The sequence below is a fragment of the Pseudoalteromonas sp. PAR1 genome, assembly GCF_947311895.1.
Taxonomy (GTDB): domain Bacteria; phylum Pseudomonadota; class Gammaproteobacteria; order Enterobacterales; family Alteromonadaceae; genus Pseudoalteromonas; species Pseudoalteromonas lipolytica_C.
This window is the reverse complement of record NZ_CAMZMY010000015.1, coordinates 57,672-115,342: the sequence shown is the minus strand read 5'-3', so window position 1 is coordinate 115,342 and position 57,671 is coordinate 57,672. Positions and strand designations below refer to the sequence as shown.

At 39.2% G+C, this 57,671-nt stretch carries 50 protein-coding genes and 1 tRNA gene (2 of these 51 cut by a window edge); 34 read left to right on the top strand and 17 right to left on the bottom strand.

Annotated features, from left to right (window positions below):
* Positions 1–375, bottom strand: the 5' portion of a protein-coding gene (locus tag QL229_RS13685; RefSeq protein WP_180311775.1) for a calcium/sodium antiporter. The gene continues 597 nt to the left of window position 1, outside the view; 375 of the gene's 972 nt are visible here — the first part of the coding sequence; its start codon is at positions 373–375; its stop codon lies beyond the left edge, outside the window.
* Positions 376–773: 398 nt separating this feature from the next.
* Between QL229_RS13685 and QL229_RS13680 the strand changes: the two genes are divergently transcribed.
* The gene (locus QL229_RS13680; protein ID WP_130052460.1) at positions 774–1,478 is read left to right on the top strand and encodes a hypothetical protein; all 705 of its coding nucleotides are present in this window, start codon (positions 774–776) and stop codon (positions 1,476–1,478) included.
* Between the two features lie 264 nt (positions 1,479–1,742).
* Here QL229_RS13680 and QL229_RS13675 read toward each other — a convergent pair whose 3' ends face one another.
* The 5 genes from QL229_RS13675 to gorA form a co-directional block, all read right to left on the bottom strand.
* Positions 1,743–2,243 (bottom strand): hypothetical protein, encoded by a 501-nt coding sequence (locus tag QL229_RS13675; RefSeq protein WP_281547078.1) that lies wholly within the window; start codon positions 2,241–2,243, stop codon positions 1,743–1,745.
* Positions 2,244–2,584: 341 nt separating this feature from the next.
* Entirely contained in the window at positions 2,585–4,297 is a 1,713-nt protein-coding gene (locus QL229_RS13670; RefSeq protein WP_281547077.1) for a hypothetical protein, read from the bottom strand.
* Complete coding sequence (locus QL229_RS13665) at positions 4,281–6,014, bottom strand: hypothetical protein (protein WP_281547076.1); 1,734 nt, start codon at positions 6,012–6,014, stop codon at positions 4,281–4,283. Before QL229_RS13665 ends, QL229_RS13670 begins: the two co-directional genes overlap by 17 nt.
* Positions 6,015–6,016: 2 nt before the next feature.
* The gene (locus QL229_RS13660) at positions 6,017–7,237 is read right to left on the bottom strand and encodes a site-specific integrase (RefSeq protein WP_281547075.1); all 1,221 of its coding nucleotides are present in this window, start codon (positions 7,235–7,237) and stop codon (positions 6,017–6,019) included.
* Positions 7,238–7,331: 94 nt separating this feature from the next.
* The gene (gene gorA, locus QL229_RS13655; RefSeq protein ID WP_281547074.1) at positions 7,332–8,696 is read right to left on the bottom strand and encodes a glutathione-disulfide reductase; all 1,365 of its coding nucleotides are present in this window, start codon (positions 8,694–8,696) and stop codon (positions 7,332–7,334) included.
* 151 nt (positions 8,697–8,847) lie between these two features.
* Here gorA and prlC point away from each other — a divergent pair, with 151 nt between their 5' ends.
* From prlC to QL229_RS13630, 5 genes are all read left to right on the top strand, one after another.
* Positions 8,848–10,899, top strand: coding sequence for an oligopeptidase A (gene prlC / locus QL229_RS13650; RefSeq protein WP_281547073.1), 2,052 nt, complete (start codon positions 8,848–8,850; stop codon positions 10,897–10,899).
* A gap of 108 nt (positions 10,900–11,007) precedes the next feature.
* Positions 11,008–12,186 carry a response regulator gene (locus tag QL229_RS13645; protein ID WP_135922703.1) on the top strand — a complete coding sequence of 393 codons (1,179 nt, stop codon included), beginning with the start codon at positions 11,008–11,010 and terminating at the stop codon, positions 12,184–12,186.
* A 43-nt stretch (positions 12,187–12,229) separates the two neighbouring features.
* Complete coding sequence (locus QL229_RS13640) at positions 12,230–12,985, top strand: class I SAM-dependent methyltransferase (protein ID WP_135922702.1); 756 nt, start codon at positions 12,230–12,232, stop codon at positions 12,983–12,985.
* Positions 12,986–13,134: 149 nt separating this feature from the next.
* On the top strand, positions 13,135–15,060 hold the full coding sequence (locus QL229_RS13635; protein WP_281547072.1) for a methyl-accepting chemotaxis protein: 1,926 nt from the start codon (positions 13,135–13,137) through the stop codon (positions 15,058–15,060).
* Positions 15,061–15,166: 106 nt separating this feature from the next.
* The gene (locus QL229_RS13630; protein WP_063529354.1) at positions 15,167–15,640 is read left to right on the top strand and encodes a peroxiredoxin; all 474 of its coding nucleotides are present in this window, start codon (positions 15,167–15,169) and stop codon (positions 15,638–15,640) included.
* Positions 15,641–15,725: 85 nt separating this feature from the next.
* On the opposite strand, the gene QL229_RS13625 is transcribed toward QL229_RS13630, so the two are convergent.
* Positions 15,726–17,855, bottom strand: a complete 2,130-nt coding sequence (locus QL229_RS13625; RefSeq protein ID WP_135922699.1) for a S8 family peptidase — start codon at positions 17,853–17,855, stop codon at positions 15,726–15,728.
* 323 nt (positions 17,856–18,178) lie between these two features.
* Between QL229_RS13625 and QL229_RS13620 the strand changes: the two genes are divergently transcribed.
* Complete coding sequence (locus tag QL229_RS13620) at positions 18,179–19,363, top strand: NAD(P)/FAD-dependent oxidoreductase (protein WP_281547071.1); 1,185 nt, start codon at positions 18,179–18,181, stop codon at positions 19,361–19,363.
* A 168-nt stretch (positions 19,364–19,531) separates the two neighbouring features.
* Here the strand turns inward: QL229_RS13620 and QL229_RS13615 are convergent, their stop codons facing one another.
* The 7 genes from QL229_RS13615 to coaBC all read right to left on the bottom strand — a co-directional run bounded on the left by QL229_RS13615 (position 19,532) and on the right by coaBC (position 30,311).
* The gene (locus QL229_RS13615) at positions 19,532–20,581 is read right to left on the bottom strand and encodes a PD-(D/E)XK nuclease family protein (protein ID WP_135922697.1); all 1,050 of its coding nucleotides are present in this window, start codon (positions 20,579–20,581) and stop codon (positions 19,532–19,534) included.
* Between the two features lie 14 nt (positions 20,582–20,595).
* Entirely contained in the window at positions 20,596–20,961 is a 366-nt protein-coding gene (locus tag QL229_RS13610) for a hypothetical protein (protein ID WP_135922696.1), read from the bottom strand.
* 228 nt (positions 20,962–21,189) lie between these two features.
* Positions 21,190–22,890 carry a diguanylate cyclase gene (locus QL229_RS13605; RefSeq protein ID WP_281547070.1) on the bottom strand — a complete coding sequence of 567 codons (1,701 nt, stop codon included), beginning with the start codon at positions 22,888–22,890 and terminating at the stop codon, positions 21,190–21,192.
* 128 nt (positions 22,891–23,018) lie between these two features.
* Positions 23,019–25,232 (bottom strand): catalase/peroxidase HPI, encoded by a 2,214-nt coding sequence (gene katG / locus QL229_RS13600; protein WP_199527337.1) that lies wholly within the window; start codon positions 25,230–25,232, stop codon positions 23,019–23,021.
* Positions 25,233–25,421: 189 nt separating this feature from the next.
* The gene (locus tag QL229_RS13595) at positions 25,422–28,184 is read right to left on the bottom strand and encodes a prolyl oligopeptidase family serine peptidase (RefSeq protein ID WP_281547069.1); all 2,763 of its coding nucleotides are present in this window, start codon (positions 28,182–28,184) and stop codon (positions 25,422–25,424) included.
* A gap of 233 nt (positions 28,185–28,417) precedes the next feature.
* Positions 28,418–29,005, bottom strand: a complete 588-nt coding sequence (gene slmA, locus QL229_RS13590) for a nucleoid occlusion factor SlmA (RefSeq protein ID WP_063699831.1) — start codon at positions 29,003–29,005, stop codon at positions 28,418–28,420.
* A 112-nt stretch (positions 29,006–29,117) separates the two neighbouring features.
* Positions 29,118–30,311 carry a bifunctional phosphopantothenoylcysteine decarboxylase/phosphopantothenate--cysteine ligase CoaBC gene (coaBC, locus tag QL229_RS13585; RefSeq protein WP_281547068.1) on the bottom strand — a complete coding sequence of 398 codons (1,194 nt, stop codon included), beginning with the start codon at positions 30,309–30,311 and terminating at the stop codon, positions 29,118–29,120.
* Between the two features lie 152 nt (positions 30,312–30,463).
* Between coaBC and radC the strand changes: the two genes are divergently transcribed.
* From radC to alr, 17 genes are all read left to right on the top strand, one after another.
* The gene (gene radC / locus QL229_RS13580; RefSeq protein ID WP_135926190.1) at positions 30,464–31,138 is read left to right on the top strand and encodes a DNA repair protein RadC; all 675 of its coding nucleotides are present in this window, start codon (positions 30,464–30,466) and stop codon (positions 31,136–31,138) included.
* A 273-nt stretch (positions 31,139–31,411) separates the two neighbouring features.
* A complete protein-coding gene (rpmB, locus tag QL229_RS13575; RefSeq protein WP_036973115.1) occupies positions 31,412–31,648 on the top strand; it encodes a 50S ribosomal protein L28 in 237 nt (78 codons plus the stop codon).
* Between the two features lie 11 nt (positions 31,649–31,659).
* Complete coding sequence (gene rpmG / locus QL229_RS13570; RefSeq protein ID WP_022946036.1) at positions 31,660–31,815, top strand: 50S ribosomal protein L33; 156 nt, start codon at positions 31,660–31,662, stop codon at positions 31,813–31,815.
* Between the two features lie 228 nt (positions 31,816–32,043).
* Positions 32,044–32,385 carry a 30S ribosomal protein S6 gene (rpsF, locus tag QL229_RS13565; protein WP_135926189.1) on the top strand — a complete coding sequence of 114 codons (342 nt, stop codon included), beginning with the start codon at positions 32,044–32,046 and terminating at the stop codon, positions 32,383–32,385.
* A gap of 67 nt (positions 32,386–32,452) precedes the next feature.
* On the top strand, positions 32,453–32,755 hold the full coding sequence (gene priB, locus QL229_RS13560; protein WP_135926322.1) for a primosomal replication protein N: 303 nt from the start codon (positions 32,453–32,455) through the stop codon (positions 32,753–32,755).
* Between the two features lie 12 nt (positions 32,756–32,767).
* Entirely contained in the window at positions 32,768–32,995 is a 228-nt protein-coding gene (gene rpsR, locus QL229_RS13555; RefSeq protein WP_002962753.1) for a 30S ribosomal protein S18, read from the top strand.
* A gap of 35 nt (positions 32,996–33,030) precedes the next feature.
* Positions 33,031–33,483, top strand: a complete 453-nt coding sequence (gene rplI / locus QL229_RS13550) for a 50S ribosomal protein L9 (RefSeq protein WP_135926188.1) — start codon at positions 33,031–33,033, stop codon at positions 33,481–33,483.
* A 340-nt stretch (positions 33,484–33,823) separates the two neighbouring features.
* Positions 33,824–34,255: a type IV pilin protein gene (locus QL229_RS13545; protein WP_206769175.1), complete on the top strand. Its 432-nt coding sequence runs from the start codon at positions 33,824–33,826 to the stop codon at positions 34,253–34,255.
* Between the two features lie 5 nt (positions 34,256–34,260).
* A complete protein-coding gene (locus QL229_RS13540) occupies positions 34,261–34,713 on the top strand; it encodes a GspH/FimT family pseudopilin (protein ID WP_135926187.1) in 453 nt (150 codons plus the stop codon).
* On the top strand, positions 34,710–35,108 hold the full coding sequence (locus QL229_RS13535; protein ID WP_135926186.1) for a prepilin-type N-terminal cleavage/methylation domain-containing protein: 399 nt from the start codon (positions 34,710–34,712) through the stop codon (positions 35,106–35,108). Before QL229_RS13540 ends, QL229_RS13535 begins: the two co-directional genes overlap by 4 nt.
* Complete coding sequence (locus QL229_RS13530) at positions 35,108–35,632, top strand: prepilin-type N-terminal cleavage/methylation domain-containing protein (protein ID WP_281547067.1); 525 nt, start codon at positions 35,108–35,110, stop codon at positions 35,630–35,632. Before QL229_RS13535 ends, QL229_RS13530 begins: the two co-directional genes overlap by 1 nt.
* Positions 35,625–37,373, top strand: coding sequence for a polymer-forming cytoskeletal protein (locus tag QL229_RS13525; RefSeq protein ID WP_281547066.1), 1,749 nt, complete (start codon positions 35,625–35,627; stop codon positions 37,371–37,373). Before QL229_RS13530 ends, QL229_RS13525 begins: the two co-directional genes overlap by 8 nt.
* Before the next feature lie 143 nt (positions 37,374–37,516).
* Positions 37,517–38,068, top strand: a complete 552-nt coding sequence (locus tag QL229_RS13520; RefSeq protein ID WP_281547065.1) for a sigma-70 family RNA polymerase sigma factor — start codon at positions 37,517–37,519, stop codon at positions 38,066–38,068.
* Positions 38,055–38,540, top strand: a complete 486-nt coding sequence (locus QL229_RS13515) for a hypothetical protein (RefSeq protein ID WP_138557045.1) — start codon at positions 38,055–38,057, stop codon at positions 38,538–38,540. The genes QL229_RS13520 and QL229_RS13515 overlap by 14 nt, the downstream gene beginning before the upstream one ends.
* 11 nt (positions 38,541–38,551) lie before the next feature.
* Complete coding sequence (locus QL229_RS13510; RefSeq protein ID WP_281547064.1) at positions 38,552–39,493, top strand: DUF4097 family beta strand repeat-containing protein; 942 nt, start codon at positions 38,552–38,554, stop codon at positions 39,491–39,493.
* 111 nt (positions 39,494–39,604) lie between these two features.
* Positions 39,605–40,984: a replicative DNA helicase gene (gene dnaB, locus QL229_RS13505; RefSeq protein WP_135926180.1), complete on the top strand. Its 1,380-nt coding sequence runs from the start codon at positions 39,605–39,607 to the stop codon at positions 40,982–40,984.
* Complete coding sequence (alr, locus tag QL229_RS13500; protein WP_235382221.1) at positions 40,984–42,063, top strand: alanine racemase; 1,080 nt, start codon at positions 40,984–40,986, stop codon at positions 42,061–42,063. The genes dnaB and alr overlap by 1 nt, the downstream gene beginning before the upstream one ends.
* Here the strand turns inward: alr and QL229_RS13495 are convergent, their stop codons facing one another.
* Positions 42,064–42,303 carry a DUF2960 domain-containing protein gene (locus QL229_RS13495; protein ID WP_281547063.1) on the bottom strand — a complete coding sequence of 80 codons (240 nt, stop codon included), beginning with the start codon at positions 42,301–42,303 and terminating at the stop codon, positions 42,064–42,066.
* A gap of 114 nt (positions 42,304–42,417) precedes the next feature.
* Here QL229_RS13495 and QL229_RS13490 point away from each other — a divergent pair, with 114 nt between their 5' ends.
* Genes QL229_RS13490 through QL229_RS13480 form a run of 3 tightly spaced genes read left to right on the top strand, consistent with a single transcriptional unit; the run spans position 42,418 to position 44,126 of the window.
* The gene (locus QL229_RS13490; RefSeq protein ID WP_054563401.1) at positions 42,418–42,675 is read left to right on the top strand and encodes a YkoF family thiamine/hydroxymethylpyrimidine-binding protein; all 258 of its coding nucleotides are present in this window, start codon (positions 42,418–42,420) and stop codon (positions 42,673–42,675) included.
* Positions 42,676–42,695: 20 nt separating this feature from the next.
* The gene (pnuC, locus tag QL229_RS13485) at positions 42,696–43,319 is read left to right on the top strand and encodes a nicotinamide riboside transporter PnuC (protein ID WP_135926178.1); all 624 of its coding nucleotides are present in this window, start codon (positions 42,696–42,698) and stop codon (positions 43,317–43,319) included.
* Complete coding sequence (locus tag QL229_RS13480; RefSeq protein WP_135926177.1) at positions 43,320–44,126, top strand: phosphotransferase; 807 nt, start codon at positions 43,320–43,322, stop codon at positions 44,124–44,126.
* On the opposite strand, the gene QL229_RS13475 is transcribed toward QL229_RS13480, so the two are convergent.
* The gene (locus QL229_RS13475) at positions 44,123–44,305 is read right to left on the bottom strand and encodes a helix-turn-helix domain-containing protein (RefSeq protein WP_054563404.1); all 183 of its coding nucleotides are present in this window, start codon (positions 44,303–44,305) and stop codon (positions 44,123–44,125) included. The genes QL229_RS13480 and QL229_RS13475 overlap by 4 nt on opposite strands.
* Before the next feature lie 220 nt (positions 44,306–44,525).
* Between QL229_RS13475 and QL229_RS13470 the strand changes: the two genes are divergently transcribed.
* A tRNA-Arg gene (locus QL229_RS13470) sits at positions 44,526–44,600 on the top strand.
* Positions 44,601–45,425: 825 nt separating this feature from the next.
* On the opposite strand, the gene QL229_RS13465 is transcribed toward QL229_RS13470, so the two are convergent.
* Complete coding sequence (locus tag QL229_RS13465; protein WP_281547062.1) at positions 45,426–47,279, bottom strand: retron Ec67 family RNA-directed DNA polymerase/endonuclease; 1,854 nt, start codon at positions 47,277–47,279, stop codon at positions 45,426–45,428.
* A 580-nt stretch (positions 47,280–47,859) separates the two neighbouring features.
* Between QL229_RS13465 and QL229_RS13460 the strand changes: the two genes are divergently transcribed.
* The 6 genes from QL229_RS13460 to QL229_RS13435 form a co-directional block, all read left to right on the top strand.
* Complete coding sequence (locus QL229_RS13460; RefSeq protein ID WP_281547061.1) at positions 47,860–49,419, top strand: Fic family protein; 1,560 nt, start codon at positions 47,860–47,862, stop codon at positions 49,417–49,419.
* Positions 49,420–49,895: 476 nt separating this feature from the next.
* A complete protein-coding gene (locus QL229_RS13455) occupies positions 49,896–50,438 on the top strand; it encodes an RNA polymerase sigma factor (protein ID WP_281547060.1) in 543 nt (180 codons plus the stop codon).
* Positions 50,428–51,468: a FecR domain-containing protein gene (locus QL229_RS13450; protein WP_281547059.1), complete on the top strand. Its 1,041-nt coding sequence runs from the start codon at positions 50,428–50,430 to the stop codon at positions 51,466–51,468. Before QL229_RS13455 ends, QL229_RS13450 begins: the two co-directional genes overlap by 11 nt.
* A gap of 20 nt (positions 51,469–51,488) precedes the next feature.
* Positions 51,489–53,849, top strand: coding sequence for a TonB-dependent receptor (locus QL229_RS13445; protein WP_281547058.1), 2,361 nt, complete (start codon positions 51,489–51,491; stop codon positions 53,847–53,849).
* A gap of 216 nt (positions 53,850–54,065) precedes the next feature.
* On the top strand, positions 54,066–56,153 hold the full coding sequence (locus QL229_RS13440; RefSeq protein ID WP_281547057.1) for a TonB-dependent receptor: 2,088 nt from the start codon (positions 54,066–54,068) through the stop codon (positions 56,151–56,153).
* A gap of 40 nt (positions 56,154–56,193) precedes the next feature.
* Positions 56,194–57,671, top strand: the 5' portion of a protein-coding gene (locus QL229_RS13435; protein ID WP_281547056.1) for a prolyl oligopeptidase family serine peptidase. It continues 721 nt past the right edge of the window; only the first 1,478 of its 2,199 coding nucleotides appear in the window; the start codon lies at positions 56,194–56,196; its stop codon lies beyond the right edge, outside the window.

Genomic DNA, 57,671 nt, shown 5'->3' with positions numbered 1-57,671 from the left:
TGATAAAGCGCCGTCATACAGCAAGTACCCACAAAAAAGTACGACAACTAATAATAAGGGAAGCTCGTTTTTAACAATTTTAGACTGAACAGTGATAGGGGCAATGATGGCTGTTACACCAAGAATTAAGCTGATATTTACAATATTGGACCCGAGTGCATTACCTAACGCCAAATCAGGGTTTCCATCACTTGCAGCCATTGCTGATACGACCATTTCAGGAGCCGAAGTCCCAAAACCAACAATGACCATACCAATTAAAATTGAAGGCAAGCCAGCATGGCCTGCTGTAGATGCCGCCCCTTCAACAAAGCGGTCTGCACTCCATACGAGTAAGGCAAACCCTGCAATAATAGCGGCTATAGCTAAAACCATGACTGAGCCCCCGCGATATCAATACCTGAAGGGTGTATGGCAGAGTTGTCTGGTCTATTTGCAAAATGAAGTGAACTTTGGCAGCGATGTAGTTTCATTATTTACCCTTAGGGCAGACTAGACTAAAAAGACAACAAACCATCTCTGCCCGAAATGACTCATTGCCTTAAGTCTTGTCAAAACCTGATACGGTTCGAAACTGCCACGAGCGATGTTGCCCGGAGACTGTTGACAGTTTCCTTGCTTAATGCAAGAGACTACTCCCCTAAGTTTTTCAAGAATAATCCATCCCTAATAATAATACAATTAGCTTGGCTCCCTTTTTTAAAAAATGATAAATATAAAGAATCATCAAAATAGGCCGATATAAAATTACATCACTAAATCAGGGACGTATTATGAAGGTTAATTCTGGAAGTTTACCGCAACCACTTAATATTCAAAATGTGACTTTAGAGTCACCTATAAATGGCAAGGCTCTTTTAGAAACTGAGCTTAAAAAATTGGCGGATGACGTATATCATGAAAGCGCGCCTCCAGAGCTAAACCAAACGTATACCAAACCGCTGACGATGACATCGAGCCAGATAGACATAACTAAAACAGTTGATGACTATATGCATGAGCTAGCTGTTGCTACTGGTGAATTATATTTGCCGGGAGGTAGTGTGCCTAAGGCGGTAGAAAAAATGCTGTCTCCCTATGACTCACTTCTTTCAGATATAAATCGGCAGAACCCTTCATTGGCCTATAAAAATTGGGGAATCGCTATAAACCAATCTGGTGCTTTAGAAGCGACAGGCACAATTACAGGTTTTGAAAAAGAATTCTTAGAAGAAAAACTAAATGATTCAAAGGAACTAGTAAGCACTATATCTGATTTTAAATCTAATTTTTTAAAATATATTGTGCCTGAAAACCGAGGTTATGGAAGGTATGATGTTACGGCTGATAATTTTCTAGGTGTTTTCGATTTTAGAGAAATGCTTGAAAGTTCAAGGAGCAATGACGACTTCAAAAAGACATGGGAATACGAAACTAATTGGTTAAAATTGAATGATAATATCTTGTCACAGTTAAAAAGAAACGCCACAAGTTATTAGGCTTAGTGCCCATATTGTGCTGAAATGAATTCACAGCGTTCCTTACTAAATACTACCATGTAGTGGCATACTTTTATGCCTTAATTTAGTCATGACTCTTCAAATATTTTAACGCGTTTATGTCCAAAAACGAGTTTATACACCATCTGCTTCTCACTGTTCGTAACTGCCTGTCAGATGAAGTCCAAACTTATTCATCGAAACTTGAAGATTAGATTAACTACTACAAATTAAAAGCAATGAAATTCTTCTTCAAAAGTTAAATTAAGTTTTATTCGATTTATTTAGCTGAATAATATTTTCTCTATTCAAATAAATTAATTTTTCTTTGACAGTTTTCAACTCAACTTCTAGCTTTTCATTATCTGACCTCGACTGCTTCAATTGCTCAGCTTGTTGTCTTATTAAATCATTGAACTGATGGTGTTCAGCGGCTAATTGTTGAATTGTGTGTTTTAGTTTCGTATTTTCATCTCGGTATTTTTCTTTTAATCTCTTTTCATTCGCTGCTTTAAATTTTAGGCCATCATTGATGTATTTAGTTTCTTTCTCCTCTATGTTTGAGCTTTTATGATTACTTATCAGTTTCCTTAGATCTGAAGTAAATTTTTCATAGTAATAGCAAGTACCGTTTCCTAAGTTTGCTTCTTCTTCAACAGCCCTTATACTTAGTTTTTTATGTTTGGAAATACGTTTGGGCTCTTTTGCTAAGATTCGCTGAAGTGCAGCCTCTAATCGAATGAGTGTATTCTCACTTTTACTCATAGTTGTACTACTTCTATAGGGTGTGTGTATGGCTCAAATGCAATGTTGAAATCTGTCATGATGGACTCTGCTGCACGGATTTGGATAATAGAGTGAGCATAAACTGAAGGTGATACATCTCCTTTATCCTTAAGATATGACGTGAATTTGTTGTGTATATCCTGCCAGTTTCTAGCTTGATTCTCGTCTATAATACTGCCCCCAGTTTACAATTAATACAGAATGCAGGATTTATCACTCCATCCATGTCGCAATTATATCCATTTTTGCAATACGCAGTCATAGTCCCATGCAATGACAGTGTCCCTTTTTTTACAGCAGCGTATATTACATCCCAGGAACTATATATAGGGGATATCTTCTCGCATATCCATAATTGCTTTACCATGGCTTCCAGATAAAGGTGAGTTACCATGAACCATAGAGAAAAATTTATTTGTGGTTTCTTCTAATTTTGTATTTTCCAGCAATTGCTGAAAGTCATTATCTATTTCTAAATCACTTAGCCTGCTAGCTATGCCTCCAACTGAATACCACTCTGTCATTTGAAGATAGGTATGCTTGAATTGTTGTTGTAAGGAACTGCAACTGCCCAAACGGTGTTTTATCGTATATAGTGCTAAAGAGCGTCTAAATTGATGTGGTTTTAAAGGCCAGCTTTTACTTAATATGCATAACTTATTTATATTGTCTAATGCATTTGGATTTGATTTCACCAACTCTACAAGATCTTCTTTTTTTATAACAGTCCCATAGGTTTCTGAAAAAAGTTGTAATCGATCAGGCCACTTGGATATAACTACAGGTAACTTAGATCGAGCTGTTCTATTTAACCACAGGTATTCACTTTCTTTCTGCAAGCCCTTTTCTAATAGCTCTTTTCGCCAATATTTTGTGAAACAACTCATAAGCTCAATTGCTTTTTGAGTAATTGGTGCGGTTACCCATGTTGTATCCTTTTCACCAAGCTTAAAAGTTTTTGAGCGTATAAAATGAAACTTTTGTCCATTAATATCATCACAGTAATAGCTGTCAGGTTTAAGTGCGCTTAGCTCTGAATCGCGCATACCTGAAAAAGCTCCACAACATATGTAACAGGCTGTTGTTATGCGACCATATAATTTTTTCCATTTTGGGACACTTTTTAAGTCTTTAAAAAGTGTCATGGAGGAATATCTAGATAAAATATCTGAGGTCTTGAAAGGTGTTACCTTACTTATTTCTTGAGCTTGCATATGATTCAATTTTGAGCTCTTTTCCTGTTTATCTAAAAACTTCCAAATACCAAGTTCTTTTTTTTGATTTACGATTTCTTTTCCAGCCAAATAATTTTCTTGCAGTTCTTTCTCAATAGTTGCTAGTAAATCCCTATGTGGATAAAAGTCTTCAACTAATTCAATTGCTTTTGCGTAAAGTTCATCTGCTATTCTTTCGGGGATAGATAATGTTTGCTGAGGGGATTTATTACTGAGTTTTAGAGCATGTTCGTAAGGTTTAGATAGCGATATAGGTAGGTCTAGATTTAACCATGATTGAAGCCGTATAATACTATTTATACCTGAAAAAACATGTTCTAAGGTGCGTTGAGCTAAGTCTTTATTTATTAGGTAGGTATCTAATTTTTGTGAGACTACTTTATTATTCAATTCAGAAATAGAGTTGTAGTTATTTTCATTTAAGAATATATATACTTTTTTTAGTGCGCTGAGTCGATTTACCAGTGTTTGGATTTTTACATGATTACTTCTAGTACTATTTTTATAAAAAATCCAGCCATATACAATTAACTTCAATTCTAATGTTAATTTTTCTGAGGAATTAATAAAACTAAAATCAAAGTTGGTTTTTTGTGACACTTGGAAGTCAGAAGCGTAAACGCCCATATACCATATATCGTCTTTAAAGAAGCTAATAGCTCTACCTTCTTCATCTCTACTTATTAAACACTTATCCAGTGCTACCCAGTCTTCTTTGTTTTTTAGCTCAATTACATTTGTGAACTCAACAGGGGAACCTTTGAAAGTATTATTAGAATTTTTAATTAAAGGGTGCATTAGAACCTCCAATTTGGAGTACATCTAATGTACTCCAGAGGGGGTGCCTACCAATGTTGTTTAATTTATTTTCGGCACCTATTAATATTTTTTTTGAAATTTTAGGAAGGATAGCTTCTTCTATATAATTTAAAGTTGAGGAGAAATTTTGGTTAAAATGTTTTGCATTTAGATGCAGATATATACTTTCCTCAATACACTCTTTGAAAGATAGAAGGCACCAAATATCTTCAACTGATTGAACAATTACATGATGCTCGCATCCAAAGCATCCTAACAAATCAGCACATGCTAACTTATTCTCATTAAAACCTTGGGAGTGAACTTGTCTATTATATTTTTTTGATTGTTCTCCAAATGGGTCTGAGCAATACGTTCCATGTGCTGATAATTTAATTTTTGGAGACATTTTTTCAATGTAATTTTCATAAGTAAGAACAGTCAAACCAAGGTTAGCTTTCGCCATTTCAGTTGTTGTTTTACTTTTAGCTTGCTCGGCTCTTATGTATGACGCTTCCTGCATCATTTTACTATTATCAAACTTATTCCCTTTGGAGTAATGACGTTTAATTGTGTCAGGGCTGTTGTTTAGCAATAAGGCAGTTTCAATTTCGTTACCATTAATTAGAGATATTTGACTGCCCGTTGCTCTAAATCTGGAATTGCTCAATCTAAGCTCTACTCCTTTAGCGTCAAACATGGGAAAGTGTTTTCGTAAAAATAAGTTATTAAAATCACGTAAAAATGCTCCACTCATTGGAGCGGTTTTACTTGCCCAGCAAGCCTGAATTAATGGTGCATTATCCGATTTATCAATTAGTTTAGAAACTGACAACAATGTATTAAAGAACTCCATGCAATATTTGGGAATATCAATATGATGTTCACCAATTTCTATATGAATAGTTTTGAATGCACGACGTTTAAAAGCAGGCATGGTATACCACTTGTCCTTTTCGTAGCTTATGTCTTTTGGTCTCTTGATATTATAAAGTTGGGTTGCATTGGTGTAGGTGTAATACGACATAAGAAATGTAGCAACAGCCATCATTTTGTTAATGGCTAAGTAAACAAGAACTGTTTTACCTTTCCATTTAAAATCCATTGGTGAAGTTCCTTTATTAGCCGCAATATATATTTTTGGAGCTAATAAAAACTGCGCTGAAATTTGCTTAAAAAAAGCTCTTAGAAAAGGAAGTAATTTCTTTAGATCTGAGTCAGAGTAGGCTTCATATGACTCGTGATCATTATTGGAGATAATCATTATAGAATCAAACCAGTTTATAGATGCGTCACCATATTCTAGCGAAGATAAAACTACCTTTAGACTTGAGGTGATAGTGATATAAGATCCGCTCTTAATTAATCCTTTTCGATAACGTTCGTAAGTATAGTTACAGTACTCAACTGTAGTCTGCTTTCGAATTGGATATTTTCTGTTAAAGTCGCACCATTTCAAATATGCTAAAAATCGTCCAAATAAATTTGATATGGTCGCATCTGATTTTTCTAAAGAGAGATACTCAAAGGTTCTTCGTAGCTCGTATACAAAATTATCGCGATTTGCATATTTAATACCTTTACCTGACTTTATTTTATGAGGCATAGGAATACCTAGAAACCGAATTCTATTGTAGTCCAAATAGTGAGGACTATTTGAACCACTTAAAACCGTGTTACATAGCTCCGGCCGCCAGTCATAATTATTATTAATCATTATTATAAGGTACCTTCTACTGCTTCATGCATTATCTTATCTAGTAGAACAAACTTATTTCTAATAGCGTTTTTCTGCTTTAAGTATCTGACATATTTCATTGTAGTGGCTTCGTCATTGTGTCCCATCCAAGACATTAAACAGTCGAGAGATTCACTGACATTGAGGCCAGCATTAAGGAGATCATTGAGTCTATATGTAGCGTATGTACTCCTTAAATCATGGAAGGTGTAATTAAAATCTCGATATGTTTTTTTTACTTCCTTTCTGAGGTTAGACCACCTTGCACTTATTGTCGCTTTTTTTGTAGGATTTCCATATTGACTAATAAATAATGGTTCAAATCTACTTTTATCTTTGAGCTTACTTGCTTTTCTTAAGCGTCTCTCACTGATAGAATAGTTTTTTAATTTTGACAGTAGTAATGCAGATACTTCGATTTTTCGTTGTTTTTTGAACTTAGTTTCAACACCTGTAGAGGCTCCCAATATGACCTCAAATCGACTATGGCTAGTCGTGGTGGGAATTGCACTATTTAGTGCTTCCATAGTAAAACCACTTGCTTCACTTATTCGTAAACCACTTGAAACGGCTAATAAGCATATTAATTGAAACTCAATTGACTCTTTTTTTAATTGGCTAGAAAAGCTTATAAGAGCCTCTTCAGTTAGAGGTTTTAGGCTATTTTCAGGCTTTTTTGGGACACGTATTTTAAGGTCTGCTGATTGGACTATAAATTTAGGTCTGAGATACGCTAATTTATCTGTTCTTATAACACTAACAAATTCAATTACAAACGGAGCTGTTTTCTCATCAGGTATATCTATTACTAATTCTTCTATTGCCCATATGTAAAATTGAATCACATGCTTAAGATAGTGATTGGCTGTGGAGTAGGAGAGCAGTCCTTTATCGACTTTATTTAATAAAAAGTGTTTAAATAAGTAGGTAGGTTTCAGCCTTTTTAAAGGAGGGAACTGATCCCAATGCAAAGAGTTATCTTCCAAGAAAGACCAGTATAATAATAGGGCTCTTGAATATGAACTTAGATCTTTAAGTTTTTCGATAGTAACTAGATCAAAAAACCAACTATTTACAACAGAAACAAATTTCCCATCTGAGTTATATAGAGTTGGTAATTGCCCTAAGCTATTTGATTTCAAATCCTCTACTTCTTGATCCCATTCTATGAAAACATCAGCTGAGTTAATAAGCTGAGCCATATTATGTATCCAAAAAAGCCAACTGTATTAGAAAGTATAGTTGGCTTGTAAAATTTTACAGAATTTAAAAAGGTGTTTATGTATCTTTTCTACATTAACCTGTCATGGTAACAAACTCTTCAGAACCCGTTGGGTGAATAGCCACAACAGCATCGAAGTCTGCTTTGGTTGCGCCCATCTTCATTGCAACTGCAAAGCCTTGGATCATTTCATCAACGGTAAAGCCAATGCCGTGTAAGCCAACAACTTTTTCGTTATCACCTGCACACACGAGCATCATATTACATGCTTGGCGGTGCTGAGTAACAGCTGTGTACATCGCTGCAAAACTTGATTTATAAACCTTTACGTTTTCAGCACCATATTGCGAAATCGCTTCTTGCTCTGTTAAACCAATGGTGCCGATTGGTGGGTGGCTGAATACCACCGTTGGTACTAGCTCGTAGTCCATTTTTAAATCATCAGGCAATTCTTTATTGAATAAGCGCTCTGATAAAATACGACCTGCTTTAACGGCTACTGGCGTAAGTTCGATACCGTTTTCGATGATATCGCCAACTGCATATACATTTTTAGCTGTGGTGTTTTGAAACTCGTCTACTTTTACATAGCCGCTTTCGTTCACTTCAACACCTGCTGCTGCAAGGTTGATCTTGTCTGTTGTTGGTGTACGGCCAATTGCCCAAATAACTTCATCAACGTTTTGGCTGTGACCATTTTCAAAGTGAATTGTTAGGCTACCGTCGTTTTCTTTAACCACTTCTTTAGGTGTGCACTCAGTGTGAAGAGTTGGGCCTTCTTTTGCCATAATATCGACAAGGGTATCAACAATGTATGGATCAAAAGTACGTAGTGGTTTGTTTTTACGAACAAATAAATGTGTTTCTGTACCTAGGCTATGAAGAACACCCGCAATTTCAACAGCAATGTAACCAGCACCAACCACAGCAACACGCTTAGGCTGTGCGTCTAGCTCAAAGAAGCCATTTGAATCAATACCAAGCTCAGCACCTGGGATATTAGGAATAGTAGGGCGACCACCAACAGCTACAAGGATATGATCAGCAGTGTATAGCTCACCGTTTACTTCAACTGTTTTACTATCAACAAATTTAGCAAAGCCATTAATAACCGTTACGCCGTTACTTGCTAAGTATTTATTGTAACCTTGGTGAATTCGGCCAATATATGCTTCGCGGCTTTCTACTAATTTAGCCCAGCTAAAGCTTTTAAGCTCAACATCAAAGCCATAGTCTGGTGCGTATGCATTAATTGCTTCAGCAACTTGTGCGCCGTGCCACATTACTTTCTTTGGAACACAACCCACGTTTACACAAGTACCACCCATGTGTTTTGCTTCAATAAGAGCGACTTTTGCGCCACGCATTGCAGCACGGTTTGCAGAGGCAATACCGCCACTACCACCACCAATAGCAATGTAATCAAAATGCTGAGCCATAGTTTGTCCTCAAAAATAGATAAATTTTTATTAATTAATCGATTTATTAATAAGTTGATAATAGCATAATAAAGACCAAGGTTAAGCCCCTTGTATTTCATCAATTCGCCCCAACTTCAAAATCATCTTCGCATAAAATTTGAGAACGAAAATGACAATTGCAGAAAATAACCCACTCATTGGTTTAGAAGGGCTTCCGCCGTTTTCTAAAATTAAACCAGCGCATGTCGTGCCAGCGTTAAAAGCAGCCATTGCTGAGTGCCGCACTAAAATAGACGAGGTACTGGCGACTAAATCGTACACATGGAATGATTTGGTACTGCCGCTAGAAGAAGCTGATGACAAGTTATCACGTTTATTTTCACCGGTATCACATATGAACTCTGTTGTTAACAACGATGAGTTACGTGAAGCTTATGAGCAATGTTTGCCATTGTTATCTGAGTACTCAACCTTTGTAGGTCAGCATCAAGGTTTATATGATGCTTACAATGCACTTCATAATAGTGATGAATTTAAAACACTTACTACTGCCCAGCAAAAAACCATTACCAATGCACTGCGTGATTTTGAATTGTCGGGTATTGCTTTAAAACCTGAGCAGCAAAAGCGTTATGGCGAAATCAGTGCACGTTTATCTGAACTGGCTTCTAAGTTTGGTAACAATGTAATGGATGCCACACTCGCTTGGCAAAAGCATATTACTGATGAAAGTGAGCTTGAGGGGTTACCTGAGTCTGCGTTAGCACTTGGCGCTGATACAGCTAAAAGTAAAGAGCTAGATGGCTGGGTATTCACGTTAGATTTTCCATCTTACTTACCAATCATGACTTATGCAGATAACCGCGAGTTACGTGAAGAGTTTTACACTGCGTTTGTAACACGTGCTTCTGATCAAGGCCCCAATGCCGGTGAGTTTGATAACTCAGCTATTATGACTGAAGAGCTTGCACTGCGTCATGAACTTGCTGAGTTACTTGGCTTTAACAGCTACGCTGACATGTCACTGGCGACTAAAATGGCCGAAACACCAGAGCAAGTTTTCTCATTCTTAGAAGATTTAGCCGATAAGTCTAAACCCCAAGCTGAGCAAGAACTTGCTGAGCTAACGGCTTATGCCAAAGATAAGCACGGTGTGACTGAACTTGCTGCCTGGGACTACGCCTACTACGGCGAAAAACTTAAGCAAGAGAAATACGCGATTTCAGACGAAGTACTGCGCCCTTATTTTCCTGCCGATAAGGTATTAAGTGGCTTATTCACTACAGTAAATCGTTTATTTGGTATTAGTGTTAAAGAAGTCACTGACTTTGATACCTACCACCCTGATGTACGTTTTTTCGAAATTTACGATAGTAGTAATACTTTACGTGGTCGTTTTTATTTAGATTTATACGCTCGCGATCGCAAGCGTGGCGGCGCGTGGATGGACGACTGTATGGGTCGTAAAGTACGTGCAAACGGCGAATTACAAACACCTGTTGCGTATTTAGTGTGTAACTTTAATAAAGCAGTTGGCGATAAGCCTGCGCTGTTCACTCATAATGAAGTGACAACCTTATTCCATGAGTTTGGTCATGGTATTCACCATATGTTGACCCAAGTTGATGCTGCGCCAGTTGCGGGTATTAATGGTGTTGCATGGGATGCAGTTGAGTTACCAAGTCAGTTCCTTGAAAACTGGTGCTACGAAGAAGAAGCGCTGAACTTTATTTCGGGTCATTACGAAACAGATGAGCCGTTACCAAAAGAGTTATTAGATAAACTCCTTGCGGCGAAGAACTTCCAATCAGGTATGCAAATGTTACGTCAGCTAGAGTTTTCGTTGTTTGATTTTACAATCCACCACGATTATAAAGCGGGTGAACCATGTAATATTCAAGCAACTTTAGATGCTGTTCGTAGCAAAACCGCGGTTGTTAAAGCGCCAGCGTTTAATCGTTTCCAACATGGCTTTAGCCATATTTTTGCGGGTGGTTATAGCGCTGGTTATTATTCGTATAAGTGGGCAGAAGTTCTGTCTGCTGATGCGTTTTCTAAATTTGAAGAAGAAGGCATTTTCAACCCTGAAACTGGTGAAGCCTTTTTGAAAAACATTTTAGAAAAAGGCGGTAGTGAAGAGCCTATGGAGCTGTTTAAAAAGTTCCGAGGGCGCGAGCCGCAAGTTGATGCATTGCTTAGACACAGCGGCATTGCAGCATAAAGAATATAAAAATATAAAAGCGTCGTAAGGCGCTTTTTTTATTAATATTTCTTCGCAAAATCACACGCTCGTACTATCCTTCTAAAAAAGAGTATATAGGAATTAAGCATGTCTAAACTGGTATTAGCCATTGATGATGATAAATACGTGCATCATGTGATCGAAGAATCGCTCGCGGGCTTTTGCACACTGCTCCATGCTAAAAATGGTGATGAAGGGTTAAGACAAGCAATAAAACATAATCCAGACATAATATTGCTCGATATAGAGATGCCCGGAAAAACTGGGTTTGAGGTTTGTAATGAGTTAAAAGCAAACCCTGAAACCAAAGATATTCCAGTGATGTTTTTGTCAGGTAAATCAGACTTACCAGACCGTGTTAAAGGGTATAACGCAGGTGCTGCTGACTACATTGTAAAACCATTTAATGCCGAAGAGCTTATGGCACGTATTCGCGTGTTATATCAGTATCGCCAACACTCGAAAAAGCTTAAAAGTGATGTTGAGCGAGCGCAGATCACCGCCGAAATTGCAATGACAGATTCAGGTGATATGGGGCGCATCATGCGTTACGTCGGGCAAAGCTATCATGCACATGATATTAAAGCCTTATCTGAGTATATGTTCGAATTTTTTAACCCCATGGAGCTCGATGTTGTTTTGGCGTTTTGGTATCAAGATGTTGGCGTGTTTTGTAGTGCTAAAGGTGGCGTATGCCCACTTGAACAAGAGTTATTAGAGCAACACCGAGAGTCAAATCGCTTTGTCGACTTTAGTCATCGCACCATCATTAACTACCCAAAAGTATCGATGTTAGTTAAAAACATGCCCTTGGATGATGCACAGCTTTATGGCCGCTACAAAGATTTGTTTCCGCATATTTTGGAAGTGACTAATGCGAAAGTGCAAGATATGGAAATAAACGAGCGAGCATTGACGCAGGCAAACCAAATAGGCAATGCTTTTAACGAGCTCTCTGAACAAATGCATCAAAACAGTGACTCTCGAGAGCATGCCGTTAAACAGCTAACAGTTCAGCTTGCTGAATTGAACCAATTAGTCGAACATAATGAGCAGTTAAATAGCAGCGATGTGGCTTTGTATTTACAGCAATTGCAGCAAACTCAGCAGTTATTTACCTCTTTAAACGACGATTTAACTCACATTAAACATCAGCTTAATCATATTATCGAATCGCGTAGTGAGTTATTGGTAAACTTACAAAAAATGGCTGAGCCTAGTCATACTGAAGATATCACTTCACAAACGGATATCGAGCTATTTTAAGCCATGCTATACTGGCGCCGAATAAAATAGCTCGGAGTTATACGTGGTAATTCATTGTCCTTTTAAAGAAATGCGTCCTTATTTAGATGCCATAGAGCAACGTTTTGGTTTAGCCAAGTGGGCTGAGCTTAATGCGGGCTTTTCGCTTCATTATGACGATCAGGGCTTGAGTTTGAAAAAAAAGGATGAGCCAAAGCTTGGTGCTATTCATGTTGATTTTGTAACGGGTGCTGCAGCTCATCGACGCAAGTTTGGTGGTGGTAAAGGGCAGGCAATAGCTAAGGCTGTAGGGTTAAACAAAGGTGCCACGCCAGTGGTGCTTGATGCCACTGCAGGCCTTGGCCGCGATGGCTTTGTACTGGCATCACTAGGCTGTAAAGTGATTTTGCATGAGCGCCACCCAGTGGTAGCTGCACTATTATTTGACGGCCTAGAACGCGCCTATAACGATGCTGAAATTGGCCCTTGGATGAAAGAAAACATGAGCCTAGTGTTTGGCTCAAGCCATACTTTACTAGCGCAGTGTAGTGATACACCTGATGTTGTGTACTTAGATCCTATGTTTCCTCATCGTGAAAAATCAGCCCTAGTTAAAAAAGAAATGCGAGTATTCCAAGAGCTTGTTGGCGGAGATAGCGATGCCGATGATCTATTAGAATTTGCTTATCCGCTTGCTAGTAAGCGAGTAGTTGTGAAGCGCCCTGATTACGCCCCATTTCTAAATGACAAAACCCCGAGTATGCAAATCAAAACCAAGAAGAACCGCTTTGATGTATACGTAAAAGCTGCAATGGTCTGATACCATCCGCAATATTAAGCGAATTGGTATTTATTTAACCCTTTTGGGTTAGTTGTTATCGCTTTTACCTGTTATTTTTTACGGTTTACATCAAACTGTCATAAAAGGTTAATATTCTACGCGCGTAACGTTACTTGGGAATATCGTTTATGCGCGTGTCATCATTTACTCGGCTATTGGCCGTTTTACTCACACTCGCCAGTATCTTACTGGCAGCCACTCTGTTCTGGTCAAGCCAAACATTAATAGGAATAGAGCAGCAAGATAACGCTTATAACAAGCTTAAAAACACCATCATAATTGATTTAAAAAGTTACCTAGATGACTATTTAGAACAAGGTGACAGCCAGTACTTAACTAAAGCCTCAGCACTGATTAGTGAGATTAAAGCACAGCAATTAGCTGGACTTCCCAATGAGTTAGCAGCAACACTGAATACGCAACTCACTGAATTAGATAAAGACATTAATGGTAAATATCGCGCTTTGGGCAAGTTGTCTGGTAACGAAATGGCTTTACTTGATAACTCGATAAGACAAATGGCCGGTTCTGCCTCATCGTTAATTGGTTATGCTAAGAAAGCAGAGCCGCAAACAGCGCTTGCACTTGAGTATTACCAACTTGCCGCTGACTATTACAGCGAAGTCACATCACTTGCTTTGTATACTTATAAGTTGGTTCTTAACTATGATCAAGATACTAAAAGTAGCCTTACGCAAACAGTTACAACACTGAACACACTCGCAGATAAAATCGACAGCCTTGATAACCTAGGTGTTATGAGTGAAGTTGAAGAAGATGCTTTGTTTTTTGGTGAAGAAGCTGAAGATTTAGCGGGTGATATTAAAGCAGAGCTAAGTAGCTGGCCTAAACGTTTTCCCCGTGACTTGGCATCTACTCTTGAACAAGCTGAGCAACGTCAAACGGGTATGCAAGCATTACGCGAACAAATCGGTGCGTTATCTGTAACCGTGCTCGGTGCTGAGCAAAAGCTAAAAGACGAACAAAGCAATCTTAAACAGCAAGTATTTATCGTGTTTTGTGTCGCTATTGGCATGCTTGTAGTGTTGGCGGGTGGTGTGTATTTTGTGCAGCGTAACCAAGTGCTTAATCCACTGCGTCAATTGCGTGATGGTTTTGCCTTCTTGATTGAAAGTAATGAACTTAAAAATATTGAGAGTAAAAACCCGAAAACCGAGGTAGGCGAAATTGCCAGTTACTTTAATCAATTAATAGAGCGTCAACGTGCTGAGGCTGAAGAGCGAGCACAAATGCTTAAGGTTATTAATGACTTTATGCTAGAAATGAGCGAGCACTTACATACCATAGCCCAGCAAACCGATGCCAGCCATTCTCAGGTAGAGCAAAACCAAGATTTACTGAGCGATATTCAACATATAGGTGAGCAAGTAAATAACATTAATAGCCAAGTCGCTGATAATGCTAAACAGACTTTTAATGCGATGGAGCAGAGCCTTGGTTTTGCCGACAGTATGTTAACGGCGAGCTCTCACACAGAGCAGCGAGTTGAACAAGGTCTTGAGAGTTTAAAAGAGTTATTAAAAGGGGTCGATGATGTTGGTCAAGTCATTGAAGTAATTAAAAACATTGCTGAACAAACCAACTTATTGGCGTTAAATGCGGCGATTGAATCGGCGCGTGCTGGTGAGCATGGTAGGGGTTTTGCGGTAGTCGCCGACGAAGTACGAAAGCTGGCTAGACAAACACAAGGCTCGCTTGATGATATTAACAACCAACTTAATCGCTTGAGTGAAAATTCAACGATGGTTTCAGAGCAAATTAGCGCACTGGCTAATGATGCTGAGCTGCAAACACAAAATGCTCAAGAACTTAAACGTAACTCAGAAGGCGTAGCCGGCAACGCGCAAGATGCCAATAAAGTAGCGTTTGATGCCATGGAGCTGGCTAAACAGCAAAATGCCTTACTCGAAAACTTTAGCCAATCAATGCAAAGCATGAAAGGGCAGGTAGGTGAGTCAAACTCATTAGTTAGTGATATTCAGCATCGCCTACAAGAGCAAATGCATACCATTAAAGCCAGCTTAGGTTTATAACTCTTCAAAGGGCGAGCAATGTAGTGCATTGTTTGCCTTTAAATCATGCGGTATTCAATTTTTTGGGTATATACTCTGTATTCTTATTTTATTTCAAGGAATCACGATGATCGAACAAGGCCAAACTTTACCTGCGGCAACCCTTAGCGAATTAACCAGTGAAGGCATGCAAACTTTATCAACAGAGGCACTATTTGCCGATAAAAAAGTGGTGCTATTTGCTGTGCCAGGTGCATTTACACCAACCTGCTCAAATGCTCACTTACCAGAGTTTATTACTTTAGCTGATAAAATTACCGCAAAAGGCGTTGATGCAATTTACTGTGTATCTGTAAACGATGCATTTGTAATGAAAGCATGGGGTGAAGCTCATAATGCTGAGCATATTCGTATGCTTGCTGATGGTGATGCAAGTTTTACCAAAGCACTTGGTTTAGATAAAGACACAGCTGGCTTTGGTGGTGTACGTTCAAAGCGTTATGCGATGATTGTTGAAAACCAAACGGTAACAGGTCTGTTTGTTGAACAAGACAAAGAGTTTGTAGTAAGCCGCGCTGAAGCTGTGCTCGAAAAGCTTTAATAGCAATTCGTTTTATTGATATAAGTACAAAAAAGCCGGACGTGAGTCCGGCTAAAAGTCCCTGGGGGTAAGGGGAGATCAACTATTAAGGTTGATACTGTGCATCCAATGTCAGACCTGAGAAGGTTTTGTATGCATTTAAGCTTAAATGCCAAGTACCTGCTTGTGGGTTACTGAATGTACATGTTTCTGCGTTACCGTTTTTGTACGGACGACAGTCATAGCTTGAAGTAGTTGGTTGGCTACCAAACTTAACAAATAAATCAGCATCGCCAGAACCACCAGACGTTGTTACTGTGAAGCTTGCCATACCTGCTGGCACGTCAATCGTGTAGTGTTTCCATTGACCTGCACTTGCAGAAATATCAGTTACTGTACCACCACCAGCTTGCGGTGCACCTGTGCCAGTACCTGAAGTTGTTAAATCGCCCACTAAGCTAACACCTGAATAAGCAGAGTAGCCGTTAAGCATGACATGATAAGTACCCGCAGTTGGGTTATCGATAGAACATACTTCGTTATTACCGCCTTCATACGGACGACAATCATAAGTTGATGTTGTTGGAGCGCTACCGGCACGAACGTAAAGGTCAGCATCACCTGTTCCACCACTCATAGTGAAAGTTACATTCGTTGCGCCTGCTGGTACTTCCATTGTGTAGAATGTTTGGCTGCTAGCTGAACCACTTAAACCAGTGAGTGCTTGGCCATCTTCTAACACGTTACCTGTTGGTGGTGGCGGTGTTGTGCCTGATGCTGCTGCAACAGCAGCTGCCGCATCAACAATACCTGTACCACAGCTAGTACATGTTGCTGGGAATGAACGCGTTGTTGATTTTAAGATGTTTTCGATTTCATCTGGTGTTGCTGATGGTTTCGCTTGTTTAATTAGCGCCGCTACACCCGCAACATGAGGTGCCGCCATCGACGTACCTTGCGAGTAGTGATATGAATCGCTGCTTGGGCCAGTAGATCCTGAGTTGTGTGTTGATAAAACACCTTCAGAGTCATTAGCAAAGCTTTGTGCGCCACCTGGTGCTGCAACATCGATGTTGCTACCATAGTTTGAGTAGTAAGCACGTCCACCGTCACGACCTACAGATGCAACGTTTACAACGCCATTACAGTTACCTGGGTTGTAGTTCGCAGAGTTATCGTTATCGTTACCTGCAGCAATTACGATCACAGAACCGTTGTTACGAGCTTGGTTAATGGCACTTTGCGTTGTTGAGCTACATGAGCCGCTACCACCTAAGCTCATGTTGATAACATCAGCAGGATTAGCATTCGCTGGTACGCCTGATACAGAACCACCTGAAGCCCAGATAATACCGTCAGCGATATCAGACGTTAAACCACCACATTTACCAAGTACACGAACAGGAACTACTTTCGCATCGTATGCAACACCGGCAACACCTTCTCCATTGTTAGTCACTGCTGCAACCGTACCTGCAACGTGAGTACCGTGCCAACTAGAGCTTTGTGCACTATGTGTGTAACCACATTCGTTAGCGCTGATTGCATCACCCGGATCGCGTGCATCGCTATCACGACCACCGCCGTCATTTGCTACAGACAGATTAGAGATCATGTCGTAACCCGGTAAAATATTGGCATTAAGGTCAACATGCGGACGGTAACCTGTATCGAGTACCGCTACAACTACACCACTACCTGTTGCTGTGTCCCAAGCGGTAGGTAGGTTTAAACCACCCGCTTGCTCGTAGTAGTGCCATTGGTCGTTATAACGAGGGTCGTTAGGTGTTGCGAATGGCTTTAACATTTGGTCGATTTCGATGTATTCAACATTACCTGTTGCAACCATCTCTTGCATGAACTCTTGCGCTTCTTCAGCAGAAAGTTTTTTATCAGCACGCATTACGTGGTGATTACTCATCGCCATAGCACGAACATATTGGGCTTTTACTTTGCCTTTTTTACTGGTGAAGTTTTTAACAAAGCCTTGAGCTTTTTTGTTCATCATAGTTGGCGATTGTTCTGCTGCCGACATCGTCATCATTTCATCACTGTTGTTTTTATACTTAATGATGAACTGCGTACCAAAGCCGTCTTGACCTTGTAGTTTTGCTGCCGTTTCCTGCATCGATGGTGTCATAAGTTGGTTTGGAGTCGCCATTGCTGCCGTCGTCCCAAACAACGCAGTCAAACTCAGTGCAATTGCGCACTTTTTCAAGTTGTTGTTAGTTGTCATAATGATCCCTAGATTGTTATGTTAATCTCCACGATATTTTTCGCGAAGGGGGACAAAGGTAAAATAAATGTAAATTAAGTTAAAATATCGTTTTATTATGTTTGTCTCTATTTTGGTTATAACTAAATGTATAGATGGCTAAATGGTGCTTTTTTCGTGTTTTTTTCGTTCTTTTCTAATTAAAAAGTTTTAATTTTTAGATTTTGAGTTTTTACTTTATTTCGTTTTTTGGTTTTATCTTTTTTGTAAAAACACCTCACAGTTAACACCTCATGTAAAATAACTTGTTATAATCAGCTAAATTTTTTTAGTGAGTATGAGTAATGACCCAAGTAGATGTAATTGTGATAGGCGCTGGCGCTGCAGGTTTGATGTGTGCTGCACAAGCAGGCTACCGTGGTCGCAATGTTACTGTGCTTGATATGGGCAAAAAGCCGGGCCGTAAAATATTAATTAGCGGCGGCGGACGTTGTAACTTCACTAATGAAAATGCAAGCCCAGACAACTACTTGTGTGGTAATCCTCACTTTGTAAAATCGTGTTTAAGCCGATACACCCAGCATGACTTTATTGAGCTGGTGGACCGTCACGGCTTGGCTTATCATCATAAAACACTGGGTCAGTTATTTTGTGATAACAGCGCGCAAGATATCGTCGATATTCTTCTAACTGAGTGCGAGTGGGCGGGGGTTAACATTACTCTGCGTAACGAAGTACTCAGCGTGACTAAAACCGATGCGGGTTATGAAGTTATTACCGAACAAGACAGCTATCAATGTGAGTCGTTAGTTGTCGCATCGGGCGGATTAACCATGCCTAAGCTTGGTGCATCGCCAATTGGTTATAAAATTGCTGAGCAATTTGGTTTAACTGTGCTGCCAACCATGGCGGCATTAGTGCCATTTACTTTGCATCAGCATGATAAAGATCGCTTTGACGGGTTATCGGGGATCAGTATTCCTTGTCAGGTTACCAGTGAAGATGGCACCCAGTTTAAAGAAAACATCTTGTTTACTCACCGCGGCCTTTCGGGCCCAGCGATTTTGCAAATCAGCTCATTCTGGCGTGCAGGGCAAACGGTGTATATTAACTTGTTACCAGAGCTTGATTTAAAACAGCAGTTCGAAGATTGGCGTCAAAGCCAAGGTCAAAAGTCATTAAAAAATACCCTTGCGACAATTTTACCAAAACGCTTTGTTGAAATGCTGCACGACAGCAAAGCAATTCCTGATTGCAATGTAAACCAACTAACCCATGCGCAAATCGACGCGTTACATGATTACATTCACAATTGGCAAATTAAACCCAACGGCACAGAGGGTTATAGAACAGCCGAAGTAACGCTTGGCGGTGTAGACACCGACGAGTTAAGCTCAAAAACCTTTGAAGCTAAAAAGTCACCGGGCCTTTATTTCATCGGCGAAGTCACCGACGTAACCGGCTGGCTAGGCGGCTACAACTTCCAATACGCCTGGAGCTGCGGCTTTGCAGCAGGGCAGTATTGTTGATTGAAGTTGCTAGTTGTTAGTTTTTAGGAGCTAGGAATTAGCTTAGCAAGTGTTTGTAGGTCGTGCTCTAGCGCGTTTTTTTATGACGCCATAAATGGCGACCTACATTACTGAAATCTAAGTTTTGGCTAATAAATAATCAAAGCATAATCACAATATAGTCTCTATTTATGTTTTCATCTCAGCTCTTTCTTGCGACTCTAATAACATGCTGAACCTTTTTAATAAGCTGGCAGCTATCGTAGATAAATCTTGATGAAGGCAAAACTCTTCAAGTATGTATCTAGAATCTTTATAGCCCTGCTGAGTTCCTTTTAATGGTATGGTATTAAAAAGGAACGTTAAATATTTCTTTGATTCAGCATCTCTACCGAATAGTTGTAATTGCCAGCCGCTAGGAGCTATAAACAAATCAAAGGCTATTTTGTAGGAGAAAAACTCAAAGTCATGAACAAGACAGGATTTAGAGTATATCCATTGCCTTTTGCATTGAGGCGGTTTTTCAATTTTTTGTTGTAGCTCAACGACTTTATTATTGAGTTTGGCTAAGAATTTATTTCTTTCTCCAAGTAGTGCTTCTATTTTTTCAAAGTTATCTAGAAAAAACTGATCATTTTCGTCAATTTTCATTTTGCTTCCAGCTAGTCCTTCAATGCTATTCATAAAATCTAGTAAGTAAAAGTACCACTTGTTTTTTGTGATTTGATAATGAGACATGCGTCTTCTTATCTCAGTAAATAGTTCTTCATAAGTGACGTTTACAAAACCATCACTTGGTTGCTCTTTTTTTATACTTAATACTATTTTCACTATCTCTAGATTATTCGGTTGAGCCCATTTTTTGAGCGCATAACTGTAGTCATTTAAATCATTATTAAGATGATGGAAAATTTTATTTTCTATACCTATTAGTAAGTTGTCAGTTTCAATTAATAAGTCTAACCGCTTTTGATTGAATGTAGATTCTTCGCGACTAACTAGAACATTTTTTAGATTCCTATCCTCAATGGCAACTTTGTTAAGAATGGAACTTAGAAGTAAATCTTGTAAACCATGTTCATTGTGAGGATTAAGATAAAATGCGAGTACATTACTTGCCACATTTTCATAGTGAGGGTAGCCAGATATATCGAAAATACTCATTTCTAGCTGACTTTTTGGCAGTTCCTCAAACTCGCTGAGTAATCTTTTGAAGTCAGCAGGTGTGTAAGTAGACATAAAACTAATTCCCTTTAAATATTCTTAAAGCATTTATAGTGAGGGTCGGTTAAAAATATTGTTTTAACCTCAAACAAAGAAAATGCATGCTTAATTTTTTTTACTATGTGCTTTTTAAATAGCTTTCTATCTAAGTATATATATGTAACTAATTCGTTGAAATTATATATGACCCTGCCTCTTGGGAAGTTGTAGTAATCGCTCTCGCTCAGATAGATATCAAATTGTTCAAAGATTAAGTTTTCTTCCCATTCTTCATGGTGTAAAAAGGGACTGTCAATTAGGCCCAAGGTGTCTACTTCTAAATTAGCTGTATTAATAGCTTTATAAATTAGCGTATTTTCAACATACCAAAATATTCCCACTTTGTTTTTAATCATAAGACTCTCCTGTTAAAGGTCCCATCAAAACTCGATTTGATGGCACTTAGAACCCTTTATGGAGCTAAAATGTAGGATGTCTTATGTCATATTTATTTAAAGTTAGAGTAATATCTAATGGCAGAATAAAGGGGGCTGCATAATGAAAATAGTTATAAGGACTGTCTCGCTAAAACTTGGCGCCATAAATGGCGACCTACATAATACCGCTTACCGATTTTTTCTCCCCTAAGCCGCTACTTCAACACAATTACGGCCATTACTCTTCGCTTTATACAATGCTTTGTCGGCAATGGTGAGTGTTTCTTTTATAGTAGTTGCGGCATGGGCTACGCTGTGAACACCAATGCTCACTGTAAATTTAACTGTTTGCGTATCATCAACATTAATAATGGTTTCTTGTGCTTGTTTGCGAATTCGTTCGGCAACCTGCTTGGCATCTTCAAGGTTACAATTAAGCAGTAATACAAACTCTTCACCGCCGTAGCGACAGGCTATATCCCCTTTGCGCTGCTTTGCTGTAAGTATATTGGCAAACTCAATAATAACTTTGTCACCAATATCGTGCCCATAGGTATCGTTTATATTTTTGAAATGATCGAGATCGGCAATCAGTAAAGATAATGGCTGATTATTTGTGGCTGTTGCTGCAATTAACTCTTCACTTTTTCTATCGAAGTAGCGACGATTAAACAGGCCTGTCATTGGATCTGTGTCGACTAAGCGAGTGAGCTCTTTTTGCTGCGCTTTTACTTTTTCAAGTGTTTTAATTCGGTATGAGAGAATAAACGCCATCATTAAAGCTTCGAGTAAAATGCCTATTCCCACGCCATGACTATTGATCACGTTAGCATCACTGATCCCTTTGTAATAAAGCACTGCCAACATATTGAAAATGACAAACATAGAGTGACCAAGTAAAAAGTATTTTGCTAGTGGGTTTCCTTTGCGCCATAGCGAAATAGATACCCCGAATGTCACCGTCATCATAAGTGCGGCTAAGCTACTAGCTGGCTTTAATGCGCCAACGATATCGAATAAGCTGTAGATAAAGTCGCCAACAAGCAACAATAATATAATTGAAAGGGCAATATGCTCTTTAGGGTAATGTTTCTTGGTCTCGAAAATGAGCATTACAAAGATCACCAAAAAGCTTGGCATACTGAGTAAGTTTGAGTTTAGTTGGAAAAGCTCTGCACTAAATACACCAAAAAAATTTGCCGCTACACCGTAAGATAACGCCACCCATACGGTGCCTGAAATCAAGTATAGGGCGTATACGATGTTCTCGATTTTTCGGGCCGATAAATACAAGAAAAAGTTATATATCATTAGCGCAAGCATCATTCCAACGAGTAGCGCAATGTAATTACCGTTACCGACTAATGCACGTTTAGAGTGCTCTTCGTCATATATATTAAGAGTAAACCACTGGTGTGAGTAAGTTACAGATTTCACATAAAGGATTTTTTGCTGAGCTGGTGCTAAAGCAAACGAAAAAACGGCACTCCCGCCAAACATATTGGCTTTTACCCCAGATTTATCTAAATAAACATCTGTTTGATTAATGAGTTGCCCATTGTGGGTTTCGTAAAATCCCACCTCTTCTAGATGGTAAGCATCGGGGTTGTGAACAAATAAACGTAAGCTATCGCTATAGTTATTTTTGATGATTATTTTTGACCAGGTCGTTTTTGCGTTAGTACCTAAAGTGAGCTCATTTTTACTGTTGATAAAATTTTCACTTTGTATCTCAGTGAATGGAGTATTGCCTTGCTTATCGATGAAATAGCTCATGTTGAATTGCGTAAGATTAACGCTGCGCTCGTTAATAGAGATTACAGAGTTAGCCTGATCCGCATAGCTGTTTTCTGTCACAATTAAGCATAGTAAATAGAAAACAATGAGCTGTGATAAGCGTGCAATCATCCTTAATGCCTACATCTTGATATTAATAATAAAGTGTTATTTTTAACTTAAAACACAGGATTGTCGAGCGAATTTTATCCAAAATAAAAAAGCCGCTATACTTAGCGGCTTTGTTGGTTGCGAAAATATTAACGTAGGTCGAAACGATCTAGCGTCATTACTTTAGTCCACGCTGCTACGAAGTCATCAACAAACTTCTGTTTAGCATCGTCAGAGGCATACACTTCAGCAATTGAACGTAGCTCTGAGTTTGAACCGAAGATTAAATCTACTGGTGTTGCTGTCCACTTAAGTTTGCCTGACTTACGGTCACGGCCTTCGTAAACACCTTCCTCAGAAGACTTAGACCACTTCGTTGACATATCTAATAGGTTAACGAAGAAATCGTTGCTTAATGTGCCAGGTTTTTTCGTGAATACACCGTGTTTAGTTTGGTCAGTATTCGCGTTAAGGGCGCGCATACCACCAAGTAGTGCAGTCATTTCTGGTACTGATAAGCTTAGTAAATCAGCGCGCTCAACTAACATTTCAGCAGGTGATTTCCATGCTGAGCTGTAGTAGTTACGGAATGCATCTGCCGTTGGCTCAAGTACTTCGAATGATTCAACGTCAGTCATTTCTAATGACGCGTCCATACGACCTGGCTTGAATGGTACTGTGATAGAGAAACCTGCGTCGCTTGCTGCTTTTTCGATTGCAGCCGCACCACCAAGAACAATCATATCTGCTAGTGAAATTTCTTTACCGTCAGATGCTTTTTTGTTGAACTTAGTTTGGATTTTCTCAAGTTTGCTCAGTACTTTAGCCACTTCTTTCGGATTATTTACCGGCCAATCTTTTTGCGGAGCAAAACGAATACGTGCACCGTTTGCACCACCACGCATATCTGTGTCGCGGTAGCTTGCTGCTGACGCCCAAGCAACACGCACGAGTTCAGATACAGATAAACCAGAATCTAAGATGCTTGCTTTAAGTGACGCGATATCTTTGCTGTCTACTAGTTTGTGGTCAACCGCAGGGATGTAGTCTTGCCAAATTAATACTTCTTCTGGCACTAAGTCACCTAGGTAACGAGCACGTGGGCCCATGTCACGGTGGTTTAGTTTGAACCATGCTTTAGCAAATGCCAGTTCGAACTCTTTCGGATCGTTTAAGAAACGCTCTGAAATCTTACGGAACTCAGGGTCTGCTTTTAACGCGATATCAGTTGTGAACATGATAGGCGCATGACGCTTACCTTTGATGTGTGCATCTGGCACTAGGTTAGATGCTTGACCATTTTCAGGGATCCACTGAGTTGCGCCTGCTGGGCTCTTCGTTTTAACCCACTCAAAGCTGAATAAGTTTTGTAGGTAGTTGATTGACCAACGTGTTGGTGTCACTGTCCATGCGCCTTCAAGACCTGAAGTAACGGTATCTTCTGAGTGACCTTTACCACATTTGTTTTTCCAACCTAAACCTTGTTCTTCGATAGCCGCAGCTGCAGGCTCTTTGTCTAAGCAGGTCGCTTTTTTCGCACCGTGTGCTTTACCAAAGCTGTGACCACCGGCGATAAGTGCAACGATTTCTTCATCGTTCATTGCCATGCGGCCGAATGATAAACGAATGTCTTCTGCTGCTAGCAGTGGATCAGGGTTACCGTGAGGGCCTTCTGGGTTTACATAAATTAAGCCCATCTCAACTGCCGCTAATGGGCCTTTAAGTTTGCCTTTTTTGTCACGACGTTCGTCAGTTAGCATTTTGCCTTCAGGGCCCCAGTATACGTAATCTGGCTCCCAATCGTCTTCACGACCACCGGCATAACCGAAGGTTTTGAAGCCCATTGATTCAAGCGCAACGTTACCTGTTAACGCCATTAAGTCAGCCCAAGAAATGCTGCGACCGTATTTTTGTTTTACAGGCCAAAGTAAGCGACGCGCTTTATCAAGGTTCGCGTTATCAGGCCAGCTGTTTAGTGGGTCGAAACGTTGTTGACCACCGCCTGCGCCACCACGACCATCAAAAGTACGGTACGTACCTGATGCGTGCCACGCCATACGGATGAAGAATGGACCATAGTGACCGTAGTCAGCAGGCCACCAATCTTGAGAATCAGTCAATACTTTCTCAATATCGGCTTTCACTGCGTTTAGGTCTAACTTTAAAAATTCTTTTTTGTAATCAAAGTAAGGACCCATTGGGTTTGATTCTGCGCCATGGGCACGAAGTTGGCTAAGATCTAATTGTTCTGGCCACCAGAATTGGTTTGATTTGATGTCGTTAGTCGCTTGTACGCCTGTTGCTACGAGTAAAGATACTGCAACAGCGACTTTCGACAACGCTGACGTTGATTTTTTAAACATTGTGTAGTCTCCAGTTAGAAGTTGGATGAAATATAGAGTTGTTCTGATTAACTTTCCACTTACAAACCGGGGTTTAAATCGATTGATAAAATCGAAAAAACAGATTGTTTGATTGATTTTATAGAACAAAGCCAGCAAAAATGCTGGCTCTGGGGGAGGTGTGCTTTAAGCTGAAAATCAGCTTGTTGCTTATTCTTCAATAAAAGGGATGCCGTTTTTGATCCAATCAGCAGCTGGCTTGCCTTTTAAGTAATGATCAAAGTATTCCATCATGCGCACCGAGAAATCCACTTGATTAGGGAACTTCTTCAAGTGATGTGGTTCACCTTCGTATTGTAAGAAGGTGGCATCTTTACCTGCGCGACGAAGCGCTAGATAGTACTGAACCCCTTCGTGCCAAGGCACAGCGTCATCTTTGTCACCAAACATAATCAGGATTGGGGTATTCACTTTGTCGGCAAAGAAAACGGGTGAGTTTTCGATGTACAGCTCTGGCGCTTCGAATAAGGTTTTACCAATGCGGCTTTGCCCTGTTTCGTATTGGAATTGACGCGCAAGGCCTGATTTTAAGCGAATACCGCTATACGCACTGGTCATGTTAGATACTGGCGCACCCGATACAACCGCCTTAAACATATCTGTTTGCGTGATCATAAAGGCACTTTGATAGCCTGCCCATGAGTGACCTTGTAAACCAATTTTGTCTGGATCAGCAATGCCTAAATCAATTAACTTTTGAGTGGCGTTGATCATCGTTTGGGTTGACGATTTGCCCGGATGACCAATTTCAAAACGGATATCAGGTAAGAAAATCGCATAGCCATTTGAGGTAAACATCGGGAAGTTAGGGCGATGATTTAGCTCCATTTTCGGGAAGTCATACATGCGTTGGCTCATATAGCGGTAGAAGTACACAACCACCGGAACCTTATCGCCTTTTTTGTAGCCCGCTGGCTTGATTAATACGCCTTGTAAATCTTCACCATCAAACCCTTTGTAACTAATAAGCTCAGGTTTTTCACCCCATGCAAAGTTGCTAATTTGTGGGTTTAGGTTGGTAACACGCTGTGGCTTTTTAAAGCTAAAGTCAGTTTGGTAGTAATCAGGGAATTGCTGATATGTTTGCGCTGTAAATAGGTATTTGTCGGCATTTTTTGCCTTTTTCACCACATCATAGCGCTTTTTACCCGATAGTACTTTGCTTACTTTATTGCTTGCTAAGTCAAGCTTGGCAATTTCAGTTTGCTTATCTTGCAGGTTGGTTGCGCTTAGCAATAATGTTTCGTCTTTGGCAAAGCCCACTTGGTCTTTATCTAGTTTAATAACACGATATTGGGTATTGGTTTCTTTACCTTGGGTTAGGCGCGTTGCCTTTTGTGTTGCGACATCAAAAGCCCAAATATCAAATTTGCTGTAAACCAGTACTTGGCTGCTGTCGTTTAACCAGCCCGCAAAACCATAACCCGGTTGAGGCGATGGATAGTCATGCTTATCATCGGCAAAAATAGCATTAATTGCTTTAGATAACGTTGAAACCTTGTTGTTACCTAAATCTTTTAGCTGAACTTGGCTGTCTTGGAAAAATGCTGCAAATTGGCCATTTGGCGCAAGGCTTGGTCTAAACGGATAGTCGCTGATGATAGCGGTTTGTTTACCAGTTTTAACATCCACGCTGAAGTAATCTGCGTAAAAACCGCCATACATAACACGTTCTAGGTAAGGTAGGTCTGAGTAACCTAATAGAGCTTCGCGATGAGTATTAAGCGAAACCTCTGGCATGTTTGGCGTGCTTAACTGCACAACGTGCTGACCATTTACATGATATACCGCTTGGTAGTGGCGCAGCTTATTGGCTTTGTTCCATTGCTGCTCTTCGCGTGGTTTTATTTCAGCGTCTTTGTTGTGCCAAACGTTTAGGCCTTTTTGGTCGCGAATGGTATCGAAATCATATAAAGAGGCTTCATCTTTGTATTCTTTTAAGGCAACTTTTGCAGCGAGTTTAGGGTGGTTTTCAAAGTATAAACGAGCGCCATCTTCAGACCATGTTAATGATGCTGTTTTGCCGATAGTCCAGCTGCTATCTGTAGAGTTAATGGTTGAAAGTGCGCCGTTTTGTAAAAGCTGTAAGCTGTGGTCGCGTCGGCGTGTATCATCATTAACGTAATTACCAACTAACAGCGCTGCGGTATTACTGTTTGGTTGCCATGCAATTTTATTTGCAACCACACCTGGCTCATCAATCAACACGCTAGTTGCAAAGCCATTATTAAGGTCAACTAACACTACTTGGTTGTCGGCACCATCACTGTAGCTTTGGCTTGCTAATAATTGCTCGCCAGTACTGCTCATCGCATAACTAAATACATTATTTACAGTGTGAGTGGTTTTGTCTTGTAGGTTAACAAGCACTAAATCAAAGCTTTTGTCTTTTTTGTCTGGCTTGATTTCGCTGCTGTTTTCGTCTTTTTCTTGGTCGTCTTTTTTATCTGCTTTTTCTGCTTTCTTATCGAGTCGGTAAGCAAGCCATACACCATCATCCGATAACGCGTAGTCTTTTACATCGTTAAACGTTTGTTGCTCGCCATTTTTAGTATTCACTAAAACTAGGTTATTTTTTAGCTCATCTTTTTTCTTGGTGGTTTCTTTTTCAAGCAGGGTAGGTACCTGAGTAAAAGCCACCCAGTTTGCTGCTTTATTAATAGTAGGGCGAGTACCGCGCTCAACGCTGGCAAGCAGGGTGTTATTGTTTAATGTATAAACCTGACCTTGTGCATTACCGCGATATGGGTCAGCACTAAAGGTAAGAATTTGGCCATCTTCAGAAAGTTGGGTGCCTTTTGCGTATTTAAAATCAAACACGTCTTTAAATTGCAGAGCTTCTTTCGCACTAACTTGTGCACTACCAAGGCTTGTCACCAAGGCTAAGCTCAAAAGTGATAATTGCGCTTTCATTCATCTTTCTCGTTGTTTTTAAAATGATGCACCCAGTGTAGCGTTTTAAATTAACAATTCGAGTAGATACGATAAGTGGCGTGTTTGGGGAGTTGGACGGGGAAGTTTCAAGGGAAAAGTTACAAGGGGAAAGTTACAAGGGGAAAGTTACAAGGGGAAAGTTACAAGGGGAAAGTTACAAGGGGAAAGTTAGAAAGCAACTCGTTAACTTTACTCTTTCCCCTAACAACTCACTACAACCAAATCTTTTGTAACTCTGGCCATTGTTTTTCAAATTGTGCACTTGGTTTTGCTTTAAAGTCGCTGCGCACGAATTGATTCATCTTACCTTCTACGTAGGCGAGTAAGAAGTTGGCTAGGGTGGTTTCGTCTGATTGAAATGCTTTGCCTTCGCGCAGTTTGCGCTCGCGTAGCACTTGCTTGAACTGAGTTTCTAGCTTTTCAAATAGGCCTTGTACACGCTCACGTAAACGCTCTTGTTCACCTTGCAAGGCATCACCGGTCAAAATGCGGGTAATACCCGGGTTTTTCTCAGCAAAGGCTAATAATAGCAGTAAAATATTGTACACACGTGTTTGGCTTTCTTTCTCATTTTCTAAAATGAGGTTAATGCGTGATAACAGGGTATCTTCAATAAACTCGATTAGGCCCTCAAACATCCGTGCTTTACTCGGAAAATGACGATACAACGCAGCTTCAGACACACCTACCTCAGCTGCTAGTTTTGCAGTTGTGATACGTTGACCTGGGCTGGTTTCTAACATTTGTGCGAGTGCTTGCAGAATCTGCTCTTTGCGATTACTTCTTTTTGTCGCAGGCATGACCATTCCTTTCTTATAATTTATTACTTGCGCTCTTAGGAGTCAGACAAGCCATTTTTTGTGCAAATGAGAGGCTTATGTTAATGTTTTATTCAGTTTCTTTCCAGCATTTTTACAAACGCTTGGCAAGCTCAGTCATCACGCTCATGGCCAAATCTTTTTTACTTCCCATCGCTAAATCTAGCTGCTCATTGTGCCAGAAAAGTGTTAAAGCATTATGATCAGAGTTAAAGCCAAGGCCTTCTTTTGATACGTCATTTGCGCAGATCATATCGAGATTTTTGTTCTTTAATTTACCTTGAGCATAGCTTGCAACATCTTGGGTTTCGGCGGCAAAGCCCACGGTATAAGGACGGTTTTTGCTAAGCGCTGCAACGTTTGCGATAACATCTGGGTTTTTAACTAAGGTGAGGGTTAGTTCATCACCTTGTTTTTTCATTTTTTGCTCATGAATTGCTGCTGCACGGTAATCGGCTACTGCTGCACAGCCTATAAAGGCATCTGATTGTACGGCTAGTTGCATTGAGGCGGTGAGTAATTGCTCTGCACTTTCTATATTAGTAAGCAGGGCATTAGCAGGTGCTTTAATTGTCACTGGGCCAGAAATTAAGTTGACCTTTGCACCTAAAGCAAGTGCAGCCTCGGCAAGGGCATAACCCATTTTGCCAGAGCTGTGATTAGAAATATAACGAACTGGGTCGAGGGCTTCTCGGGTTGGTCCTGCTGTTATAGTAATGGTTTTGCCGGCAAGTAATGGCTCTACTTCAGGTTGTGTACAAAGCGTGACTAACTCATGAGGCTCTAACATACGGCCTGCGCCTACATCACCACAAGCCTGCTCGCCTTTACCTGGGCCCCAAATAGCCACGCCGCGTTCGCGAAGTGTGGCAATATTTGCTTGTGTAGCAGGATGGGCATACATTTGCTGGTTCATGGCAGGTGCTACAGCCACTTTTGCAGGGGTGGCTAATAGAAGTGTTGTCAGTAAATCATCGGCAATACCCATTGCCATTTTCGCTAAAATATTACTGGTTGCAGGGGCAACTAAAATAAGGTCGGCCCATTTAGCAAACTCAATATGGCCCATTGCTGCTTCTGCTGCTGGGTCGAGTAATGAATCAGAAACAATTTCACCGCTTACCGCTTGCATTGTTAAAGGAGTAATAAAGTGTTTTGCCGAGTCGGTCATGACGACTTTAACTTCGCAGCCTTGATCTTTTAAACGGCGGACAAGCTCTGCACATTTATAGGCTGCAATACCACCACTCATACCTAGCAGGATTTTTTTATTTACTGATTTAGTCATTACGTGAAATTTAACTTTTGTCGATATGGGCTAACGATAGCAAATCTTTACCGATAGCATGAAGTTTTCTTTTTCATGACAGGAAAAAACTGGATTTTCTAGGTTTTATAGTACAGTTTAGTCATTGATATAGTTGTTTTAAGGATGAAGCAATGCCATTAACCGATTTACCTCTTTCAGCAAGGCCTCGCGAGAAGCTACTTGCTAAAGGTGCTAAAGCACTTTCAGATGCAGAGCTATTAGCAATATTTTTACGCACAGGCGTGCCGGGCATGAATGCTATTGAGCTTGCAGAGCATTTACTCAGTATAAATAGTACATTGCAAAACTTGTTTAACGCGAGCGAACAAGAATTCTGCGCACAAAAGGGCTTAGGGGCGGCTAAGTATGTTCAGTTGCAAGCGGTACTTGAATTAAGCCGGCGCTATATGCTTGAGCAATGTAAACGCGAGGCACTATTTAATTCGCCACAAGCTGTGTACGACTACTTAACTATTCAGTTGCGTGGTTTGCAGCAAGAAGTATTTATGGTGCTGTATTTAGATAATCAAAATCAATTAATTAAAGACGAAGTGCTTTTTTACGGCACTATTAATGCAGCTTCTGTGTACCCACGCGAAGTCGTTAAAGCAGCATTACGTAATAATGCCGCGGCGCTGATTCTTGCCCATAACCACCCAAGTGGAGTGGCTGAGCCAAGTCAGGCTGATAAATTGATCACCACGAAATTGCAGCAAGCGTTAGCCTTAGTTGATATAAATGTGCTGGATCACATCATAGTGGGAGGTGAAAATTGTGTGTCGTTTGCCGAAAGAGGGCTTATATAAAGCTTGTTAGGCTAGAGAGTGTGTTAAAAATGAGCAGTTTAGGGCGATTTTAGAAATTAGTTTAATTTAAATGCAGTTTTTACTTTCCCTAAGGGCATTCGATCTTTATAATTAGCCGCTATCAAATTTACACATGAGCTGATTGGATAAGATCTGTTACTTGATCTTTGCCTGTATAAGCTGTATAAAGAGCGCCCTTCGATTTATCCCGGGGCACAAATACTGGCCTAAGGGAAAATTAAGCTCGAGCGAAGTTATTGGAGATATATAGACATGTCTAAAGTATGTCAAGTTACAGGTAAGCGTCCAGCGGTTGGTAACCACCGTTCACACGCGAGAAACGCGACTAAACGTCGTTTCCTACCTAACCTACAAACTCACCGTTTTTGGGTTGAAAGTGAAAAACGTTTTGTAACACTACGCACTACTACTAAAGGTATGCGTATTATCGATAAAAAAGGCATCGACGCGGTTCTTACAGAAATCCGTGCTCGTGGCGAAAAAGTTTAAGGAACTGAATCATGCGCGATAAGATCCGTTTAGTTTCAACTGCTGGTACTGGTTTTTTCTACACTACCGACAAGAACAAGCGTAACATGCCTGAAAAAATGGAAATCAAAAAATACGATCCTAAAGCTCGTAAACACGTGATTTTCAAAGAAGCTAAAATCAAGTAATTTTAGTTTTCAGAATCTCAAAAACCCAGCCTCGGCTGGGTTTTTTGTTTTTAGCGCTTAGAAAATCTTATTAGAGCACAATAATCTAGCTTGGCTTGCTGTTTTATCTTGCTTAATTATCAATCTAAGCGTAAAATGCGCGCTCATTTCGGCTTATTAAATTTAATTCCTTGCCTTAAACCGACTGGCCGAAACGGTAGAAGGCTCTATTAACCGTAAGGAATATCCATGCGTCATTACGAAATCGTATTCATGGTTCACCCTGATCAGAGTGAGCAAGTAGCTGGTATGATCGAACGTTATACTGGTTCTATCACTGAAGCTGGTGGTACTATCCACCGTCTTGAAGACTGGGGCCGTCGTCAATTGGCTTACCCAATCGACAAGCTTCACAAAGCTCATTATGTTCTTATGAACGTTGAAGCACCTACTGAAGTAATCAGCGAGCTAGAAACTACTTTCCGCTACAACGATGCAGTGCTTCGTAACTTAGTTATGCGTACTAAAGACGCTGTAACTGAAGCATCTCCTCTTGCGAAAGAAGAGAAGAAAGAAGCACCAGCTGCTTAATCGTTTTGAGTTCAAGCATGGCGCTTGCAGTTGAGACAAAAAGATGAGCCAACCGCTTAATCCTTATATGAATCAGCTGACACTATCTGGGGTTGTATGTAAAACCCCAAAATATAGTCAAAGCCCTGCTGGTATACCGCATTGTATTTTTGTTCTTGAACATAAATCGATGCAAGTTGAAGCAGACCTTAACCGTAATAGTTATGTCAGGCTTCAAGTTGTTGCCAGCGGCACGCCATTGCAACAACAGACTCAACAATTGCACGTTGGGCACCAAGTGCAGGTGACGGGGTTTTTAAACCGTCACGAAGGTCGAAACGGCTTAAGCCAATTGGTCTTGCATGCTCAACATATAGAAAGAATTTTTTGAGGAATTATACTCATGGCACGTTATTTCAGACGTCGTAAGTTCTGCCGCTTTAAAGCGGAAGGCGTACAACAAATCGATTATAAAGATCTAGCTACTCTTAGAAACTATGTTACAGAAAGTGGCAAAATCGTACCTAGCCGTATCACAGGTACTAGCGCTAAATATCAGCGTCAGCTAGCAACTGCTATCAAGCGTGCTCGCTACTTAGCCCTTCTTCCATACACTGACTTACATAAGTAAGCAGCGGATTAACAGTTTTTAAAAGGTGTAGAGACATGCAAGTTATTCTACTAGACAAGATCGCAAACCTAGGTGGCCTAGGTGACCAGGTTGTAGTTAAATCTGGCTTCGCACGTAACTTCCTTTTCCCAAAAGGTAAGGCAGTTCCTGCAACTAAAGCTAACATCGAAACTTTCGAAGCACGTCGTGCTGATTTAGAAGCTAAGATCGCTGAAGATCTAGCTGCTGCTCAAGCTCGCGCTGACAAGTTAGAAGCATTAGCTGAAGTTACACTAGTTTCTAAAGCTGGTGACGAAGGCAAGTTATTCGGTTCTATCGGTACTCGCGACATCGCTGAAGCTATTTCAGCTGTTGGCGTTGAAGTTGCTAAATCAGAAGTTCGTTTACCTCTAGGTACTATCCGTGAGACTGGCGAATTTGACGTAGCAATCGCAGTACACTCAGACGTAACGGCTACTATCAAAGTAATCGTTATCGCTGAAGCTTAATAGCAATATTAAGTAAAAAAGGCCGCGCTTAGGTGCGGCTTTTTTGTGCCTGAAATTTGAGTAATAGCCACTTTCTGAATTAGCCTTAAACACGCTTAATTGTAGCGTTTTGTACCGCTATCAACTCATAGCTTTACGGTAAATAGTATTAGTTTTCATATTTTAAACACATAATAGATAATCCTATAATCTTACCTATTTTACAAACAAGCATTCTTTTTTCTTAATTTTATTCTTCTTATTAGTATAATCGGATGAATAAAGGTAAATTGGTTAAAATTGACACTGACAACGCTGTCATTTATATTGTTTTAACAAAAAAGTATTAGAGGTATTAAGATTGTTAAATGCGCTCGTGTTAAGTGGACAAGGTAAGCAACGTGGTTTTACATTAGTTGAATTACTTATTGTTGTAGCAATTATAGGTATTCTCTACAGTGTGGCATTACCCGCTTATACTGAGCATATGCAGCGCAGCCGACGTGCTGATATTCAACAAGAATTACTTCAATATAGTGCAAGTCTTGAGCGTATCTATTCGCGAAATGGTGGATATCCCAATACATTCACAACGCAAGATACTAGCTATTACTCTTTTACTTATACTGCCACCGATAAAGCTGCTGGTGCAGTGAGTGATTTTAAAAACCGTGGCTACAGTTTAAAAGCAACACCTAATACGGGATCTGCACAAGCGGGCGATCGCTGTGGTGAGCTTGTCGTTAACCATGATGGTAGTTACAGCGCGACAGCCAATGATTGTTGGGAGTAACTAAGTTGCGTCGTTTAGTTGGTTTTACCCTAGTTGAATTATTAGTGGTGCTCGGTGTTATTGGGATTTTGGCAAGTCTTGCATTGCCATCTTTTAGCCAGCAGATTTTGCAAGATCGCGTCATTACTACCGCAAATCAACTCAACAACGTTTACAAATATGCGCGCAGTGAAGCTGTAAAACGCGATAAGTCGATTCGATTAGTTGTGAGTGATAACCGCTGGGAAGTGACTTTAAATGAAGCCGGTGTTGATACTATTTTAAAAGCATTTTCTGTGACAAAAGCTGGCGTTAGCGTCAATTTGGTCTCATTAACGGTGAGTGCCAGTGGTGAGGTTGATAGACAAGCAAGTATTCGTATTCAAGATGAGCATGTTAACACCACAGACTATGTGATGTGTGTACTTAAAAGTGGGCAAAATTGGTTAGTTGAAAGTTCACAGCGAGGGTGTGCATGAAGAAACAAGCAGGTTTTTCATTACTAGAGGTCATGATTTCTGTTGTTATTGCTGGGATAGCGTTATTGGGTTTAGCTGCAGCGCAGTTGAAGTCTTTACAGTATGCGACCAATAGTTTTCATTATACGGTGTCACTTATTCAAGGCCAAAACACAATTGAGCGTTTATGGCCGCATGTGTGTGAAATTCAAAAAACCGATCCCGCTTTGTTTCAGGATGCCACTTTTAGAGAAAGCCTTAAGCCACAAGTAAACGACTATCAACTGACGATTCCGGCTTCTTACAGTAACGATATGCAAATAAATGTTGGCTGGGTTGATAAACGTATGACTGATAACGCCGAAAACCAAATTAGTTTAAACGCCAGTTTTCCCGATTTATCGGCGGCTTGCTAATGATGAAGCGTGGTAAGGGTTTTAGTTTAGTTGAGCTGATGGTTGCACTTGCAGCTGGGGCATTTTTACTTGCAGGCGTGAGTTTATCTTATTCGGCTATTAAAAGTACGATTGCGGTAAGTAAAGAACTTGAAAACGCCCAAGAAGTGATTCGCTTCACAAGTAAAGTGTTCACCCGAAGTATAAAACAAACGCAATTAACGCCAATCGTTAGTGCAGATAACAGCACGATCACAATTACGCAGCCAAGTGGCGTTATTGCCTGTGACGGCTCTATTACCACGTCTCAAGTGACAGAAATCTATCGTTTAAATGGCAACGACTTATTATGCTCGTTAAATGGAGCGGTTGCCGAACGCTTACTAACTGGTATTGAAGCAATATCGTTTAGTTTATCCGGTGACTTGGTCACGATAAGTGTCAAACCACGGGATTTACCAACTCAATTTGGTCAAGGTATCAACATCGATATTGCCTTAACGAATGCAATTTTACTCAAAGCATATGGGAATAGTCGTGTTTAATAAACAAGCTGGTTTTACGCTTTTTACGGTTCTTATTTTAACCAGCATGGCGAGTATTGTGGTGCTGAGTTCATTACGTGAAACAATTGTACAAGAGCGCTTAAGTGGTAATTTTCAGAAAAAACTAAACAGTCGTTTACTAGCCGAAAAAGGCGTTTTTGAACAAGCTAAGTTATTGCAGCAAACTATTAATCGAGAAGGTATTCTCGCGGTTGATGAGTTGATCAATAAAACAAGTGATGCCTCAGGAGTGGGCGTTATCGCTGCTGATGCCACGTTTAATGCCAGTGTAAGTAAAAATGCCGATGGTGAACTAGAAATTGCCAGTTTAGGTCAGCGTTTTGAGGGAGATGCACAAAGTAATCTAGTTGCACGCTTTGCACTGCAAGGAGCTAAAGGAAGCTCTGTATTTACTAATGCGATGGTGGGTTGTAAAGGAGTTAACTTATCGGGGAGTGGCAGTATTGATAGCTACGACTCTAGCAAAGGTAGCTATGAAGAAACAAAATCGAATGATGGCGATGTATCGACCATTGCTGGTGATTCGGATGTTGTGCTGTCTGGTCATTCACCTATAAGAGGTGATGTTAAGGCTACAGGGGTTATCTACTTAAATGGTTCATCACCGATTATAGGTAATATTCATTCAAATACCGGGGTGTATATTTCACCAGGTAGTGGTTTACGTGTTGACGGTAACGTCTACACGGGTGGGTATTATACCCATCGTGGTGGCACTGTGTCAGGTGTTGTTAGAGCTAATGGCGATGCCAAAATGCAGTGGTCGACGTTTATTACAAATAACCAAGGTGAAGCGCTGGATATTATGTATGGTGGAACTGGTGACTTTAAAGATACCTATAATAATCAGCAAAATGGTGTTCATTACAGTGATAGTAAGTTTAATGTAAACCCAAATGTTGCACCTGTTACCGTTGCAGATCCTAGTGCACCAGATTACGATCCGAGCAACCCAGACACCAACTGTGATCCTCTTATACTTCCAGAGAAAATGGTCGATATTATCGATGAAGTTACTGACTATGATGCTGTTTCGATTGGGCCAACACAGCAATTCAAGCTGAACACTCAAAAAGGTTTTTTTAGTCAAAATGGTCGACAAATTATCTTTCCGACGTTTGCGGATATTTTCTTGTTTGATTCAAATCCACAAACAAAAACAAGCGGTAGTAATAGTAAGGAATCTATATTTGCACTAGACCGATTAAAAATGACCAGTGACGGCAAAATGGAGGTCTCTGGTGGTGATGTTATTTTATTGGTTGATGGTGACTTCTCAATGGAAGGCGACACGACTCTTACAATAAAGAAAGACAGCAGTTTAACCGTGTTAATCACTGGCAAAGTGAGCATTGGTGCGGGAGCAAAAGTAATCACTGAACAAGAAGGATTAACCAGCAGTGGTCATCCTTCACTGTCATTTTATTCAACATTTAATGGCATCAATGGAGTGCAATTTAGTGGAGCTGCAAATTTATATGCTGCGATATATGCGCCCCTCACAACGGTAAAATTATCTGGTAGTGGTGAGCTATTTGGTAGCGTTCGTGGCTCAAGTATCACGGCAACAGGGGGCAGTGGTGCCCATTACGATGCAAGTTTGTTGCAGGTTAAAAATGGCACGACACCGTCATCTCCAGCTCGTATTGTGTTTTTAGGTTGGCGCTACAAAACCGCAGAAACAAGCGAAGACGAAAGCGACGCATCACCTGCAGAATAACGCAAATCCCCCAAATAAAATTGTGTAAGCTCAATTATTTGTAGCTTACACAAAAAAATTTAATTTCATTTAAACCTTTTGAATCCCCCCTTACGTCTAATACACTAAATTCACAATAATAATCATAAAGGACAACATCCAGGATGTTGATAGATGCAGAACAAGCGTTCGTCCAGCAAAGTGAGCATGCCTTGATCGAGCGGGTTAAAAGCGGTGATCAAGCTGCCTATGCAACACTTTATGAGTTGCATGTGAAGCGAGTATATAGCCTTTGTTTACGATTGCTTGCAGATAAAGAGCACGCAGAAGATGCCACGCAAGAAGTGTTTGTACAGCTTTGGCATAAAATTGCTAACTTCGATGGACGCTCACAGTTTTCGACTTGGTTACATAGTGTTACCAGCAATATTGCGATTAGCTACATTCGCAAACACAAGAGTTGGCTGCAAAAAGTCGTGAGTTTTGAACAAAGTGGTATGGATGAGCAAAGCGCTGCAGATTGCGACGGCTTTAACGGCCTCGATAAGTTGGTGCTGAGATTACCTGAACGAGCACGTATGGTCTTTGTGCTGCACGCCATTGAAGGCTATCGCCATGAAGAAATAGCGAAAATGCTAAACATGGCAGTTGGTTCAAGTAAGTCGCAATTTCACCGTGCAAGGCAGTTATTAAAAGAGTGGTATGAAAATGAGTAAGCAAGAATTTGAACAATTTTTAAATGACTCGCTTAACCAGAAGCAAGATATTAGCCCAGATAAAGATCTCTGGCCGGGTATTGAGCGAGCAATTGCAGAGCCGCAAACGCAGCAAATTGAGAAACCAACTCATGGCTGGAATAAGCTCGCGGCTGTGGCTGCTTGTTGTATTGCTGCACTGTTGACCGTACAGCTTTTTGTCGGTCAAGGTGAATCAAATAGCATGATGGCAATGAGTGATTATTTCACTAAGCAAAAGCAAGGTTTATTGGTGCAGTATCAAAATCAACCTGCATTAACCGATAATTGGCAGCAACAGCTTAAAGAGTTAGAAGAAGCAGAAAGCGCCATCAAGCAAGCACTTGAGAATGAACCTGAAAATCCAGCTTTATTACAAATGCTCTCGCAGGTTTATCAGCAGCAACTGGACTTAATTAACAAGGTGCATGCACCGAAGTGGCAAACGATTTAGGAGTGACAATTATGAAATTACTAGCTTTAACATTAGGATTATTGCCACTGATGGCAATGGCAGGACAAACCATTAACGAACAAATTGATGTGCCTGTAAATAAACGTATTTTTATTGAAAATCAACGGGGTGATGTACGCATTGAAGGCTGGGATAAGCCTCAACTTAAAATCGAAGGTGAGCTTGATGATAAAGCCGAAGGTTATCGTTTAGATGTGGAAGGCAGCCGTGTTGAATTTATCGTCAAAATGCCGCGTAATTTAGGTGGCTGGAATAGCGGTGACGGTTCTCGATTAACCATTTACATGCCAAAAAGCAGTGAGCTTGAGTTTGCCGGTGTGAATGTAACCGTCAGTGCTAAAGAGCTTGAAGCAGGCGCTGAAATCGATACCGTAAACGGCGACATTACAGTGCAAAAAATTAGCGGCAACATGAGCTTTGAAACAGTCAATGGCGATGTAAATGCCCATGATCTTAACGGTGATATTCGCTTTGAAACAGTCAATGGTGAAATCAACGATAAAAACTCACAGGGTTCCTTACGCTTTACTGCAGTTAATGGTGATATAAAATCAAAAACAAAAGCGCAAGATGTTCGCCTTGAGAACGTAAATGGTGATATTGACTTTGCCTTTGATGCAATTAAAAAGCTACGCATAAACACGGTAAACGGTGAAGCGGAAGTTCACATCAACAAGCTGCTAGCAGATGCCAATATTCGTTTTGAATCAGTCAGTGGTGACGCCGAGTTTTACTTCCCTGCAGATGTATCGGCAAAGTTTGAAATTGAAGCTCATGCAAACGGTAAAATCGTTAATGAGCTGAGTGATGACAGAGCAACGAAGGCTAAATACGGCCCATCTAGCGACTTAGAATTTAGTATTAACGGTGGCGATGCTGATATCGAAATGGATACGATTAGCGGACGCATTGAACTTCGTAAACAGAAATAACGATTACAGTTCACTCAATTACAATAAAGCGGGAAGTTTTCCCGCTTTACTATTTGCACAGCCTTAGCAAGTCGATAGAATAGAGCCATTCAATTTAAGTTTTGTGAAGTTATGGCCAAACCTGATAAGCAAGTCGACACGTTAAAAGTTCCTCCCCATTCAATTGAAGCTGAGCAATCTGTTTTAGGTGGTTTAATGCTTGATAATCAAGCGTTTGACCGTGTTGCTGAGTTAGTGGTTGCACAGGATTTTTATACCCGCACCCACAAGCTAATTTTTGAAGCAATGGTGAGCCTTGCTGAAAGTGGCGATCCTATCGATTTGATCACTATTTCTGAAAGCTTAGAAAAAAATAATCAGTTAAGTAGTGTCGGTGGTTTTGCCTACCTTGCCGAAATTGCCAAAAACACGCCAAGTGCAGCGAACATTGATGCTTACGCGAATATTGTTCGTGAACGTGCTGTTATCCGTGAAATGATTGGTGTTGCGAACGAAATTGCCGAAGCTGGCTTTAGCCCTGAAGGGCGTACCAGCCATGATTTGCTCGACTTTGCCGAAAGTAAAGTATTTAAAATTGCAGAGCAACGCACAAAAAGTACTGAAGGGCCGCAAAGCTTACATAGCATCTTAGAAAAAACCGTCGATAAGATTGAAGAGCTTTATCAGTCGCCGCAAGATGGTGTAACCGGTGTAAGTACAGGTTATACCGACCTTGATAAAATGACGGCAGGTATGCAGCCTTCTGACCTTATCATCGTGGCGGCACGTCCATCGATGGGTAAAACCACCTTCGCGATGAACTTAGCCGAACACGCAGCTATGACACAAGATAAGCCTGTGCTTATTTACTCACTAGAGATGCCTTCAGAGCAAATCATGATGAGGATGCTGGCATCGCTAGGTCGCATTAACCAAACTAAGGTGCGTACTGGTCAGCTTGATGATGATGACTGGGCGCGCCTGTCGTCAACCATGGGCTTGTTGATGGAAAAAGGTAAGATGTATGTTGATGATGCATCGGGCCTAACACCCACAGATGTACGCTCGCGTGCACGTCGTATTGCCCGCGACCATGGCGGTATTAGTATGATCATGGTCGACTATTTACAGTTAATGCGTGTACCAAGCTTATCTGATAACCGTACCTTAGAGATTGCTGAAATATCTCGTTCATTAAAAGCACTGGCAAAAGAACTGCAATGTCCGGTTATTGCATTATCACAGCTAAACCGTACTCTAGAGCAACGTGCCGATAAACGCCCAATCAACTCCGACTTACGTGAATCAGGCTCGATCGAGCAGGATGCCGACTTAATCATGTTTATTTACCGTGATGAAGTGTATAACGAAGACAGTGCTGAAAAAGGCGTGGCCGAAATCATCATTGGTAAGCAGCGTAACGGCCCAATCGGTAAAGTACGTTTAACGTTCCAAGGTCAATTCTCGCGTTTTGATAACTACGCGGGTCCAGCTATGGATGACGAATACTAATGCGCTTAGCCATTGCCGAAATCAACCTTCAAGCACTTGCCCATAATTTAGCGCAAGTGAAGCGCTTTGCGCCTGGTTGCAAAGTAATGGCGGTGCTAAAAGCCAACGCCTATGGTCATGGCTTAGTAAAAATTGCCCAATACTTAAATGATGCCGACGCTTTTGCGGTAGCACGAATTGACGAAGCGTTAGCGCTACGTGCCGGTGGACTGACAAAACCGATTGTATTGCTTGAAGGTTTTTTTCATCAAGACGATCTGCCAATTTTGCTGGCGAATAACTTTCAAACCATCATTCATGATGAGAATCAGCTCACCAGCCTTGAAAATGCAATGCTTGATGCACCGATTGCATGTTGGTTAAAAATTAACACCGGCATGCATCGCTTAGGGATTGCACCATCGCAATTTGAGTCTTTTTACAGTCGCTTAAAAGCAAGTCCTAATGCCCGTGATGACATTAAATTAATGACGCATTTTTCGTGTGCCGATGACATCAATGATGAAAAGACCGCTCAGCAAATTGCTTTGTTTGATTCATTAGCTGATGGCAAAAGCGAGCAGTATTGCCTTGCAAACTCAGCTGGCATTATTGCTTGGCCAAAAGGTCATGGCGAGTGGGTACGCCCGGGGTTGATGCTCTATGGCGTATCGCCAATGCTTAATGGTGTTGGTCAACAGCACGGGCTTGAACCTGTTATGCGTTTAACGACACGCGTTATTGCGATTCGTGATGTTGAGGCTAATCAATGTGTTGGCTATGGTGGCCGTTGGTGTAGTGATAAAGCCACTAAGCTTGCCGTAGTTGCGATGGGCTATGGTGATGGTTATCCGCGTCATGCCGAGCAGGGCACACCGGTTATTATTAAGTCGCAGCGCTATGGTATTGTCGGCAGTGTGGCGATGGATATGATCACGGTCGATATTGGTGATAACCACGACAATATCAAAGTAGGAGATGAGGTGATCATGTGGGGGCCTGAGCTTCCTGTTGAAGAGATTGCCCAGTGTGCGACCACCATTCCTTACGAGTTACTGTGTAATATCACCCCGCGAGTAAGCTACGAGTATCAAGAATAACTATTCTTTAATAAAATACACGTCGCTAAAGCCCATTCGTGCGAATTCTTGATCACGAAAATTACGCACTGCTGCAGAACCTTTTGAAGTCATTTCGACTTGCTGTTTCATCTTTAAATAATTCGTTAAATCAATGCCTTCAGCCGCAGCTATCGCATGATACATATCGCGGTATTTATCTTTAGCAAAATTGATTTCGCGCGGTTGGTTTTTAAATTTATAAGTGATGCGGCGTGCCATAATGAGTCCTCAATGTTTATCGGGGCTGATTTTACACTAAAAAATAGCCAGAGCCATGACTTGTTAGTATAAGCGAGTTACAATGCAATACTTTGAAAATACTCGGTAACGCATATGAAACTTTCAGTAGAGATCAGCAAGTATCCACTTCACCAAGATTATATTCCGTTTATTAAAGGTTTTATTGACCGTGTAAATAGTTATGAAGGTCTAAAAGTGATCACCAATACCTTATCGACACAGATTTTCGGTGATTATGATTTAGTGATGTCTGTACTTAATACTGAAATCAAACGTTCATATGAAGAGTTTGGTAAAGCTATTTTTGTTTGTAAGTTCTTACATGGTGACTTGTCGCCTAGCGAAGACTAATCTCTAAAGTAGCGCGTGTTATGGAATTTTTGAGCGAAACCTTCTCAGGCTTTACTGCCATGTCGCATTGGGAATACATTGCCGTTGCATTGTCGATGGCGTATTTACTGTTAGCGATTAAAGAAAGCCTATGGTGTTGGCCTGCCGCGTTTTTGAGCACCTTTATTTATACCGTGATGTACTGGAATGGCGCACTGTTGATGGAGTCGCTACTTAATTTTTACTACATGTATATGGCGGTATATGGTTGGGTAGTTTGGCGCCGGGGCATGAACAATAAAGATCATCTGCCAATAATTTCTTGGTCGTTGAAGCGCCATGCAGTGATTTTGCTTGCTACTTCATTAGCTTCAGTTGTTATTGGTTTTGTGATGACCAATTACACCCATGCTGATTTTGCTTATTTAGACAGTTTTACCACCTGTTTTGCTGTGGTGACAACCTACCTTGTTGCTAAGAAGGTACTGGAAAACTGGTTATACTGGATTGTGATTGATGCAGCTTCGATGTATTTGTACTTTGAAAAAGGTTATTACCCAACCTTAGTTCTTTTTGTGTTTTACACCATTATGGCAGCGTGGGGCTTTAAAACTTGGTACGAAGAATACGAGCAGCATCAGGCTAAGCCGCTTGCACAGCTATAGATGAAAACTGAGCAACAAATTCACGCGTTGTTTGCGCGTTTTGACCCCCATTTAATTATTACCTCAATCAGCCCGCTGGTTGAGGGATTAAGCAATGACAACTACTTAGTAAAAACCTCAAATAAAGATTTCTTGGTTAAGCATTATCGCGACCACTGGCCTGCAATTGGCCTTGCTGCGCAAACGCACTTTGCAAAGCAAAGCTGCTGTCCAGCACCGCTTTGGTTAGAGCAAGCAACCGATACCGCTATTTTTGAATACGTGGCAGGTAGCATTGCAAGCGGGGAGTTCTGTAGTAGCTTATTGCCTGATTTAGTGAATTTACATCGTTATCCTGTGCTAACTGAGCCTATGGATATTGCCTACGAAATTAACTATTACCAGCAAACACCCCGTTACCAGCAACACGCAGAGCTAATTAAGCAATCACTGGCTTATATTGCTTCAGCACCAAAAGATATGGGCTTTTGCCATAATGATTTAGTAAAAGAAAATATCATTGTGAATGAATCAGGTATGTTTTTGATCGACTTTGAATATGCCAAAAGTAACGATGTTTATTTTGACTTAGCGGCGCTGGTGGTGAGTTTTGCACTGAATGACGAGCAGCAACTAGCATTACTTAAAAGTTACCATGCGCTTGTGTGCGACCATCACGAGTTTAACTTATCAGTTGAAAAGCTCGCAGCGTTTCATGCACTGTTTTTACTTTTATGTATTTGCTGGTATGAACAACGTGGTGCTATGGACAAAGTGGCGCCACTGCTTACACAGCTTAACCACTTCATATTAAAAGTTAAAAACTAAAGACCGCCAATTCGCTCGGCAAGCTCTTTATATTTTTTTACATCTTCTGGATCAAACAAAGGCTCACCTTTGTCATCTTGTGATTTAGAGATCAGTAAATGTTCGCGAGCAAGGCGTTTTACACGTTCAACTTTGACACCTAAAAATTCCGCCACTTGCTCTGTAGACATTAAACTCATGATCAAATTCCCCTTATGCGGCAATGAATGCCACCTTGTTATTAATTTTACTAAGTATACGTTAATACCTTGGTTCTGCCCGAAAGTGAAGTGTTTTAATGCAAATTGCTGAATTTATGTGCATATAGAGAGCTCGGCGCTAGCATTTAATGACAGATGCCATTATCATTGCCGGGTTGTCATGCTGATATCGCGAGTCAGTACTGGCGACGACAAATGTGCTCTCGTGGTGAAATGGATATCACGTGGCCCTCCGGAGGCTAAGTTGCAGGTTCGATCCCTGCCGAGAGCGCCATTTGCTCCCTTTCTTTTGTTGGTGGTAATCACTAACTTTAAGAAAATGGTGACCTGAATGTGACCAAGTTGGACTAACGACAACTCTCTTTATCTGGTAATTACTTTTTAGATTGATTCTATATTTGGATTTAGGATAGCTAACTGGGCACAAGGAAAGTATGACTTCTCATCCCTAATAAAATTCTGAACAACCCTAAATATTTATCTATATCATCAAAACTATGTACAACAGTTCTTATGCTTATAGTAAGAGAAGTAATTGCACAGTCTGATAAAAATAAGTTCTGATCTATTTTAGATGAAATAGCTGATTTACCAAAAACAAAAGCATTCGAAAAGTGGCTATCACTAGGCCGTTCAAAAAGTGAAATAAATATCGCCAGTACTCAAAATAATAGTCAAATTCAGTCTATTTATGGTGACAAAAATGTAGAAATATTAACAAGCTTGTTTTCAAATATTGTTACACTAAAGTCTGGCTCTTCTTTTGTATCAGCAAAAAATTTCAGATGAAAACTTAGGTAAGCGTATGGTAATAGGAGCAACTTTTAGCTTAGATTAGGTGCATCTACATAAAGCACTCTGGGAAGAAAAGTTATAAGAAGTAACTTAGCACTTAATAGTAAAAGATTAAAACTTATTTTTTAGGGTATGCTAGCGCTGTCCTTCCTACTTTATTTGGTAATCAGCTATTCCTTGATACCTGCGCTGATGAAAGTATCAATTCACCCCAGTATAGAATTTGCGAGCTAAATGAAAAACACCTTAACTTTCATACTTGGAGTTATAAAAGTAAATATATATCAATGGATGCATTAATTATCTATCGTATTGATTTGTAGTGGTTTATAGCCTTTACTATACGATCTAGTAAAGGAATAAGTCCATCAAAATTGATGTACTTTTTTTGGGATTTAATTATATGATTCGCAAACGCTTCTTTACTGAGATCTTTTGAAGGATCCCGTTTACTTACAGAATTAAAAAATAATCCATTTGTATGTTTCTTTAGCCTAGCATCGTCTCCAAAGAAATATTCAATATCAGTTTCCTCATCATTAGCTCCTCGCGGAGTGAAAATAACATATAGATTATTGATAACATGTATAAAATCAGCTTTCCTAACGTCTTTTTTAGGATCTAAGGTACTAGGACTCAAAGTTGTCTTTTGATTAAAGCTTTTAGACTGCAATAAGATTTCTATTTGTTTAGGGCCATCATCATTATCTATAAAAATAATAACTGGATTTTGGGGTTTTTCTGCCCTATATATTTTACTTTTTACAGCATATGTATCGATAAACCCTCTTAAATAGTCAGCCCCTCCATAAAGCTCTAGTAGAAACCTTGTTCTTTTAGAATATTCTACAAACCTTATTAGTAACTCATATCTACTTTCACTTTTATAGACCAGTTGCTTGTATTTACTATGTAACTGATTAATTGCAGATTTCAAGTAGATATTATCGGTTTTACCTTCACACAATATAGTTGGCTTTTCATTTGCGTAAAACAGTCTATAGAACAGAAATTTACTAAAAACCACTTCTCTTCCTGATAGTAAGCCATTTGTACGCTTACCATAGTTCTTAAGAGAGTATTCTGGAGTTAATGGAGGTTTTTGTCTCATTCTATTGTAATGATCTACTTGATCTATGAAATTAAGTTGTCCTTCTAGCTCATTTATATTCCCTTCAACTAACTCTTCATTTTTCTCTGTAGTGAAGTGTCCTGTATTAAATAATGAGTTACATTTGGCTCTTGCTTTACGCCAATATTCTTTTTTTATATTTGGCTTTTTGTTTACAATTAAACCTGTCACATCTTGCCTAGAGTTTTTATATTGAATACGAGTTTTTCTTTCATTAATACTGAAGCCTGCATGTTCAATTGCTCTTTTAAGCCTTTTCCCTGCAACATACCCTTTACTCGAATCACACATGATTTCTGGTGGAAAAACAGATAACCGCGTTGAAAAAGTTATATCATCTGCATAACGTGTATAGGTGCATTTGTATTTTTTAGCTAATGAAGCCAAGCGAATATCTAAATGATGCGTTATCAAATTGGTAATTACGGGAGAGGATGGGCTTCCTTGAGGCAGTGTATTTTCGTAACAAGCTATTTGAGCAATTACTGTTGCAATAGTAGGTGATAGCTCAAAGTTTTTATTTTTTATGAAAAAACCTCTTATACGACCAAAGTTGAACGAATCGAAAAAGTTTTCAAGATCGATATTTAATACATTCTTTTGACCTAAGTGCATCACTGCATTTGTCAATATGGAACGTTGCCTCGTAAAACCATGTGACAAAGAAGGTTGTTTTATAGCTGCATTTGAAATTTTAACTTTTAAAACTTCAGCTGAGGAATCATTTTTTTGAGAGTTATTTTTTTTGGGTGATACTAATTGTGAGTGCGGGTATTTAGCTGCATTTATTTCATCAATACAGTCCATCAACAACTCAGATAGTTTTAATTGTAAACTTTTGAGCTCTTTACCCGGAGCTGCTATCTTTCTCTTACCCCCTGATTTTTTATCTATTTCAAATTGATGATACTGATTTTCTGGTTTAATAATATATAAACATTTAGTGAGAAAAATGGGGCTTACACCCAAAACAGCGGCCAATTGTGGCTTAGTAAGTGCTCCTTTTAAGTTCTTGAGCTTGCTCATATGCGCCTACTCTACCTCCTTTTCAATTGTGGTTTATGGGCACTCCTAGGCACTTTTATCAGGTAGCCATCATTATGATGGAAATCTACTAATAGGCAGTTCTTTCGAACAATTTTTTCACAGATCGCGAAACGCGACCAAAAATCTGCCCATAAACCAGCTTAATCTTAACATACATTAAAATCACGCTCATAGTTTTTAGCCCACCTTGACTTGGAGAAAAGTGATATTTATTGAGGAGAATTACATTCTTTGAATAGTATTAAGAGACTTACATGGTATTTTTTAGTGTTTTGTGTTGTTTGTAAGTACTTTATGGTGTTTGTAAGTGCTTTATGGTATTTGTAAGTGCTTTATGGTATTTGTAAGTGCTTTATGGTATTTGTAAGTGCTTTATGGTGCTTGTAAGTGTTTTATGGTTTTTGTAAGTGTTTTATGGTTTTTGTAAGTGTTTTATGGTGATTTTTATTGCTCTTTGGATCTTCGAATGATTCAGCAGCAAATTTAAGTTGTTTCTCGACAAGCAACTTATTACTCTATATACAAATTACAACACCAATTTAGAAAAGTACAGATTTTTATGAAACCAGTTGGCTATAGCTATTTAGATAAACACTATAAATTGATCCTACCTAAATTAGGTGTTGAAGTATACTATGATGAAAATGCAGAAACAGAAACCGTAACTAATTACGGAGCTTCCTGTAGAAAGATAATTCCTAAAACAAGAAGTTATAAAGACTGTCCTTATGAACAAATGATTGAGGCTATAAAATATCAAGGCATTCGATTACACTTCTTTGCGGCCATATTTAAAAATGTAGATACAACAGAGCTTTCAGCTTTTATCAGAGATAAACCTAACTCAAAGTATAATCGAGTTTTATGGTTTTTATTTGAATGGTTAACTGAAAATAAATTGGATTTACCAGATCTAAAGTCTGGAAACTACATAAATCTTTTTGAAGAAGAGTTTTATTACACTTTAATCAGCGGGACTAGAGATAAAAGAACACGCGTAATTAATAATGCTATTGGAACTAGAGCGTTTTGTCCTACCGTAAGAAAAACTTCCAAAATATTAGAGTTAGAAAAAACTGATGTTTATGAAACAGCTTGGGCTAAAATGCAGCATGTGGGTGATGCTCTGTCAGCAGATATTATCGGAAGATCTATTAATTATTTATATTCTAAAGAAACCAAATCATCTACAGAAATAGAAAAAGAGTCTCCTAGTCGCCAAAAAATGCAGCGCTTTTTAAAAGCAATAAAAAATGCCGGTTATTTTCAGTTAACTAAAGAGAAGCTAATAGATCTACAGAACCAGATTGTTGAAGATAAATTTAAGGCTACCGACTATAGAAAAAGTGAAATTTATGTAGGTTCAGTAATAAAGCATTACAACTTTACTGATGAAGATGTTCATTATATTGGTCCGAAGGCTAAACATGTAGATAGCATGATGAAGGGGTTATTAGATACACATGACAACCTAATGATAGATAATAATATTCCTCCCTTAATTCATGCCACCGTAATTTCTTTCGGAGAAGTATATATCCATCCGATGGATGACGGAAACGGAAGAATACATAGGTACCTAATTCATGATGTTATGAAACAAAGAGAACCTGAACATAACTTTATTATACCAATATCAGCCTCAATTCTTAAAAACCAACAAAAGTATGACAAAACTTTAGACTCTATTTCAAAGCCATTAATGGCAATGTTAGATTGGGAGCTAGATGGTGATAACGATAACAAAGTTATAATTAATAATGATATAGATTATATGTATCGCTATCCTGATTTTACTGAACATGTTTGCTTTGTATATGAGATGATGGAAAGTGCGATTTCAACAGAGTTAATTGAAGAAATATGTTTGTTAATAACGTTTGATTCAGCAAAGAAACTCTTGAATGAGAATGCAGATATTCCGAATGTTATTATAGATAAAATAATTTCGATACTGATAAGTAATGGCGGTAGTTGCTCAAGAGCAAAAAGAAGGTATGTTTTAAAATACATAAGTTCAGAGCTTTTAGATGAATTAGAAAGTACGACAGTAGCTTTAGTTAACGATATTAAAAGTAGATTTAAGATAGATATTTCAAAAATGATGAATGTAAAGTGACAAGAGCTAAATGGTGGAGGGACAGTGACAAAAATTGAAACAGAAAATAAATAATTCTTTGTGGTTACTCACTTTTAGCTTTTGCAAAAGTTTGTTACCTTAGCTATATCAATCTTTTTTGGTTAGATTTTAAGAAAGGTCAAAGCGAATTTAAGGTGTGATAGATTAAATCTCCATCTTATCAGAGGGTAATTCACTCAAGTTTACTTATTTTAATTTGTTTAATCTGAAGGAATTCTTTTATATTTTCTGAATTATTTTCAGTACGATTTGAATTTATTTTTTCTTTTTAAATAAATGTAATCGTTTTTTCGTTTTGTAAAAATAAAAAATGAATCTATTAGCATAAGTTAGCTTAATCTATGTTAACGTATCTATAACCAAATTGACACAATGTCTAAGTGGTAGTAAGCTCCAACAGCATAGTATGTAGGTAGTAATTACTATTTAAAACTTCAAATAGCTTTGGTTAGTCGATGAAAAAACTACTCTCCACCAAAATGACTTTTGAGGGCATTTTCTTAAGTTGCAGGCCAAAACTGTCTAAATTGGTTTCTCGCTATTTAAACCGCCCTTCTGATATAGAAGATGTTTTACAAGAAACGTTTTTAAAAAGTTATGTTGTTTGGCTTCGAGAGCATATTGAAAAGCCTGAAAATTATTTATTTAGAACGGCTAGAAATATCTCTTTAAGCTATTTAAGCTCCAGCAACACAGTTCTTACCGATTATATTGATGACTTGCAGTTAAACGATGTTTTGAAAAGTCATGATTCAGTCTTATCAACACTAGAACGAGAAGAGAAATTTAATTTATTTTGTGCTGCGACTCGTGAACTACCAATGCAGTGCAGGCAGGTATTTGTTTTAAAAAAAGTTTATGGTTTAAGCCACAGTGAAATTTCAGACAGGCTAGGTATTAGTATCAACACTACAAATAAGCACTTAGCAAAGGCTTTGGCTAAGTTAACAGTCTTCATGAGAGAAAATGGTTATTTGGAGAGCTCTAGTGGACAATAAAGTAGATAAAACTCAACCTTCTGTAGATGAGATTGCAGCTGGTTGGGTGGTCAAGATGGAAGAAAGTGACCTCACAAAAAAAGAAGTTGCGGAATTAAATTCTTGGTTAAAAGAATCAGAAGCTAATAAAAAAATGTTAGTTGAAACTGCTTTTGTTTATGGTCATTCTGATATTTTAAAAAATCTAGAGAAATTAGTACCTTTAAAAGCCCAGAGTTTAAAAAGAAAAAAACCAGTAGAGTCTAAATGGGCTATACCTATTGTTGTTTCATTTTTTCTCGTATGCTTTTCATTCTTATATAGACTTTATCCTCAAGACTCTTTTGTCACCCAAGTATATAGTACAAAAATTGGTGAAAATTCAGAGTTTTCACTTAATGATGGGTCTGTAGTTACTCTAAACACCAATACTCGAATATCAGTACAATTTTCAAAGTCTCAAAGGAATGTTTTTTTAGAAGAAGGACAAGCATTTTTTAATGTAGCTAAAGATTCATCAAGGCCTTTTACAGTTTCAACCGACTTGGGAGAAGTTCGTGCAGTAGGCACTGCTTTCGGTGTTTATAAAAGATCTGAAGGTGTTGAAGTCATTGTTGAGGAAGGTACTGTAGCTGTTAAAACAAGTGACAATAAATTTGATACTAACAATCTTAAAGCTTCTTTGGATAAGGACACGTTCCAAAGTGGTACAAAAGTAACAGCTGGACAAATGGTTATTTATAGCTCAGAAGTTTCTAAAGTTAGCTCCATTTCACATGAAAAGCTTACCACAAAATTATTGTGGAAAAAGGGAATGATTCTATTCGAAGGAGAGCCTTTAATCAAAGTTGTTAATGAGTTTTCCCGATACTCTAAATTAAAAGTCCGAATAGTCGACATGGAATTATCTAGCATAAAAGTTGATGGTATTTTTAACGTACATGATATTGAAGGGATGTTGGCGTCTTTAAGACTAAACTTTAACATTGAACTCGTGAAAGAAAGTGATAGTGTAGTGCTGTTAAAGAAGAAAATAGAAAAAGGCGTCTAACTTAATTTGGACCTTTCATAGTGAAATATATTTTTAAACTCATATTCCAAATTCGGTATATTGTTTTAGCATTCATTTCATATGTGAGTTTTGTTGAAGTAACTTTTGCTAAAGAGCTTTTGAAATTTGATATCCCTCAATTGTCTGCGAATCTTTCTCTTAGGCACTATGCTATTCAATCTGGTCGTCAAGTAATCATTCCCCGAGCTGAGCTTGAATCTTATACCCTAAATTCCCTCTTAGGATTTTACTCTGCTGAAGATGCTCTATTGAAATTGATTGAAGGTTCACCAATAACTGTAAGTGTAGGGAGCAGTGGATTATTAATTGTTTCAGTTAATGATAAAAAGCGCGATCTTCATTCTACAAATAGTTCAGACTTAAAAAAAGTTAAAAGTCCAACTTTAGGAAATGCAGTTAGTGCTTCCAAAGATACTTCTGTAGAGCGGATAATTGTTACTGCAAGGAAAAAATCGGAGACTTTGAGTGAAATTCCGATTGCTTTGAAAGTGTTCGGTTCGGCTCAGTTAGATGAAATCGGAGCTAGAAAGTTTAGTGATTTTCTGGAACTAACCCCTGGAGTTGCTTTACTTGATTCAGGCTCGCTTCTTCAGCTTTCTGTAAGGGGAGTTTCTACTTCATTGGGAGGTAATGCAAATGGATATTACCTAAATAATGTTCCTTTCACTGGAATAACAGTGCCATGGAATCCATATGTACAAACTTTTGATATTAAACGAGTTGAAGTTCTTCGAGGCCCTCAAGGTACGCTATTTGGAGATGGTGCAATGGGGGGAACTGTTCGAATTTTAACAAATGATGCAGATCCTGTGGAGTTTTATGGGCGTATAGATAGTCAGTACTCATCGATTAGTGAAGGAGAAAACAGTAAAAGTTTTCGAGGAATGATTAATATTCCTTTGGTGCAAGATCTTGCGGCACTTCGAGTTGTTGCTATTGAAGAAAAGCAAGGTGGGTGGATTGATATTATTGAAGGCGATAATAATTACAATAGAATAAATTCATCGACTCATCGTGTACACTTTATAATAAGTCCTTCAGAAAAAATGAATATGAAAGCTTCATATTGGAGTAATGCAAGAGTTGGCTTTGGGAGTAATAGGGCTCTAGATGATAGCACTATCCAGCTTGCAGATTCAGTATCAGAGCAAGGATATGAGCAATTCTCTGCTAGCTTTGACTACGAGTTTGATTCAGTAAACTTCAGTTATGCTTATGGAAAAAATGAACTCTACTATGATGTAGTTACTGACATTCCAGGTTTGGGGCTACTTGATGCAGGGATCGAAATTAAAGTCGAAACTCATGAGTTACTATTTACAAATAATACTGATGGAGATCTAGATTGGACTTTTGGCTATTACTACCGAGATGGTAAAAGAGAAGATGAAACATTCATTGAAAGTTATACTGATACTGTAAGCCCAAGTCGCTCTGAAGCTCAGGCTATTTTTGGTGAAGTTGAGTATCATCTGAATAAGGACTGGCGTCTTGCATTAGGAGCCCGTTATTTTGAAGAAGATTTAAAAGTTTCAGAGAGCGGTATTGATATATCAGGTCCTTTTGAAACTTCTTATGAAGATGAATTTAGTCAAGTTTCACCTCGTTTAATTATTAGCTATGAACCAAATGACAATTGGTTGGTATATGCGAGTGGAGCGCAGGGCTTTCGAGGAGGGCAAGCTCAGCCTACATCTTCTATTAGTTTAGCAAATGAATTGGGTATAGATTTACCAGAGTCTATAGATTCAGACACCATCACAACTTATGAATTAGGAAGTAAGTCAACATTACTTGACGGTAGTTTAGTGCTAGAGGCTGCGGCATATTATAGTGATTGGGAAGACGTGCCGGTTCGCTTTGAGATTATCTCTGGGGCACTAAATGGTATCTATCAATCTGAGGGGATCACTATTGCGGGCCTCGAATTAGCATTAAGTGCAAGATTGAGTAAGAACCTCACAATGAATGGGGGACTTTCTTTGATGGATCCAAAATACAGTGAGGATGTTCCAGGATCATCAATCAACAAAGGTGATAAACCCACCAACATTTCTGATGTCAGCGCAAATTTATCGTTTACATATCGACAGCATGCATTTCAAGACTATGACTGGTTTGGTTATATATCAGGGCAGTATTTCTCAGAACGTGAAGATACTAGCTATGCAACTTATCAAGCAGGTGATGATATTACTCTCATGAACATGCGAGTAGGGTTAGATAATTATCGATACGGTGTATATGTCTTTGTGAATAACTTGACCGATGAGGATGGCGCGATAGGGCCAAGAAGCCCAGATATTGGAATACGTCCTCAGCCGAGAACTGTTGGTATAGAAATGAAATTTACCTTTTGATGATTTTATGAATATCAAATACTTTTCACCGTTAGTTTTTTTCTCCACACCTTTTTTAACCTTTAGTAAGTAAAAAGTTAATTAACTATGGCAGTTTTTGCTTTCCCATAAGTCTTCTATTCAGAGAGACAATTTCTACTAATTGAATTTCTCTGATACGAAATACCAAGTAATAGGGTATTTATAATAAAAATAGAAACTTCAGGAAAATGAAAAATGATAAAATCAAGTCGGAAGCACCGATCTAAGCCTAATTTTATTAAAGCATCAATTGCACTATCAATTTTTTCAACCTTCACGATATTTGCGACTCAGGCCCAACAAGAAAGCACTGATATAGAAGCAAAAGAAGACGAGTCGCAAATTGAAAGAGTAGTTATCACTGCTAGAAAGCGGTCTGAAGCTTTAGTTGAGACTCCTGTTGCTGTAACTGCATTTAGTGACGCTGCTTTAAATGACATGGGCGCAAGAAAGATTGGAGATTTTCTAGAAAAGGCACCAGGCGTATCTCTAGTAGATTCAGGCTCTTTTCAACAGCTTGCTGTCAGGGGGATCTCGACTTCTCTTGGTGGCAATGCGAATGGCTACTATCTAAACAATGTTCCTTTTACAGGGATTACAGTGCCATGGAATCCTAATGTGCAATCATTTGACTTAGAACGTGTAGAAGTTCTTCGTGGTCCTCAAGGTACGCTATTTGGTGAAGGTGCAATGGGGGGAACTGTTCGAATTTTAACAAATGACCCAGATCCTGTGGAGTTTTATGGGCGCATAGATGGGCAGTACTCATCTACAAGCGGAGGTGAGGACAATAATAGTTTTCGAGGAATGGTTAATATTCCTTTGATGCAAGATGTTGCTGCGCTTCGAGTTGTTGCTATCGAAGAAAAGCAAGGTGGGTGGATTGATATTGTAGATGGTGAGAAAAATTACAATCAAATCGATACATCAACATATCGTACACAGTTAAAGATCACACCAACTGAAAGGATGAATATTGAATTTGCATATTGGAAAAGTGACCAAGATGTTGGAGGCAGTAATAGGGCTTTAGATGATAGCACTATCCAGCTTGCCGATTCAGTATCAGAGCAAGGATATGAGCAATTCTCTGCTAGCTTTGATTACGAGTTTGATTCAGTGAATTTTAGTTATGCTTATGGAAAAAATGAACTCTACTATGATGTAGTTACTGACATTCCAGGTTTGGGGCTACTTGATGCAGGGATCGAAATTAAAGTCGAAACTCATGAGTTACTATTTACAAATAATACCGATGGAGATCTAGACTGGACTTTTGGCTATTACTACCGAGATGGTAAAAGAGAAGATACTATATTTATTGAGAACTTTACTGATTCAATTAGTCCGAGCCGCTCTGAAGCTCAGGCTATTTTTGGTGAAGTAGAGTATCACCTGAATAAGGATTGGCGCGTTGCATTAGGAGCCCGTTACTTTGAAGAAGATTTAAAAGTTTCAGAGAGCGGCATTGATATATCAGGTCCTTTTGAAACTTCTTATGAAGATGAATTTAGTCAAGTTTCACCTCGTTTAATCATTAGCTATGAACCAAATGACAATTGGTTGGTATATGCGAGTGGAGCTCAGGGCTTTCGAGGAGGGCAAGCTCAGCCTGCATCTTCTGTTAGTTTAGCAAATGAATTGGGTATCGATTTACCAGAGTCTATAGATTCAGACACCATCACAACTTATGAATTAGGAAGTAAGTCAACATTACTTGACGGTAGTTTAGTGCTAGAGGCTGCGGCATATTATAGTGATTGGGAAGACGTGCCGGTTCGCTTTGAGATTATCTCTGGGGCACTAAATGGTATCTATCAATCTGAGGGGATCACTATTGCGGGCCTCGAATTAGCATTAAGTGCAAGATTGAGTAAGAACCTCACAATGAATGGGGGACTTTCTTTGATGGATCCAAAATACAGTGAGGATGTTCCAGGATCATCAATCAACAAAGGTGATAAACCCACCAACATTTCTGATGTCAGCGCAAATTTATCGTTTACATATCGACAGCATGCATTTCAAGACTATGACTGGTTTGGTTATATATCAGGGCAGTATTTCTCAGAACGTGAAGATACTAGTTATGCAACTTATCAAGCAGGTGATGATATCACTCTCATGAACATGCGAGTAGGGTTAGATAATTATCGATACGGTGTATATGTCTTTGTGAATAACTTGACGGATGAAGATGGCGCGATAGGACCTAGAAGTCCTGATGTTGCTGTACGTTCACAGCCGAGAACAATTGGCCTAGAACTAAGTATGCAGTTTTAACCTTCCACATGGGAAGTATTAAGAATGAGAGTAAATGTATATGAATAAAACAACGAAAATAACAGCTTTCTTCACTAACTTTGTGATGTTAAGCATACTTTTAATAAACCAGGTATCGGCGCAAGATATTAAGCCGAAAGATGAATTTATTTGGTTGGAAGAGATAAGTTCAATTAAATCAAAGAGTTGGGTTGGTCGGCAAAATGCTATTACAAAGAGCAGTCTATCCAGTCAAGGTAAGTTTAAAGATATTTTAGCAAGAAGTTATGAACTACAGAAAAATGGTGAAAGGCTTCCAAATTTTTTAGATTATAAGATGCATAATGATTTCATTTATAAAGTGTTGCAGAATGAAACTAGCCCTCGAGGAGTGCTAGTTCGTAAGAATGTAAATCAATTACCCTCCAAAGAGCAATGGGAACAGTTAGTCAACTTAGATAAGATTGCGGCCGAAGAAGGTCAAAACTGGTATTTCAGTATGCATTTCCTTCGTTTTTCACCAGATGGAAAGCGATTGCTTGTGAGTCTTAGTGATGGGGGGAGTGACGCCATTACTTACCGAGAATTTGATTTGGTTAAAAAGCAATTTATAAAAACTAAAAATTTCAATACGGATTTGAAACGAACATTTGTTGAATGGTTATCTAATGATAAGCTCGTTGTTGTTACTTCCTTTGATGAAAATGAAAGAACAGATTCTCATTACCCAAGAGTTGTAAGGCTATGGAACAGAGGTGAAAAACTGGAAGAGTCTGAAATAATTTTTTCGGCTAAGAAAGTTGATACATTAGTAGGTCTTACTAGTTTACATGGGTTTGATGATAAAACTATTTTGCTGTCTGTTGTGCATGATTTTTCGAACGCATCTTTCCAATTGTTGACTAAAGAAGGGACTTTAAGTCGAATTGAATTACCTTCATTTTTCGGTGTTGATTTCTCATTTAGTGCTAATTCATTAAATAAAAAAATAATCGCAACATTACCAAAAGAATGGGTACGCAATGGTAAAAAGTATGAATCTGGTACTCTCGTAGCTATAGAATTGGAAGTACCTATGTCTATCAAAAAAGATGAATCAATAAAGTATTTAGTTGATGAAATTTTTGTTCCAGAGGACAATCAAGCGGTGAATAAGTACGATGGTGTTGGGGTCTTCAACAACAGCATTTATCTAAATGTTCTTGAAGATGTTGTTTCAAAGTTGTTCAAAATGAGCTATCAAGAGGATGGTTCAAGCAATTCTAATTGGTCAAAAACAGAAATAAGTATTCCTAGTAATGGTACATTAACACTTCCTTCATTTTCTTCACCTGAAAGTCATTTTGCAATTTTGAGGTATGAAAATTTAATTACACAGCCACAAGAATATTTGCTTGGTTCTAATGATAAACTAAAAAAAATAGGGGAGACCTCTCAAGTTCTACGTGAAAAAGACTTTACAGTAAAAAGAGTTTTTGTGACTGCTAGCGATGGAGTAAAAGTTCCTTACTTTGTCGCTTATAAGAAAGATTCTGGATT

Coding starts and splice junctions, on each gene's coding strand:
- QL229_RS13635 (WP_281547072.1), top strand. CDS start 13,135: ATGCGCGTGTCATCATTTACTCGGCTATTGGCCGTTTTACTCACACTC.
- QL229_RS13475 (WP_054563404.1), bottom strand. CDS start 44,305: ATGAGTTTAATGTCTACAGAGCAAGTGGCGGAATTTTTAGGTGTCAAA.
- QL229_RS13455 (WP_281547060.1), top strand. CDS start 49,896: ATGAAAAAACTACTCTCCACCAAAATGACTTTTGAGGGCATTTTCTTA.
- gorA (WP_281547074.1), bottom strand. CDS start 8,696: ATGGCTCAGCATTTTGATTACATTGCTATTGGTGGTGGTAGTGGCGGT.
- slmA (WP_063699831.1), bottom strand. CDS start 29,005: ATGCCTGCGACAAAAAGAAGTAATCGCAAAGAGCAGATTCTGCAAGCA.
- dnaB (WP_135926180.1), top strand. CDS start 39,605: ATGGCCAAACCTGATAAGCAAGTCGACACGTTAAAAGTTCCTCCCCAT.
- pnuC (WP_135926178.1), top strand. CDS start 42,696: ATGGAATTTTTGAGCGAAACCTTCTCAGGCTTTACTGCCATGTCGCAT.
- QL229_RS13675 (WP_281547078.1), bottom strand. CDS start 2,243: ATGAGTAAAAGTGAGAATACACTCATTCGATTAGAGGCTGCACTTCAG.
- QL229_RS13610 (WP_135922696.1), bottom strand. CDS start 20,961: ATGATTAAAAACAAAGTGGGAATATTTTGGTATGTTGAAAATACGCTA.
- prlC (WP_281547073.1), top strand. CDS start 8,848: ATGACAATTGCAGAAAATAACCCACTCATTGGTTTAGAAGGGCTTCCG.
- QL229_RS13615 (WP_135922697.1), bottom strand. CDS start 20,581: ATGTCTACTTACACACCTGCTGACTTCAAAAGATTACTCAGCGAGTTT.
- QL229_RS13660 (WP_281547075.1), bottom strand. CDS start 7,237: ATGGCTCAGCTTATTAACTCAGCTGATGTTTTCATAGAATGGGATCAA.
- QL229_RS13530 (WP_281547067.1), top strand. CDS start 35,108: ATGATGAAGCGTGGTAAGGGTTTTAGTTTAGTTGAGCTGATGGTTGCA.
- QL229_RS13665 (WP_281547076.1), bottom strand. CDS start 6,014: ATGATTAATAATAATTATGACTGGCGGCCGGAGCTATGTAACACGGTT.
- QL229_RS13440 (WP_281547057.1), top strand. CDS start 54,066: ATGATAAAATCAAGTCGGAAGCACCGATCTAAGCCTAATTTTATTAAA.
- QL229_RS13670 (WP_281547077.1), bottom strand. CDS start 4,297: ATGCACCCTTTAATTAAAAATTCTAATAATACTTTCAAAGGTTCCCCT.
- katG (WP_199527337.1), bottom strand. CDS start 25,232: ATGTTTAAAAAATCAACGTCAGCGTTGTCGAAAGTCGCTGTTGCAGTA.
- rpmG (WP_022946036.1), top strand. CDS start 31,660: ATGCGCGATAAGATCCGTTTAGTTTCAACTGCTGGTACTGGTTTTTTC.
- radC (WP_135926190.1), top strand. CDS start 30,464: ATGCCATTAACCGATTTACCTCTTTCAGCAAGGCCTCGCGAGAAGCTA.
- QL229_RS13465 (WP_281547062.1), bottom strand. CDS start 47,279: ATGAGCAAGCTCAAGAACTTAAAAGGAGCACTTACTAAGCCACAATTG.
- QL229_RS13680 (WP_130052460.1), top strand. CDS start 774: ATGAAGGTTAATTCTGGAAGTTTACCGCAACCACTTAATATTCAAAAT.
- QL229_RS13480 (WP_135926177.1), top strand. CDS start 43,320: ATGAAAACTGAGCAACAAATTCACGCGTTGTTTGCGCGTTTTGACCCC.
- QL229_RS13645 (WP_135922703.1), top strand. CDS start 11,008: ATGTCTAAACTGGTATTAGCCATTGATGATGATAAATACGTGCATCAT.
- priB (WP_135926322.1), top strand. CDS start 32,453: ATGAATCAGCTGACACTATCTGGGGTTGTATGTAAAACCCCAAAATAT.
- rpmB (WP_036973115.1), top strand. CDS start 31,412: ATGTCTAAAGTATGTCAAGTTACAGGTAAGCGTCCAGCGGTTGGTAAC.
- QL229_RS13625 (WP_135922699.1), bottom strand. CDS start 17,855: ATGACAACTAACAACAACTTGAAAAAGTGCGCAATTGCACTGAGTTTG.
- QL229_RS13620 (WP_281547071.1), top strand. CDS start 18,179: ATGACCCAAGTAGATGTAATTGTGATAGGCGCTGGCGCTGCAGGTTTG.
- rpsR (WP_002962753.1), top strand. CDS start 32,768: ATGGCACGTTATTTCAGACGTCGTAAGTTCTGCCGCTTTAAAGCGGAA.
- QL229_RS13490 (WP_054563401.1), top strand. CDS start 42,418: ATGAAACTTTCAGTAGAGATCAGCAAGTATCCACTTCACCAAGATTAT.
- rpsF (WP_135926189.1), top strand. CDS start 32,044: ATGCGTCATTACGAAATCGTATTCATGGTTCACCCTGATCAGAGTGAG.
- QL229_RS13595 (WP_281547069.1), bottom strand. CDS start 28,184: ATGAAAGCGCAATTATCACTTTTGAGCTTAGCCTTGGTGACAAGCCTT.
- QL229_RS13520 (WP_281547065.1), top strand. CDS start 37,517: ATGTTGATAGATGCAGAACAAGCGTTCGTCCAGCAAAGTGAGCATGCC.
- QL229_RS13630 (WP_063529354.1), top strand. CDS start 15,167: ATGATCGAACAAGGCCAAACTTTACCTGCGGCAACCCTTAGCGAATTA.
- QL229_RS13605 (WP_281547070.1), bottom strand. CDS start 22,890: ATGATTGCACGCTTATCACAGCTCATTGTTTTCTATTTACTATGCTTA.
- alr (WP_235382221.1), top strand. CDS start 40,984: ATGCGCTTAGCCATTGCCGAAATCAACCTTCAAGCACTTGCCCATAAT.
- QL229_RS13495 (WP_281547063.1), bottom strand. CDS start 42,303: ATGGCACGCCGCATCACTTATAAATTTAAAAACCAACCGCGCGAAATC.
- coaBC (WP_281547068.1), bottom strand. CDS start 30,311: ATGACTAAATCAGTAAATAAAAAAATCCTGCTAGGTATGAGTGGTGGT.
- QL229_RS13510 (WP_281547064.1), top strand. CDS start 38,552: ATGAAATTACTAGCTTTAACATTAGGATTATTGCCACTGATGGCAATG.
- rplI (WP_135926188.1), top strand. CDS start 33,031: ATGCAAGTTATTCTACTAGACAAGATCGCAAACCTAGGTGGCCTAGGT.
- QL229_RS13460 (WP_281547061.1), top strand. CDS start 47,860: ATGAAACCAGTTGGCTATAGCTATTTAGATAAACACTATAAATTGATC.
- QL229_RS13515 (WP_138557045.1), top strand. CDS start 38,055: ATGAAAATGAGTAAGCAAGAATTTGAACAATTTTTAAATGACTCGCTT.
- QL229_RS13535 (WP_135926186.1), top strand. CDS start 34,710: ATGAAGAAACAAGCAGGTTTTTCATTACTAGAGGTCATGATTTCTGTT.